This is a genomic window from Martinezella sp. CNPSo 3964, assembly GCF_057784375.1.
Genome location: NZ_JBXSOW010000005.1, coordinates 516,242 through 560,007, shown reverse-complemented (window position 1 = coordinate 560,007; position 43,766 = coordinate 516,242). Strand labels below are relative to the sequence as shown.

42 protein-coding genes (1 of these 42 cut by a window edge) are annotated in these 43,766 nt (G+C 59.0%); 25 read left to right on the top strand and 17 right to left on the bottom strand.

Going from position 1 to position 43,766, the window contains the following annotated elements; all coding sequences use genetic code 11:
- Positions 1-49 precede the first annotated feature (49 nt).
- Positions 50-883 (bottom strand): sugar phosphate isomerase/epimerase family protein, encoded by an 834-nt coding sequence (locus tag AC13Q5_RS19055; protein WP_457878284.1) that lies wholly within the window; start codon positions 881-883, stop codon positions 50-52.
- Between the two features lie 231 nt (positions 884-1,114).
- Here AC13Q5_RS19055 and AC13Q5_RS19050 point away from each other — a divergent pair, with 231 nt between their 5' ends.
- Both AC13Q5_RS19050 and AC13Q5_RS19045 read left to right on the top strand, forming a co-directional pair.
- Positions 1,115-2,044: a sugar ABC transporter substrate-binding protein gene (locus AC13Q5_RS19050; protein ID WP_457878283.1), complete on the top strand. Its 930-nt coding sequence runs from the start codon at positions 1,115-1,117 to the stop codon at positions 2,042-2,044.
- A gap of 190 nt (positions 2,045-2,234) precedes the next feature.
- Entirely contained in the window at positions 2,235-3,269 is a 1,035-nt protein-coding gene (locus tag AC13Q5_RS19045; RefSeq protein ID WP_488502750.1) for a sterol desaturase family protein, read from the top strand.
- Between the two features lie 182 nt (positions 3,270-3,451).
- On the opposite strand, the gene AC13Q5_RS19040 is transcribed toward AC13Q5_RS19045, so the two are convergent.
- Positions 3,452-4,492 carry a LacI family DNA-binding transcriptional regulator gene (locus AC13Q5_RS19040; protein ID WP_075854290.1) on the bottom strand — a complete coding sequence of 347 codons (1,041 nt, stop codon included), beginning with the start codon at positions 4,490-4,492 and terminating at the stop codon, positions 3,452-3,454.
- Between the two features lie 179 nt (positions 4,493-4,671).
- Here AC13Q5_RS19040 and AC13Q5_RS19035 point away from each other — a divergent pair, with 179 nt between their 5' ends.
- The 3 genes from AC13Q5_RS19035 to AC13Q5_RS19025 all read left to right on the top strand — a co-directional run bounded on the left by AC13Q5_RS19035 (position 4,672) and on the right by AC13Q5_RS19025 (position 6,782).
- Complete coding sequence (locus tag AC13Q5_RS19035) at positions 4,672-4,989, top strand: MocE family 2Fe-2S type ferredoxin (protein ID WP_457878280.1); 318 nt, start codon at positions 4,672-4,674, stop codon at positions 4,987-4,989.
- Positions 4,986-6,227, top strand: coding sequence for an NAD(P)/FAD-dependent oxidoreductase (locus AC13Q5_RS19030; protein ID WP_488502749.1), 1,242 nt, complete (start codon positions 4,986-4,988; stop codon positions 6,225-6,227). Before AC13Q5_RS19035 ends, AC13Q5_RS19030 begins: the two co-directional genes overlap by 4 nt.
- 321 nt (positions 6,228-6,548) lie before the next feature.
- Positions 6,549-6,782, top strand: coding sequence for a tautomerase family protein (locus AC13Q5_RS19025; RefSeq protein ID WP_075854340.1), 234 nt, complete (start codon positions 6,549-6,551; stop codon positions 6,780-6,782).
- Here the strand turns inward: AC13Q5_RS19025 and AC13Q5_RS19020 are convergent.
- Positions 6,764-7,453 carry an HAD-IA family hydrolase gene (locus tag AC13Q5_RS19020; RefSeq protein WP_488502748.1) on the bottom strand — a complete coding sequence of 230 codons (690 nt, stop codon included), beginning with the start codon at positions 7,451-7,453 and terminating at the stop codon, positions 6,764-6,766. The genes AC13Q5_RS19025 and AC13Q5_RS19020 overlap by 19 nt on opposite strands.
- Positions 7,453-8,373 carry a sugar-binding transcriptional regulator gene (locus tag AC13Q5_RS19015; protein WP_488502747.1) on the bottom strand — a complete coding sequence of 307 codons (921 nt, stop codon included), beginning with the start codon at positions 8,371-8,373 and terminating at the stop codon, positions 7,453-7,455. Before AC13Q5_RS19015 ends, AC13Q5_RS19020 begins: the two co-directional genes overlap by 1 nt.
- A 228-nt stretch (positions 8,374-8,601) precedes the next feature.
- On the opposite strand from AC13Q5_RS19015, the gene AC13Q5_RS19010 reads away from it, so the two are divergent.
- The 8 genes from AC13Q5_RS19010 (at position 8,602) to AC13Q5_RS18975 (ending at position 17,822) form a co-directional block, all read left to right on the top strand.
- Complete coding sequence (locus tag AC13Q5_RS19010) at positions 8,602-9,543, top strand: tagatose-bisphosphate aldolase (protein WP_488502746.1); 942 nt, start codon at positions 8,602-8,604, stop codon at positions 9,541-9,543.
- The gene (locus AC13Q5_RS19005; RefSeq protein ID WP_488502745.1) at positions 9,536-10,948 is read left to right on the top strand and encodes an ROK family protein; all 1,413 of its coding nucleotides are present in this window, start codon (positions 9,536-9,538) and stop codon (positions 10,946-10,948) included. The genes AC13Q5_RS19010 and AC13Q5_RS19005 overlap by 8 nt, the downstream gene beginning before the upstream one ends.
- A gap of 228 nt (positions 10,949-11,176) precedes the next feature.
- Entirely contained in the window at positions 11,177-12,166 is a 990-nt protein-coding gene (locus AC13Q5_RS19000) for a substrate-binding domain-containing protein (protein ID WP_075854285.1), read from the top strand.
- 109 nt (positions 12,167-12,275) lie between these two features.
- Positions 12,276-13,340, top strand: coding sequence for an ABC transporter permease subunit (locus tag AC13Q5_RS18995; RefSeq protein WP_075854284.1), 1,065 nt, complete (start codon positions 12,276-12,278; stop codon positions 13,338-13,340).
- A complete protein-coding gene (locus AC13Q5_RS18990; protein ID WP_015343065.1) occupies positions 13,333-14,079 on the top strand; it encodes an ATP-binding cassette domain-containing protein in 747 nt (248 codons plus the stop codon). The genes AC13Q5_RS18995 and AC13Q5_RS18990 overlap by 8 nt, the downstream gene beginning before the upstream one ends.
- A gap of 288 nt (positions 14,080-14,367) precedes the next feature.
- Entirely contained in the window at positions 14,368-15,882 is a 1,515-nt protein-coding gene (locus AC13Q5_RS18985) for an HAL/PAL/TAL family ammonia-lyase (RefSeq protein WP_075854283.1), read from the top strand.
- 113 nt (positions 15,883-15,995) lie between these two features.
- Positions 15,996-17,000: an ornithine cyclodeaminase family protein gene (locus AC13Q5_RS18980; RefSeq protein WP_457878272.1), complete on the top strand. Its 1,005-nt coding sequence runs from the start codon at positions 15,996-15,998 to the stop codon at positions 16,998-17,000.
- 45 nt (positions 17,001-17,045) lie between these two features.
- The gene (locus tag AC13Q5_RS18975) at positions 17,046-17,822 is read left to right on the top strand and encodes a phosphate/phosphite/phosphonate ABC transporter substrate-binding protein (RefSeq protein ID WP_488502764.1); all 777 of its coding nucleotides are present in this window, start codon (positions 17,046-17,048) and stop codon (positions 17,820-17,822) included.
- 32 nt (positions 17,823-17,854) lie between these two features.
- Here the strand turns inward: AC13Q5_RS18975 and AC13Q5_RS18970 are convergent, their stop codons facing one another.
- Positions 17,855-18,436, bottom strand: a complete 582-nt coding sequence (locus AC13Q5_RS18970) for a nucleoside 2-deoxyribosyltransferase (RefSeq protein WP_488502744.1) — start codon at positions 18,434-18,436, stop codon at positions 17,855-17,857.
- 222 nt (positions 18,437-18,658) lie between these two features.
- On the opposite strand from AC13Q5_RS18970, the gene AC13Q5_RS18965 reads away from it, so the two are divergent.
- From AC13Q5_RS18965 to AC13Q5_RS18950, 4 genes are all read left to right on the top strand, one after another.
- Positions 18,659-19,906 carry an adenylate/guanylate cyclase domain-containing protein gene (locus AC13Q5_RS18965; protein WP_457878270.1) on the top strand — a complete coding sequence of 416 codons (1,248 nt, stop codon included), beginning with the start codon at positions 18,659-18,661 and terminating at the stop codon, positions 19,904-19,906.
- A gap of 251 nt (positions 19,907-20,157) precedes the next feature.
- Positions 20,158-20,682 (top strand): DUF992 domain-containing protein, encoded by a 525-nt coding sequence (locus tag AC13Q5_RS18960; protein ID WP_488502743.1) that lies wholly within the window; start codon positions 20,158-20,160, stop codon positions 20,680-20,682.
- Between the two features lie 187 nt (positions 20,683-20,869).
- Positions 20,870-22,102: a peptidase T gene (gene pepT, locus AC13Q5_RS18955; protein ID WP_488502742.1), complete on the top strand. Its 1,233-nt coding sequence runs from the start codon at positions 20,870-20,872 to the stop codon at positions 22,100-22,102.
- Between the two features lie 272 nt (positions 22,103-22,374).
- On the top strand, positions 22,375-23,169 hold the full coding sequence (locus AC13Q5_RS18950; RefSeq protein WP_488502741.1) for a hypothetical protein: 795 nt from the start codon (positions 22,375-22,377) through the stop codon (positions 23,167-23,169).
- Between the two features lie 98 nt (positions 23,170-23,267).
- Here AC13Q5_RS18950 and AC13Q5_RS18945 read toward each other — a convergent pair whose 3' ends face one another.
- Positions 23,268-23,885, bottom strand: coding sequence for a hypothetical protein (locus tag AC13Q5_RS18945; RefSeq protein ID WP_488502740.1), 618 nt, complete (start codon positions 23,883-23,885; stop codon positions 23,268-23,270).
- A gap of 149 nt (positions 23,886-24,034) precedes the next feature.
- The gene (locus tag AC13Q5_RS18940; RefSeq protein WP_488502739.1) at positions 24,035-24,658 is read right to left on the bottom strand and encodes a glutathione S-transferase family protein; all 624 of its coding nucleotides are present in this window, start codon (positions 24,656-24,658) and stop codon (positions 24,035-24,037) included.
- A 740-nt stretch (positions 24,659-25,398) separates the two neighbouring features.
- Between AC13Q5_RS18940 and AC13Q5_RS18935 the strand changes: the two genes are divergently transcribed.
- From AC13Q5_RS18935 to AC13Q5_RS18920, 4 genes are read left to right on the top strand one after another with little or no spacing between them, the layout of a single operon-like run.
- Complete coding sequence (locus AC13Q5_RS18935) at positions 25,399-25,896, top strand: Csu type fimbrial protein (protein WP_075854273.1); 498 nt, start codon at positions 25,399-25,401, stop codon at positions 25,894-25,896.
- 25 nt (positions 25,897-25,921) lie between these two features.
- The gene (locus AC13Q5_RS18930) at positions 25,922-26,641 is read left to right on the top strand and encodes a fimbrial biogenesis chaperone (protein WP_488502738.1); all 720 of its coding nucleotides are present in this window, start codon (positions 25,922-25,924) and stop codon (positions 26,639-26,641) included.
- Between the two features lie 22 nt (positions 26,642-26,663).
- Positions 26,664-29,027, top strand: coding sequence for a fimbria/pilus outer membrane usher protein (locus AC13Q5_RS18925; RefSeq protein WP_488502737.1), 2,364 nt, complete (start codon positions 26,664-26,666; stop codon positions 29,025-29,027).
- A gap of 15 nt (positions 29,028-29,042) precedes the next feature.
- Positions 29,043-30,005, top strand: coding sequence for a Csu type fimbrial protein (locus AC13Q5_RS18920; protein WP_488502736.1), 963 nt, complete (start codon positions 29,043-29,045; stop codon positions 30,003-30,005).
- 52 nt (positions 30,006-30,057) lie between these two features.
- Here AC13Q5_RS18920 and AC13Q5_RS18915 read toward each other — a convergent pair whose 3' ends face one another.
- The 3 genes from AC13Q5_RS18915 to AC13Q5_RS18905 all read right to left on the bottom strand — a co-directional run bounded on the left by AC13Q5_RS18915 (position 30,058) and on the right by AC13Q5_RS18905 (position 32,794).
- On the bottom strand, positions 30,058-31,803 hold the full coding sequence (locus AC13Q5_RS18915; protein ID WP_488502735.1) for a GGDEF domain-containing protein: 1,746 nt from the start codon (positions 31,801-31,803) through the stop codon (positions 30,058-30,060).
- A 427-nt stretch (positions 31,804-32,230) separates the two neighbouring features.
- Positions 32,231-32,425, bottom strand: a complete 195-nt coding sequence (locus tag AC13Q5_RS18910; protein WP_143525462.1) for a hypothetical protein — start codon at positions 32,423-32,425, stop codon at positions 32,231-32,233.
- Positions 32,426-32,566: 141 nt separating this feature from the next.
- Positions 32,567-32,794: a hypothetical protein gene (locus AC13Q5_RS18905; protein WP_457878262.1), complete on the bottom strand. Its 228-nt coding sequence runs from the start codon at positions 32,792-32,794 to the stop codon at positions 32,567-32,569.
- Between the two features lie 284 nt (positions 32,795-33,078).
- Here AC13Q5_RS18905 and AC13Q5_RS18900 point away from each other — a divergent pair, with 284 nt between their 5' ends.
- From AC13Q5_RS18900 to AC13Q5_RS18890, 3 genes are all read left to right on the top strand, one after another.
- Positions 33,079-33,636 carry a GNAT family N-acetyltransferase gene (locus AC13Q5_RS18900; protein WP_488502734.1) on the top strand — a complete coding sequence of 186 codons (558 nt, stop codon included), beginning with the start codon at positions 33,079-33,081 and terminating at the stop codon, positions 33,634-33,636.
- 83 nt (positions 33,637-33,719) lie between these two features.
- On the top strand, positions 33,720-34,679 hold the full coding sequence (locus AC13Q5_RS18895) for an acetylxylan esterase (protein WP_488502733.1): 960 nt from the start codon (positions 33,720-33,722) through the stop codon (positions 34,677-34,679).
- Complete coding sequence (locus tag AC13Q5_RS18890) at positions 34,676-35,404, top strand: esterase family protein (protein ID WP_075854266.1); 729 nt, start codon at positions 34,676-34,678, stop codon at positions 35,402-35,404. The genes AC13Q5_RS18895 and AC13Q5_RS18890 overlap by 4 nt, the downstream gene beginning before the upstream one ends.
- Positions 35,405-35,427: 23 nt before the next feature.
- On the opposite strand, the gene AC13Q5_RS18885 is transcribed toward AC13Q5_RS18890, so the two are convergent.
- Positions 35,428-35,616 carry a hypothetical protein gene (locus AC13Q5_RS18885; protein WP_075854265.1) on the bottom strand — a complete coding sequence of 63 codons (189 nt, stop codon included), beginning with the start codon at positions 35,614-35,616 and terminating at the stop codon, positions 35,428-35,430.
- Positions 35,617-35,972: 356 nt separating this feature from the next.
- On the opposite strand from AC13Q5_RS18885, the gene AC13Q5_RS18880 reads away from it, so the two are divergent.
- Positions 35,973-38,309: a glucose/quinate/shikimate family membrane-bound PQQ-dependent dehydrogenase gene (locus AC13Q5_RS18880; RefSeq protein ID WP_488502732.1), complete on the top strand. Its 2,337-nt coding sequence runs from the start codon at positions 35,973-35,975 to the stop codon at positions 38,307-38,309.
- 50 nt (positions 38,310-38,359) lie between these two features.
- Here AC13Q5_RS18880 and AC13Q5_RS18875 read toward each other — a convergent pair whose 3' ends face one another.
- From AC13Q5_RS18875 to AC13Q5_RS18850, 6 genes are all read right to left on the bottom strand, one after another.
- On the bottom strand, positions 38,360-39,646 hold the full coding sequence (locus AC13Q5_RS18875; protein ID WP_488502731.1) for a DUF763 domain-containing protein: 1,287 nt from the start codon (positions 39,644-39,646) through the stop codon (positions 38,360-38,362).
- Positions 39,647-39,753: 107 nt separating this feature from the next.
- Positions 39,754-40,497 carry an aspartate/glutamate racemase family protein gene (locus AC13Q5_RS18870; protein ID WP_457878256.1) on the bottom strand — a complete coding sequence of 248 codons (744 nt, stop codon included), beginning with the start codon at positions 40,495-40,497 and terminating at the stop codon, positions 39,754-39,756.
- A gap of 4 nt (positions 40,498-40,501) precedes the next feature.
- Positions 40,502-41,323, bottom strand: coding sequence for an ABC transporter permease (locus AC13Q5_RS18865; RefSeq protein ID WP_457878255.1), 822 nt, complete (start codon positions 41,321-41,323; stop codon positions 40,502-40,504).
- Position 41,324: 1 nt separating this feature from the next.
- Complete coding sequence (locus tag AC13Q5_RS18860; RefSeq protein ID WP_075854260.1) at positions 41,325-42,236, bottom strand: ABC transporter permease; 912 nt, start codon at positions 42,234-42,236, stop codon at positions 41,325-41,327.
- Between the two features lie 68 nt (positions 42,237-42,304).
- Positions 42,305-43,603 carry an ABC transporter substrate-binding protein gene (locus AC13Q5_RS18855; protein WP_075854259.1) on the bottom strand — a complete coding sequence of 433 codons (1,299 nt, stop codon included), beginning with the start codon at positions 43,601-43,603 and terminating at the stop codon, positions 42,305-42,307.
- 31 nt (positions 43,604-43,634) lie between these two features.
- Positions 43,635-43,766, bottom strand: the 3' portion of a protein-coding gene (locus AC13Q5_RS18850) for an ABC transporter ATP-binding protein (RefSeq protein ID WP_488502730.1). It continues 957 nt past the right edge of the window; only the last 132 of its 1,089 coding nucleotides appear in the window; its start codon lies off the right edge, out of view — the gene reads right to left on this strand; its stop codon occupies positions 43,635-43,637.

Genomic DNA, 43,766 nt, shown 5'->3' with positions numbered 1-43,766 from the left:
GGAAATCCTCCATAATCAATAGTCTATTGGTGATACTTTGCTTAACTTATTAGCTGGCAGTTCTTGCCCACAAATCACGTATTTCCTGCTTCATCATCAGGGATTCTTCCCAGCGGTCGGTGGTATCCTCTCCGTCCCTTCCGATGATGGCATAGGGCTTCGGCCCCAGTTCGCAGGTAAAGGCGAGCGTCGCGTCTTTGTCGGCGCGCTTCCGCCAGCTTTTGAAACCATATTCCCACCAGCCGAGGAAAAGATCGACCCAGGGTCTGTGATGCGGGAAGGAAATTTCGATCTGGACCTGCTCGCGCGAGGCAATGCGGCCGTGGAAGGCCCAGGAGCTGTCCAATATCCGGTGAATAAGCGCATGGTTTTCGTCTGATACCGGCCAGGCGAATTCCCGCCCGACAAGGAAATGGGAGATATCGCCGAGCAGCCGCAGATCCGGCAGCCGATCGAGCAGGTCGAGCGTGAAGAACAAATCCGTCGTCATGCGATCGCGATGCGTCTCGATCCAGACATCGATGCCGGCCTCTTCCGCCAGGCGTTGCCATCCCTCCAGCAGAGGAATGCAATCCTCAAGCCGCCGCAGGCGCACGTCCGGCTGCAGACAGATGTGATGGACATTATATTCGGCGGCGATCTCGAGCACCGGCTTCAGATCGTCGACGGTCTTCGGGAAGCATTGCCCCTCCGCCTGCAAGCCATACTGCCTGAGCAGACCCGCAATGCGGGAGACGACATTACGATCGTGCCAGTGAGCACTGATGCCATCGAAGCCGGCAGCTGCGATCTTATCGACATTTTCCTCCAGGGAAAGCTCCGGATATCTCGCGCTGCGTCGCTCCATGGACCAGAGCGACTGGAATATGAGCAAGTTCTGCATAGGTCCTCCCGTACCAGTGGCTTGCTCAGATCACGAATCCCGGGGCTTGGCCAGTCAGCTCGATGATGGGTTTTGATCATGGGCGCGTTTCATTGCAAAGCGGATGTATTGGCTTGGTCGAGAACCCTCGGGCCTGATGGTTTTTCATCAAAATACTCCCGGACGCCGATCGGCTCCATCGGTAACTCTTTCCAAGCGGTCGTTTGGGCCGCTGTTTCCTGGGAGGAGAACATGCTGAAGTTTTTGAGTGCAAGCGCGCTCGCGCTCGTGCTGTCGTCGCAAGCCTACGCCGCCGACAGGATCGGCGTTTCGATGGGCTACCTGACGACCAATTTCCAGACCCTGATTGCCAATGGCATGCAGGATTACGCCAAGACCAAGGGCCTCGACCTGCAGGTGGTGGACGCCGCCAACGACGTCAATAAGCAGCTCGATCAGGTGCGCAATTTCGCAGCCGGTGGTGTCTCAGCCATCATCGTCGATCCGGTGGATTCGGACGGCACACCTGCGATCAGCAAGATTGCCGAGGATGCCGGCATTCCGCTGATCTACGTCAATATTCAGCCGACTGATCTTTCGACGCTCGGAAAAAAGCAGGCCTTCGTCGGGTCGAATGAAACCGAATCCGGCACGCTGCAGACAAAGGAAGTCTGTCGCATGCTCGGCGGCAAGGGCGATGTCGTCGTCATGGTCGGCGATCTCAGCAGCCAGGCCGCACGTCAGCGGACGCAGGATGTTCACGATGTGCTCAAGACGGGCGGTTGCAGCAGCATAAAGGTGGTCCGCGAGCAAGTCGGCAACTGGAGCCGTGTCGATGGCGCCGATCTGGTGTCGAACTGGCTGACATCAGGCCTGTCGTTCGATGCCGTCATCGCTAACAACGACGAAATGGCGCTTGGCGCGATCTCGGCCATCAAGAATTCAGGCGGTTCGACAGACAAGACGATCGTCGCAGGCATTGATGCGACGCCGGATGCGTTGCAGGCGATGAAAGCAGGCGATCTAAAAGTCACCGTATTCCAGGACGCAAAGGCGCAGGGTCGCGGCGCCGTCGACACCGCAATCAAGGCCATCAAGGGCGAGCAGATCGACCGGGAAGTCTGGATCCCTTTCAAGCTGGTGACGAAGGAGAACATGGTTCAATTCGAGAGCCTCAACTGAGTGGAAAAGCGCCGGCAACGTAGAGCATGACTGCCGGTGTACGGGAAGGCGGGGCCGTGGCCTCCCCTTCCCCGATTGCGGCCCGGCGAATTTCCCGCCGCCGTGAGCAAATTTCATCAAATCAATGCTGTCGTTTCCCGCCGGCACCGCCGACACTGACCGCATCGTTTCATTCACCGGGAGGCACATCATGGACGACACGCTCTACGGCACGCGCGACAAGCGCGGCGACTGGAAGCCCAACAAACTCTTGCAATATCCGCCTGTTTTCATCTGGCCGGCAAAACCGGTCGCGTTCTTGAAATGGTTCTTCGGATATCCCGGCTACCTGATGCCCTGGAATGTCGTCTATGCCGTCGTCGCAACGCTGCTTTGGCTTTACGCGACGCCCTCGATGGAGACCATGAAGACGCTGGCGCCGGGCTGGATCGCCTATCTTCTCGTACGCAACGCCGCGCTGGTCTTCCTGTTTTTCGGCGCCTTTCACCTGCGTCTCTACATGCAGAAGAAGCAGGGCACGAGCTTCAAATACAATAGCAAGTGGCCGTCGAAGGACAATTCCGCCTTCCTCTTCAACAACCAGACCGTCGACAATGTGATCTGGACCTTTGCAAGCGCCGTACCCCTGTGGACGGCTTTCGAAGTGCTGACGCTCTGGGCATTCGCGAACGGCATCATTCCCTATGTCGATTTTGCCGAACACCCGATCTATTGCGGCATTGTCATGCTGCTGATCCCGGCGTTCCGCGATCTGCACTTCTATCTCGTGCATCGGCTGATCCACTGGCCGCCGCTCTATCATGCGGTCCACAAGCTGCATCACAACAACGTCAATCCTGGCCCCTGGTCAGGCCTCGCCATGCATCCGGTCGAGCATCTTTTGTATTTCTCGGGCGTGCTTATCCATTGGATCGTGCCGTCCAATCCGATCCACGCACTGTTCCATCTGACACATGCCGCGCTGGCGCCAGCGCCGGGACATGCCGGCTTCGACAAGATCGTCATCGGCGAGGAAGCCGGGATCGATACCCATGCCTATGACCATTACCTCCATCATAAATTCTTCGAGTGCAATTATGCCGATGGCGTGATCCCGCTCGACCAGTGGTTCGGCACCTTTCATGACGGCTCGAAAGAGGCTGAGGACCGCATGAACAAGCGCTTCATGGAACGCGCCAAGAAATACGCCGAAAAGCAGGCTCGCCGCTCCGGCACGCCAAGCTAGCAAGCAGCTGAAGCCTGGCCGGATTAGTCCGGCCGGGACAAGGATCTCAAGGACTTGCCAAAGGCGCTATGTGCTCCATATGCGCGCATTGAGCTCTCCCCCCGCCACCGGTTCAATCGGCCGTTGATGGCGGGAAATACCGGAGCCTGCGGCCCTCCTTCCGCAGGCTCCGGCCTTGTCACTTACCGGCGAGTGGATGCGGCGGGGCCAATATTTTCCGCGGTGTAAGTCAGGAACGGTACGGGCTCCTGGCTGACTGGAACATCGATAATCGCCATACGCGATAGTATGGTATCCAGCGCGCGCCTTGCCTGGGTCTCAGGCGCTTGATCGAGAACAAGGGTCATCAGCCCCGAGGCGATGAAGCGGCGCGTTTCGTCGTTAAGCTCATGCGCGATCCAGACGCAATCACCTCCCCTTTGCTCCTGAAAGCGCTGAAGCACCGAGCCGACGCCAAGATTGGCGCCGCCGGCATTATAGACGCCGACCACATCCGGACAGCGGTGCAGCGCCTGCGTCATCATCTCGGCGGATTTTACGTCGTCATCCTGGCCGAACACGACTTCGGAAAACTTTAGTGCCGGACTGCCACGGGAGCCAAGATAATCGGAAAAGCCGCGAATGCGTTCCCTGTGGATCTGATAGGCCCAGCTATGACAAATGGCGACGATGCTTCCTTTGGCGTGGCGGAGCATGCGTGACATGTAGAAGCCAGCAGTGCGGCCCGCGGCATAATTGTCGATGCCGACGAACACGTCATCCCGGCCGGTCAGGTAGGAGACGATTTGCACGACTTCGACACCGGCGGCACGGGCTTTTCGCAGACTTTCCCGGATTGCCGGATGATCGATGGCCGCAACGATAAGGCCATGTCGGCGAATGCTGCTATCGGCGATATGCGCAGCAAATCTCTCCGGATCGCTCTCCTCGACGAAAGTCCGGTGGACCGTGATCGAGCTGTCGAGTGAGGCGGCGATCCGCTCGAAGGCTCGATTGAGCCTGCTGAAGAATGGCGACTCCGGCCTGACCAGAATGACTTCGATGCGAATCGTGCCGCGATAGAGACTCGGGATGATCCCTTTGTAGCCTAGCCGCTTGGCGGCCAGCACCACCTTTTCCGCGGTCTGCGGCCTGACGCTGCCACGTTCGTTGAGAACGCGTTCAACGGTCGCAAGGCCGACACCAGCGGCGGCGGCGATGTCCACGAGACGTGCCTTCTTCATTTCGCTCCTCCCTGATGAAAAATGATCATAATCGGCGTGGAATGTGAAGGGTCATTTCGCGCATGCTTGGAACCAGTTGGGAGGGAAAAACGATGCGCGATCAAAGCGCAACGGCAATCGTCTCCCAAGACTGGACGATGCTTTTCGCGTCTTGCGGCGAATGCAATGAGGAGGAAGAAATGACGAACTGGGTTGATGCCTGCGCTGCTGATGAAGTCGATCAGGAGGATGTTGTCCGCTTTGACCACGCCGGGCGAACCTTTGCTATCTATCGCAGCCCTGACGATGAGTATTTCGCCACGGACGGGCTTTGCACCCATGAGAAAATCCATCTGGCCGACGGGCTCGTCATGGACGATACGATCGAGTGTCCGAAGCATAATGGCCGCTTCAGCTACAAGACGGGTGAAGCACGGGGTGCACCAGTCTGCATCAATCTGAAAACCTATCCGGTCAAGGTGGAAGGCGATCGCATCATGATCGGAATTAGCGCATGAGTAGCGATGCTGGCATCATCATCGTCGGCGCCGGCGAATGCGGCGCGCGTGCCGCGCTGAGCCTGAGGGAGAGCGGCCATCGGCGGGCGATCACCCTCATCGGCGACGAGATCCATCTCCCCTATGAGCGACCTCCCCTTTCCAAACAGATTTTGCTCGATGCGACAGAGCCAAAGCTGCCCGCTGTCCTCAGCGATATCGTACTGGCCGAGCATGCGATCCGGCATATCGGCGGCGCCTCGGCCGATGCCATAGACACGTCGGGAAAGCAGCTGTTCTTTTCCGATGGTCGGGCACTGTCTTATGACAAACTGCTGCTGGCGACCGGCGCGGTTCCAAGGCGATTGCCGAATGCTCCCGTCAGCAGCCGGATAGTCTATCTGCGGACGATCGATGATGCGCTTGCGCTGCGTTCCCTTGTCCGAGCGGATATGCATGTGGCTGTGCTTGGAGGCGGTTTCATTGGACTTGAGGTCGCCGCATCGGCGCGCAAGCGCGGCGCGAAGGTTACGGTCATCGAGTCCCAGGAGCGCATTCTCAAGCGTGGTGTCCCCGAACCGATTGCCGAAACGATCACCGCCTTGCACCAAGGCAATGGCGTCGTCGTGAGATGCGGCGTGGCGGTTCTCGGGCTCGAAGCGGATGAGCAGCATGTCGATATTTCTCTTTCCGATGGAGATACGATTTCGGCCGATGTGCTCGTCGTCGGGATCGGCGCGCAGCCACGTACCGAGCTTGCCGCTCGGGCCGGTCTCGCGATCGATAACGGCGTTGCGGTCAGTGAGCGTCTGGAAACATCGGTGCGCGATATCTATGCCGCCGGCGACTGCTGTTCGTTCCCGCATCCCCTCTATGGCGGGCGCCGGCTGCGTCTTGAAGCCTGGCGCAATGCGCAGGATCAGGGCATTCTCGCCGCCGCGAATTTAATGGGCGTGGCTCGTACCTATCAGGCCGTTCCTTACTTTTGGTCCGACCAGTTCGATCACACCCTGCAGATCGCAGGCCTCGTCGATGAGGGTCGCATGGTCGTCCGCAGAGACCTCGGGGACGATGCCTTCATCCTGTTTCATCTCGACGATCAACAACGGCTGGTCGCCGCAAGCGGTGTCGGCCCCGGCAATAAGGTCGCCAAGGATATCAAGCTTAGCGAGATGCTGATCGCCAGGCGCGTCACTCCGCCGACCGAGGTGCTCGCTGGCAATGCGAACCTGAAATCGCTGCTGCCGCGAGCGGCGTGACGGCGCATTCATGAGCAGATACCATAAGTGCTTGCGGCATTCGGGCGCTAATCCCGAGTCCGGATCTTCCTACATTCTTTTAGCAGTTCCCGAAGGTCTCGCAGCGGCGGCAATTGGCACGGTGCCACGGCGAGGACCGAGATGCGCCTATCGCCATCACCGGCCTGCGCGACGGCAAGAATGTCGAATGGCTCGAGAAGGTCTCGGACCAGGATTATCTGAAGTAACCTCGCACAACGGCGACCGTATTTTATAAAATCCGCCGATCCGGCTGTTCTTGCATCCGTGACGGCAATCTCCGACAAGCACAGGAATGAATCAATGCCTCACATAATTTTGAAAATGGCAGTGGGAAGGACCGAAGCAATGAAGCATGCGGTGGCTGAAAATCTGGCCAAGGCTGTCATCGAAACGCTTGGCGTTGACGAGAGTTCGGTCTCCGTCGCGATCGAGGATGTGGCGATGTCCGATTGGGCCGAGAGGGTCTATGTCCCCGATATCCAGGACAAGTCCGACACGATCTATAAGAAGCCGAGCTACGATCCGTTTCGGTAAGAGGCAGGTCGATCGGGTATGGTGGAGAGACGCAGACTACCATCTGCGTTGATACTCGCGCTCACGCGATCATAGTTCTCAATACTCAGATGCGGCGTGAATAACGGCGTCCGATGGGTGGCGCTGATCACAAGCACGGAAGCGCCCGAGGCTTCCGCCGCCTCTATTCCCGCAGGCGCATCCTCAAAAACAAGACATTGTTCAATGGGTTGCGCCAGCATCCTTGCAGCCAGCATGAAGCAATCCGGCGCCGGCTTGCCATTCTGTACATCCTCGCCGGCGATTAGAACTTCCGGCCAGGGAATACCGGCCGCGGCAATGCGGACCTTGGCGAGTTCGCGTGGGGCGGAGGTGACGATCGCCCAACGATCCGGCGGCAGGCTTTTCAGAAAGCCGACCGCGCCTGCAATGGGTTCGACGCCGGTAACGTCATCGATCTCGGCTTGAGTGAGTACCCTGACCTCTTCGGCCGGGTCGATCCCTGACAGACCGAGCCCAGTGATTGTCTCGATCGCCTTGCGGCCATGGACGGTTGCCAGCAGGGCTATAGCATCCACACCACGTTTCTCCGCCCACGCGGTCCAGACCCGTTCGGCGACCGCAATCGAATTCAGGACGGTTCCATCCATGTCGAACAGGAAGGCGCCGAAGGGGCGGTCGCTAAAGGGCATCAGGATCGATCCTCGGCTTTCTGATTGGATGACAGACGATCAAGAATAGCCTGTGCCGTATTGGCGTCGGTGACCAAGGCATTGATCATTCCCGATCGTGCCGCGCCGATAATGCCGCTTGCCTTGCTGGGAGTTGCGGCAACAGCGATGCAGAGCGGCACCTTGCGCAATTGCGTGGGAGAGGCTGCAATCATCGCTTCCTCTCCATCCCAGTGCAGGATTTCTCCGGCCTCGGTGACGTAGTGGCGCAGCACATCTCCTGCCGCATGGCTCAGTGCCCTTTCGCCCGGCAACGCCGTTTCCGAGGGGGTTGCCGCATGTGTCAGTCCCACGCCGACGATTGCCGCATCCAGTCTGTCCCAGAGGGAGGTCACCTGCTGCACGGTAGGGTCCCCGAGAAATGCATCCCGGAGTTCGGTCGAAGAGATATAGGGCGCATGCAGGAAATGCGGCACGCCGCCCATCTGGACCGCCGCCTGACGCACGAATTCATTGATCTGGAAGTGGGCTGCCGCCTGCTGCATGCCGCCGTTCAGTGCGACCGTCACGATGCCTGGCAATTGCGGCAGGCCCGCCATTGTCACCTCGCGCACCGCCCGCCCCCAACCAATGCCGAGCGTCGAACCGGAGCGCAGGCCCGCCTGCTGTAGAAGCGAGCCGACCGGCGCAGCAAGCGCGCTCAGCACATTTGATGACGGCGTATCGATCACAGCAGCGGTGCGCAGCTTCAGGCCGTCGATCAGCGCAGCATTCAGGTCTTCGGCGGGTGAAAGATCGATTACTTCGATCCGGACGATTCCGACCGCCCGGGCTCGCTGCAGCAATCGCGAAACCGTCGCCGTCGACAGGCCGAGCTTCCTGGCAATATCCACCTGCGCCATATCGGATTGGTAGTGCAGTTTGGCGACCGTGTGCAGCAATGCGCGATTTGCCGCAGCCTCCTGCGATTGAGACGAATTCAGGTTGAAATTCCTTTCTGCAATGTGTTACACATACGGCACTTGAGGAGTTATCGCTTAAAAAGGCCGGTTTCGCAACGCTTATACCGCGCATGAGAGTCCTCAATTTCAAGAGCAATGCCCTCTTCGAGGAGTGGAGAAGGCGTGCCCGTATGGGTGCCGTTTCGCAACGGCTGGAGGAAGGATCACATGACGAAATTGACGACGGCGGAGATGCGCGGCTACCAGCAGATTTGCGGTAGCGACGGTGCCATGATGGTGATTGCCTGCGACCAGCGCGGCGGCATGCGCAGCCTTCTGGCCAAGGACCCGGCCGAGCAGGCGGCGATCTCCGACAAGGTGCTGGGAGACACGAAGGCCGATATTGCCCGCTTTCTGGCAAGCAAGGCGTCCTGTGTTCTCGTCGATCCGATCTGTGCCGTGCCGGCGCTGGTCGATGATCGGGTTCTCCAGCGCGATACCGCGCTGCTGATCGGTCTCGACGCTTCCGGCTGGGATACGTCGCCGGAAGGCTATCGTCTATCGAAGCTGGTTCCCAGCGTTTCCGCGCGCCGCGTACGCCAGCTGGGGGCGACAGGCGGCAAGATCATGGTCTATCTGCGCTCGGATCGAGATACGGCGAATGTCCATAATATCCAGATTCTGAAGCAGTGCATCGAAGACTTCGCACATGAAGATCTTCTGCTGGTCGTTGAATTCCTGACTTACAAGTTCGAAGATGAGGATGAGGCTGATTATAAGGCGAAGCTGCCGTCTCTGATCGTCGGCGGCAGCAAGATCTGCCTCGATCTCGGCGCGAAAGTCTTGAAGATCCCTTATCCGGGGTCGTCGGAAGCTTGCGCCGAAGTCACGCGCCTTTCGGGCGACGTGCCATGGGCAGTGCTGTCGGCGGGCGTCGACCACGCAACCTTTCTGACGCAGGTCGAAGATGCCATGCGCAACGGCGCATCGGGCGTCATTGCCGGCCGCTCGCTGTGGAAGGACTGCATCTCGCTTGATCGCTCGGTGACGAAGGATCGGCTGGAAACGGTCGCAGTGCCAAGGCTTCGTGAAATCCAGGCCGTCATTGCAACGCACTTCAAGGGCACGGGATCGCACGAAGCTGATCAAAGGCAACGCGCCCATGCCTGACACCGCCATCGGCGTCGATATTGGTGGCACGAATATTCGCGCTGCCCTCGTCTCCGCCCAGGGCGAGCTTCTTGCCAAGCTATCGGAACGAACCCCGGCCGATCCCCTGGTGGTATTGGAGCGCGTTATTGCGATGGCGCGTGAGCTCGATACACCAGAAGTCTTGGGGATCGGTGTCGGCATACCCGGGCGGGTCGATGTCGATAGTCGCGAGATCCTGTCTGGCGGCATCCTCAATCTTTCCGGCCTCGACTTCGTTAAGCGGCTCGAGACAGCTCTTCAAAAGCCTGTTGTCATCGAGAATGATTGCAGCATGGCGCTGATCGCCGAAATGCGGATCGGTGGCGCCAAGGGTTATCAAAATGTGGCGATGCTGACGATCGGGACGGGCATTGGCGGTGCCGTTGCCCATGCCGGGCGCATTTACCACGGGCACAAGGCGGCAGGGCAACTCGGCCATATTTGTGTATCGCAGGATGGTCCGCCCTGCCCTTGCGGCAGACGCGGCTGCGTCGAGACCTTCAGTTCCGGAACCGCTTTGCGCCGACACATCGCCGAATCCGGATTGCCGGTGACGACAATCCGCGAAATCTTCGACATGGCGGCGGAAGGAAACGCCATGGCAGTCCACGTGCTGCGCCAATGGGCAACGCCGTTGCGAGCCGCTCTCGACAATATCGCAGCAACCATGGACCCGGAGATTATTTTGCTCGGCGGTGGGCTTGGCTGTGATGCCGCGCGAGCTCTTGCCGATTTGCCGGCGGCCGCGCCGTGGTTTTGCCCCGCCATATTGCCGGCGAAGCTCGCCGACGATGCCGGCGTGATCGGCGCAGGGCTTTCGATTTTCGGCGCCGATGCCCTGCCGCAAGGAAAGCGGGTTGTCCTCGTCAACGGCGTGCCGGCTTCCGGCAAAAGCCGGCTGGCCAAGGCTTTGTCGCTGCGAACCGGCTGGCCGATCCTGTCTCTCGACAGCATCAAGAACCCGTTCCTGCAGCATATCGGTCCGGTCGACCGCGACTTCAATCGGACGTTGGGAAAGGCGAGCTACCAGGCGATCTGGTCCTTTATCGCCGAGGCGCCGGCCAGTTCGACCTTCATCATCGATGCATGGTTCGGCTTTCAGCCAAAGGCCCAGCTCGAGAGCTACATCAGTGCTGCGCAGATAGACCATGTCGCAGAACTCTGGTGCAAGGTGCCCGGAGCTGTTGCCGGGGAGCGTTACGCCAGCCGGCTGAAGGACCGATTGCCGGGACATCCGGGTGCCGAATATGTGCCGGAACTGATAGCGCTTGCCGATCGGGCCGAACCCATGGGCTGTGGTGCCGTGATGACGGTCGACCAGACGCAGGAACCGGATATGGCGGCCATCATGGCCTGGCTTTCAGGGGTCTTCGAGCCCGAATGATGGACGTCGCCGTCCAGGCAGACGGCATAAATGCGAAATATTCGTGAACCGTCGTGCGACCCTATGTCTTCGACGGATGACGATATCGTGCGCATGGCGAGATTTTGTAATTATATCAACAAGATGAAGGAAATTCGTTACAGAAAAAAATTACTTGACGCGCCGGGGTAACCCACTGATTATCGCTTTGCCGGACAGGGGAGGTTCGGCTTCAAGAGGAGGAAAATTATGGAGCGCCGCTCATTTCTCAAGGCTTCGGCCGTGGCATCGCTCGCTACCGGTGTTGCGGCTGTTGCCGGCACCACCAAGGCTGCAGACAAGAAGTTTACGATTGCCCTTATTCCGGGCCTGACCACCGATGCTTTCTACATCACCATGCGCAAGGGCGCCGAGGCCGCAGCCAAGGCTGTCGGCGCGACGCTGGTGTTTCAAGGCGGCCCGGATTTCAACCCGGTGACACAGGTTCCGGTTCTTGACGCGGTGATCGCCAAGAAGCCCGACGCAATTCTTATCGCGCCGACCGACAAGGATCAGCTGATCCAGCCGCTGAAGAAGGCTGCCGATGCCGGCATCCCGATCATCACCGTTGATACCTTCATCGGTACGGGCGTCTATCAGACCGGCAAAGGCGACGCCGACTTTCCGCTGTCCTATATCGCTTCCGACAACCTGCTCGGCGGTGCGATTGCAGCGCGCGCGCTGGCAAAGGCCGTTGGCGAAAAGGGCAAGGTTTACGTTTCCAACGTCAAGCCCGGCGTGTCGACCACCGACCAGCGTGAGCAGGGCTTCAAGGAGGAAATGAAGAAGTATCCGAACATCACCGTTCTGGAGACGCAGTATAACGACGACGACGCCAACAAGGCAGCATCGCAGCTGCAGGCCGTCTTCGCACGCAACTCCGATCTCGACGGCGTTTTCGGGGCCAATCTGTTCTCCGCCCTTGGTGCGGCCAATGGCGTGCAGCAGGCCGGCCAGACCGGCAAGATCCGTGTGGTCGCGTTCGATGCGCCGACGTCCATCGTCGACAACATCAACTCCGGCCTCGTCGATCTGGCGATCGCGCAGCACCCGGCTGAAATCGGCTATTTCGGTGTGATGGCAGCTTACGCGCATCTCACCGGCAATTCGATCCCGACGGCGATCGGGACGGGCTTCACTGTTATCGACAAATCGAACGTCGCCGACAAGAAAGTCGCGAAGTTCATCTACTCCGATTGATGCGGAGATAGTCTGTGCCTCGTCGATCGACGAGGCACATCATCCAACGATGATAGAGCGAACGGCGCTGTGATTTTCGCGCCTGCAACGCTTCAGTTTGGACCAGTCCATGACAATCGACAATGCAGAGGTCCGCAAGGCGGATCAGCACGTGGCACCGCAGGCGGACCACGGCGACCAGGCAAAAACCATCCTAAACCGCATCGCGCAATTACGCGCATGGCTCTTTCTTGCCGCACTTATCGTGACTTTCGAGATCTGGGCACGGATCGATTTCGGCGGCACCTTCGTCGGCTCGAGCTTCAACTGGCAGTCCGTCACGATCTTCGCGGTGGCGCCGCTGCTCTTGGCGATCGGACAGACCTTCGTCATCATCTCCGGCGGCATCGATCTATCGACAGGCTTCATCATGGGCCTTGCCGCAGTCGTCGCCGCGCATATCGCCAATATTGCCGGGCTCTACATGCCGCTGCCGGTGGCAATGGTATTCGGCATTCTCGTCGCCATGCTGGCCGCTGCCGTCCCCGGCTTCATCAACGGTCTGCTGATCTCCCGTCTCAAGGTTCCGCCATTCATCGGCACGCTTGGCATGTTCGGCGTTGCCCGCGGCACGGCCTTCCTGATTGCCGGCGGTACCACCGTGCCGGTCAAGAATTCCTATTTCGCCGAGCTCGGCAACGGACGATTCTACGGCGTGCCCTATCTGGTCATCGTCACGCTCGTCTTCGTGGTCATCATGCATTATCTGCTGAGCCAGACACGCTTCGGCCAGCATAATTACGCCATCGGTGCCAATGCGCAGGCCGCCCGCCGTGCCGGTATCGACATCAAGTCTCACCTGCTGCGGCTCTACATTCTCTCGGCTGTCTGCGCAGGCTTGGGCGGCGCGCTCTATGCCGCCCGTTTCACCGCAGGTGCCGCCCAGGCAGGTGAACCGCTGCTGCTTGATAGCGTGGCTGCCGTCGTCATCGGCGGCGCAAGCCTGTTCGGCGGCTCCGGTACGATCATCGGCACCGTTGCCGGCGCTCTCGTCATCGCCGTCATCCAATACGGCCTCGTCTTCATGAATGTGGAGCCGTTCTGGCAGTTCATCGCCGTCGGCATCGTCATCATCATTTCGGTGCTCATCGACCAGGCGCAGCGTCGGTTCAGCGGAGCAAAACAGGATGAATAGTGCAACTCCCCTCCTCGAGGTCCGCAATCTCTCGCGTTATTTCGGCGCGGTGCGTGCCCTCGACAATTGCTCCATGGTTGTCCGGCCTGGTGAAGTCGTCGCACTTGCAGGCGATAACGGCGCCGGCAAGACCACGATGATCAAGGCGATCTCCGGCGTCTATCCGCCGACGGCGGGCGAAATCCTGATCGAAGGCAAGCCCGTCACCTTCTCCTCGCCGCAGGATGCGCGCGAGAAAGGCATCGAGACGATCTACCAGGATCTGGCACTGGCCGACAATCTGACGATCGGCTCCAACATCTTCCTTGGGCGTGAGCCGATGAAGAAGCTTTTCGGCTTCCTGCCGGTCTTGGACCGCAAAGCCATGGCGGAAGCCGCACGCAAGACGATGGCCGAGCTGGACTTTCACGTGAAGCGGCTCGATGCGCCCGTCAGCAACTTCTCCGGCGGCCAGCGCCAGGCGGTTGCGATCGGACGCGCGGTCTATTGGAATGCGCGCATCCTCGTCATGGATGAGCCGACCGCAGCACTTGGCGTACCCGAACAGCGCAAGGTCGTGGCTCTCATCAAGTCGCTGAAGGCGCAGGGACGTGGCGTTATCTTCATCTCGCACAATCTGCAGGATATTTTCGCGGTCTCCGACCGCATCGTCGTCCTGCGCCGCGGGATTGTTGCCGGCGAGCGCAATATCGCCGACACCAATCACGAGGAAGTCGTAAGGCTCATGATTGGCGGCTAAGCCTGTCACTGAACTGACCTCTGTTGAAAACAAGGTGATAGCGATGACATATCATCGCTATCACTTTTAGTTTGTGTTGGGCCTGTAGGCCCCCACTTGCTGCTGATTGCGCTTTTCTCCGCGCCGAACATTGCCTCGCAATGAGATAGCGGTGTTCTTCAATCGATATGACTGTTGCTGGCCATGTGCTGTGCTATGCGTGATATCTACCTATCCCAACGACCAATATCGGCTGGAAGAGCATTCCGGCGAAGATCGCGGGAAACCGAGCGCACGAGGCAGGCAGGAATGAGCAAGACGGATAATATCGTGTCCTTCACTGGGGCGCCCCCGACGGTGCGCGATATTGTTGCAATTGCGCGGCGCAACGCCACGATAGCTATTTCTCCGGACGTCAAAGACAAGATCAACGCTGCGCGTGCCGTGGTCGAACGCTATTTGGCGGCCGATCAGCCGGTTTATGGGTTGACGACAGCATTGGGCGCAGGCGTCGACACGCGGCTCGCTGCGGACGACCTGATCGCCTTTCAATTGCGTGTGCCGCAAGCCCGTGCAGTCGGGGTTGGGCCGGCGCTGCCGCGCGAAGCCGTCAGGGCGATGATGGCCGCCCGCATCGCTGGCATGGCGGCTGGCGGCTCCGGCGTATCACTTCCGGTTTTCGCCGGCCTCGTGGCCGCGTTGAACGCCGGCTTTCATCCAGTGGTGCCTTCGCTCGGCTCTATCGGTGCCGCCGATCTTGCGCCTTTGGCACATATGGGACGTGCTTTGCTGGGGGACGGCGAGGCAGAACTCGATGGCACGGTTATGCCAGCGCTGGATGCCCTCTCGAAAGTCGGTCTGCCCCCTTTGCCGATAGCGCCGAAGGATGGCCATGTCCTCGTGGTTGCCAACAGTCTGTCGGTTGGCAAGGCATGCCTGTGCATCGAGGATATCGAGCGACTATTCGATTGGTCGCTTGCGGCAATCGCACTGAACTTCGAAGCATTCCGCGCCAATGCATCGGCCTTTGACGACCGGGCGTTGGTGGCGAGACCGGCCTTCGGCCAGCGTGAGACGGCCGCCCGGCTTCGCGAGTTGCTTTCGGGAAGTTCTCTTCTGGCGGATGGCGCGGCGCGGCGTCTGCAGGATCCGTTGAGTTATCGCTGTGCCCCGCAGGTCTGGGGCGCTCTCCTTCACGCGATCGGCGAAGCACGCGCCGCGACCGAGATAGAGCTCGCCAGCTCCGGCGATAATCCCGTCGTGCTCGTCGAGGAAGGGCTGATCCTGTCGCATGGCAACTTCGACATGACGGCGTTCGTTCTCGCATGGGAGCGGCTCGGCCAGGCAATCGCCCATTGTGCGGCGGCGATCGCCTATAGGACGATGAAGATCATGTCAGCGGCCATGTCGGAGCTGCCGCGCTTCCTGACACCGCTCGGGCAGAGCAGAACCGGCTTTGCCACCGTGCAGAAAACGGTTTCTGCACTCGAAGCGGAGATACGGCATCTGGCCATACCGGTATCGCTGACGCCCATCCCGGTGGCCGACGGCGTCGAGGATCAGGCCTCGATGGCGCCGAGCGTTCTGTCGAAGATCGAAGCGATGATCGAGCGGCTGCGCTATCTTGTGGCGATCGAGCTGATCGCCTCGGCCCAGGCAGTCGAATTGCGTGGCGTTACGGGCGAACTTGGCAGCGGGACGCTGGACGCCTACCGGCAGGTGCGCCAACTGGTGGCACCGCTCGACGAAGATCGTGCCCAAGGTCCTGATTTTCAGAGAGTGTCGGAATTCATCGCAGAAACTGCCGCGAAGGCCGCTCCCTGATCGAAAATGGCGGCAAGGCAGCTCACGTCCTCCGCTTCGCTTTCTCGCAGGCCGTCCGGCGGCCTGCATCATCCGATAGACCGGTACGACCGGTGACATGCTGGAGAACGGTAATGCAGGAAATCTGGATCGACTATCTGAATGCTATCGATGCCAAGGCGCTGGCGCTTTCCAATGACGAAATCCTTGACGCCGTGACCAAGGCGCTCGATGCACAGGGGCGCGGCGAGACCGTCATTGAACCCCGTGTCCATCTCGTGCCCGAGAGTTCAGACAAGGGCCACTTCAACGTGCTGCGCGGCTACGTGAAGCCGCTCGACTATGCCGGCGTCAAGGTCGTTGGCGATTTCGTTGACAACTACAAGCAGGGTCTGCCTTCGGAACTGGCGGTCCTCAATCTCTTTGATCCGCGCACCGGCGTGCCGAAGGCCATCATCGACGCGACCGCCATCACCGATATGCGCACCGGCGCCGTCACCGCCATCGGCGCGCGTCATCTCGCTCGCAAAGATAGTAAGATCCTCGGCCATATCGGCGCCCGCGGCACCTCCTACTGGAACGTGCGCCTGCTCGATCACATCTTCGATTTCGACGAAATCCGTGTGCATTCGCGCCGACCGGAAAGCCGCGATGCCTTTGCCGCACGGCTTGAAAAGGATCTCGGCAAGAAGATTATCGTCACGGACAATTGGGAGGATTGCCTGAAGGGCGCCGATATCATGATCGAGGCGAGCCGCTTGCCGGAGCCGACGCCGCTCTTCAAGACCGCCTGGGTCAAGAAAGGCGCCTTCGTCGTGCCTTACGGCACGATGAGCGCGCTCGAATTCGACCTGACCGATATCATGGACAAGGTCGTCGTCGATGACTGGGGACAATGCGGACCGGGGCGTCCCTTCGGTGCCCTTCGCCGCCATGTCGACGAAGGCAAGGTAACGGCCGAGACGCTGCATGCTGAAATCGGTCAGATCGTCTGTGGCGCCAAGCCGGGCCGTGAAAGCGATGAGGAGACCATTCTCTTCTGGCACCGCGGCCTCAGCACGACCGATGTTGCACTCGGCGCGGCAATGGTCGAAAAGGCAAAGCGCATGAATATCGGCCAGCGGCTTCGGTTTGCGTGACGCGCCATGACGATATCTCCCGCCCCTGCCATTGCCTGCTCACGAATGTACAATCTGAGCCCGAAGATATCTGGCCTATGGGATCGCCTCTTCCAATGGCTTGGCAACCGGTCAGGCGTCGAACTCGAAGTCATTGCCCATGCCGCTCCAGCGCCTCTGTCCGAGCTATGGGCACGTCCGGACGTGGGCGCCGTCTTCATGTGCGGCTTTCCGTTCTCGCGGCTGTCACCGGCGGAGCGCCCGCAGCCGCTGGCAGCGCCCGTTTCTCTGGCGGACTGGGCAGAGGGGCAGCCGGTCTACGCAAGCCACATCGTCGCTGCTCAAGGCAAGTCGCTCACAGAAGCGGATCTCGCAACCGCGCGTTGGGGCTGGACGGTGCGGGATTCTCAGTCCGGCTATAATGCGCCGCGAGAATTCTTTGCCACGCTTGCGGATAGGCCCGCGGCGCCGCAAGTCGCCGGCCCGCTCCTCAACCCGCGCGGCGTGATCGACGCTATTCATTCGGGCGTCATCGATGTCGGCGCCATCGACGCCTATGCCTATCAGCTCCTAGCATTGCACGAGCCGGAGATGATCGCGCCGTTGCGCATCGTGGCCACCACGAAGCCAGTGCCCTTCCCTCTCCTGGTAGCCTCGCGGCTGCAATCGCCGGATATTGTCGATGCGCTACGCACTGTTCTTCTCGGCGCGCACCAAGATCCGGAGGGGCGCGATATTCTCGCATCGCTCGGATTGGCTGCTTTTGCCGAGCCGGATGTTGCTGCTTACGAACAGCTTCCCGCAACAGCGCGAGCCATCGATGCTGCCCTCGGCACATGGTGAGGTTCGAACGAGCTAAATCAATAGCCGGCACATTATGCGCTGGCGACCTGCTTCAATAATTTCTCTGCTGCGATGCCCAGGCATTCCTCGAAGGCCGTCAGATCCAGAAAGAGCTGATCCGGCGCGACTTGGCGCGTGACGATGACACCGTCACGCGCCGCTATGCCGCCGTCGAGCATCAGATTGTCGGCCATATCGAAATTTTCCAGCGACATGCCGTCGGGGCCGCGGTGGCGTCCGTCCGCACCGAGTTGAACCGCGCCCCCATAGAGCCTGCTCACACGCTCGAAGTGGTTATCGATGCAATTGGAAAAGGCAAATGCCGGGCAGCCGCGGGCACACATGAAACCGAGTTCGAAGGCCGTGCCGATATCGGCCGCGATACCCCGAAACGGCGTCAGATTGGCGATGATGAGATCGGCACCCGTCATCAGTTTCTCATTGATCGAGCTGATGGCAAGGCCACGCTGCCGACGCGTCTCCGTCTCAGGCACGGCAAGGTCACCGGGCGAAACCGGCGTAAAGCCGTAGCGACGCGTCAGCGCGATCTTGCGATCGAGGATTTCCCTTGCATTCGGGAGGAAGACTTCCGGGCCTGCCAGATATGCTCTCAACGCCTCGCCTCTTTAATGGAATCTTGCACCGCAGCAGTTGCGGAACCATATGAAGCCTATGGCTGATTCAAGGCGCTGCCGCCATAGCTGGGCGCATAATTTACGAAATCGCGAAATAACGGCGATTGCCGTTCCCGGTCGCTGACGAGACGCGTATAGTTCCCTTCGGATCGAATGGCGCTCTTGGTCCATGACAGGTGACGGAATTTGTGGGGTATAGAAATGCAATCTTCTCTTGAGGCCGTTTCCGCCTCGACACAGGACGACCAAGGCAATTGGCCGACGAAACAAAGCAAGATCCTCGATTGGCTTATGAACGATGTTCGCGAGCAGCGATTCATTGACAATATCCTCGTCGAACTCTGCGAGAAAATGCGGGCGATCGGAGTTCCGATTGGAAGAGCGACGATGCACTTCAGAACGTTGCATCCGCAATGGCTCGGCGCGAGGATTCTGTGGCGCACCGGTATGAAAGAGGCAGATATCGCCACTTTCAGTTACGGCGTTGAGAAAACGCCGCAGTTTCTGGCAAGCCCGATCAACGAGATCTTCAACGGCGCGACTGAAGTCCGGAAAAATCTCGAAATCTGCGAAAAGGTGGAACTGAACTATCCGCTTTATAAGGAGATGCACGCGGAGGGGCTGACCGACTATATCGCCTGGCCGATTTACCACACGCTCGGCAAGCGCCATATCGTGACCTTTGCCTCGGATGCTCCCGGCGGCTTCACCGAACAGCACGTCACCTTTTTGAAGGACCTGCTGCCGGCCCTGACGATGGTGACCGAGATCCGATTGAAGAACATCATGGCGCGCACGCTCCTGCGCACCTATGTCGGGCCGCATGCCAGCGAAAAGATCCTGGCTGGCGCCACGACGCGCGGCAGCGGTACGACCGTCGGTGCGGCGATCCTCATTTGCGATTTGCGCGATTTCACCACGATCTCGGACATGTGGCCGCGCGACGATGTCATCGAGTTGCTCAACGGCTATTTCGACGCGATGGTCGACCCGATCGAAAAGCATGGCGGCGAGATCCTCAAATTCATGGGCGACGGCCTGTTGGCCATTTTCCCGTTGAGTGATGCAAATGCGTGTCACAATCTTCTTCTCGCCATCAGCGAGGCGCAGGCGAGTGTTGCCGTGCTCAATGAGGAAAATCGCAAGCAAGGCCGCGAAGTGCTGCGCTATGGCGTCGGCGTACATGTCGGCGATGTGATGTACGGCAATATCGGCTCGCGCACGCGCCTTGACTTCACGGTCATCGGTCCAGCCGTCAATATCGCCTCGCGGCTGGAGTCCTTGACGAAGGAAGTGAAACGGCCGGTGCTCCTGTCCAAGGCTTTCGTCGACATGGCCGGCTGCCAGCGAGATATGGAAAGCCTCGGCTCCTTCCCTCTCAAGGGTCTTGGAGAACCGGTCGATGTGTTCGCCTTTGCCGCCAAGGAAGTCTTGCTTCAGCATGGTTGACGGGTAAGCAGGGCGAGCTTTGCCCTGCAAATCCTCGATTTTGTACGGCGCGATTCAGTCGGTAGCAAAACGTGAAATGGCCAAAGGGTGCCGCGGTGGATGGACTTCCCTATATTGTGAAGTGGATCATGACGATAGCCGCCTTATTTTTGGGATCGTTCTGCGCGTACGAACGTTAAGTAAGGGTTGATTCTATCGGCTCGACCACGAGGGTGCCTGCCACCCATAATACTCTGACAAGGAGAAAACAGATGAGAAAAATCCTGACCCTGGCGTTTTCAGCAGCATCGTTGATCGTTGCGGGCGCGGCGGTGGCACGGGCGGCAGATATGCCGACGACCTATCGCGAAGAAGAGCCGGACCAGCGCAACGGCGTGAAGATCGGCTACCTCGAATGCGAAATCGGCGGCGGTGTCGGCTATGTACTCGGCTCGGCAAAAGAGGTGGATTGCACCTTCCATTCGACGGGCGGACGCGAGCGCGTTGATCATTACACCGGTGCGATCCGAAAGATGGGCGTCGATCTCGGCTTCACGACCCGCAGCCGGCTCGTCTGGCTGGTCTTCGCGCCGACAGCCGGCTATCATCACGGTTCTCTGAGCGGCCTCTATCAGGGCGCTACCGTTGAGGCGACCGTCGGCGCCGGCGTCGGCACGAATATTCTCGTCGGCGGCACCTCCGGTTCCATCCATCTTCAGACCGTAAGCGTGACGGGGCAGCTCGGCCTCAACGTTGCGGCAACCGGTACGTCAGTAACCCTGACCTCGGCCGATTGAGGCTTTCGGCCACAATCTTAAACCACGGTATGGCCGCTTCCGCCTGGCGCTGGAGCGGCCATATTTTCATGAGCCGCAGCGTGGGTCCGTTTCGCCTATTGCGTCTTTCAGTGCGAAATCGATTTCTCGGCGCGCTCGCCGAGCGCTATAGCTATGCAAGACCAAGAGATTCTTTGGAGCTAGATTCATGACCGATACCGTCACCGATCGCTTTCTTCGTTATGTTGTCGTCGATACGCAATCGGACCCGACTTCGGCCACGCAGCCCTCCACCGCAAAACAGAGGAATCTCGGACGCATTCTCGTCGAGGAGCTGCTGGCGATCGGGCTTGGCGATACACATCTGGACGAACATGGCTACGTCTACGCCACCATTCCTTCGAATGTCGACAAGCCGGTTCCCGTCATTTGTTTCTGCTCGCACATGGACACTGCCCCCGATTTCACCGGCACGAATGTCAAGCCGCAAATCCTGCACGACTATTCCGGCGGCGATATCCGCCTGAGCGGCGATCCGCAGCAGGTTATTCGCGTTGACGAACACCCTGCCCTGCGCGATCAGATCGGCAACGACATCATCACGTCGGACGGTACGACGCTGCTTGGAGCCGATGACAAGGCTGGCCTCGCCGAAATTGTTGCGGCTGCGAAATATCTTGTCGATAATCCCGATATCCGCCACGGCACCATCAAGCTGCTGTTCACGACAGACGAAGAGATCGGGCGTGGTGTCGACAAGGTGGATTTGAAGAAGCTGGGAGCGCAATTCGCCTATACGGTCGATGGTGAAACGGCGGGGCACATAGAAGACGAGACTTTCTCCGCCGACAGTGTCGAGGTCGTTATCCACGGCGTCGCAATCCATCCGGGCTTTGCCAAAGGAAAGATGGAAAATGCCATCAGGATTGCCGGCGCGATCATCGACAGGCTGCCGAAGGACATAGCTCCCGAAACGACGGACGGCCGGGATGGCTTCATCCACCCCACGGGCATCAGCGGCTCGATGGAAAAGGCTTCACTCGGCTTCATCATCCGTGATTTCGGCGAGCCGGGCCTAGTCGATAAGGAGACTAGGCTGGAGGCGATCGTCAAGGACGTCATGACGGCCTATCCCGGCTCCTCGCACACGTTCACCGTTCGGCATCAGTATCGCAACATGAAGACAATCCTCGATCGCCATCCGGAAATCGTCGAAAATGCTGTCGAAGCCATCCGCCGTGCCGGCATGACGCCAGTGCGCGGCAGCATTCGCGGTGGCACTGACGGTTCCAGGCTTTCGTTCATGGGCCTGCCCTGCGCCAATATCTTTGCCGGTGGGCATGCCTTTCATTCGCCGCTTGAATGGGTCAGCCGGCAGGATATGGAAAGAGCCGTCAAGACGCTCGTCGAGTTGACGAAGGTCTGGGCGGAACGCTCTTGAGCGTCCCGAGAATAGGCTCCATTCATTCTTGGGAAGCCTAGTAACACTGTCGCGGAACAGGTCATTTTCGTCTACCTGGAACTAAACTCCTTGTCATTATGCAAGCCATCCGTGAATTTTTATATTGAAGCATTACTAAATTAGATTATTCTGTAATGTAGTCTTGGGAGGAGAGGAGAATAAGGAAGCCCCTTCATTCCAACTCTACGGTGCGCGCGCTCCGGCAATCAGAAACAGGCTGACAAAAGCCTACGCTGAAACGGAGTTTAGTCATGAGAGTACAATCTTCACGGATGGCAATCGCTGCATCCGCACTTCTTCTATTGGCCTCGACAAGTTATGCAGAGCCCGGCGGCGGGACGGATCATGGCGGCAGCCGGTCCGGAAGCGGCGGACTGGGAGCGGGTGTTGGCGTATCGGTCGGCGGTATCAACGCTGGTTTGGGCGCCGGGCTTGGCGCCAATGGGCTTAATGCCGGCGTCGGAGCTTCCGTTGGCGGCACGAACGGCATCAATGCCGGAGCGGCTGCTTCCGTATCCGGAACGAGTGGTGTCAATACGGGTGCCGGCGCATCCGTTGGCGGTTCCAGCGGAGTCAATGCCGGTGTGGGTGCGTCCGTCAATAGCAATGGCGTCAACGCCGGTCTCGGCGCTTCGGTCGGAGGCTCAAGCGGTGTCAATGCTGGCGCTGGCGTCTCCGTCGGCGGATCCGGAGTAGGTGTGGGTGTCGGCGTCGGCGGGAGTGGTTCAGGCGGCGGCAACGGCGGTGGAACCGGCACCGGCACTGGTTCCACAGGAGGTACCGGCGCCACGGGCGGTGCTGGCTCCAGCGGAACCGGCATGGCAACCGGTGGAACGGGCGGCACGAGCGGCTTTGGGCTGGGTTCGGGCAATTCCGGCACGGGATCGAGCACGCGCACCCTTGCCGCTTTCCGCATGATGTCGAGCGCTGAGCAGAAACGTATGCTGATTGCCTGTCATCAGGTAAGTGCATCCGGCAATTTCGATGCTGGTCTTGTCAGCCTTTGCCGGCTGCTGCGCAGTACGGCGAGCGCCGGTGGCCTGTAGGCGGTTCGCCGCCGGGCGTCCTGGCGCCCCTTCGCTTTAGGACAAAAGTCTGCGCCCGTTGCCTCGATCTCGGCAATGGGCGCAGATATGTGTCCCAATTACCAGTCTACGCGGGCCACATTGTCGATCATCTGCCGGCTGCGGCGTAGCATCATGCCTGGTGCATCCACGGCTCTGTTCAAAAGATTGCGCGCGCCGGCAAGCGGATGAAATCCGACCCTTTCCTCCAGCACGGGAGGCGAATCGTCGTTTGCAAGCGGCGGAGCAGCCTCTGCATATTCAGGATGGCCTGTTATCAGCGGGTCCTGCGTTTCACATTGCGGCAGGCAGCGATCGAAATGCTCCACGTCCCCGGATGACGCGACCTTGGTCTTTGCGACATCGGAATGCGATGCAACGCGCTTTGCTGGCGGATTGGTTCTGGCCATGGCAGCAAGTGGCGAAGGCTGCGGAATTGGCACCGCCATCTGCGGCTTTGCTGGGCTCGCATCTACTGCCAACTGCAATTGGTTCATGGCAAGTTGCGGTGCGGGCGCTGCGCGATTGATCGCGATACGGCCGCTGTCGTCGATGAATTGTAGGGTGCGGTCTACGGGACCGGTTTGAACAATTACATAGAGAGCACCGACAACGGTACCGCAAACAGCAAGCCCGGAACCCAGTCTCCGGGTAGTCTCGCTTTGACCATTCCACCATCTCATAGGCTGCGTATCCATTGAACGCTCCTTTAGACAAAATCTCGGATAGCAATCTTCATGCGAAGTGTGGCGCGGCTTTTACCGAAACATGGCCAATTGCAGACCTTTTGCAAAGAAATGTTGACGGATGCGCTATGTGCATCGGGGCGGCACGTATGATCCGCCGCTCAAGGGCCGCCGTTCAGCCCATGCATTTGAAAGCCGCGTCTGGAGCACAGCCGTTCGTAATAAGCCTCGATAACAAGCAGATGCGGTTTTTCGGCCGGCAATGCGCGCCAGCGATGGAGGGACAGACCGATGGGAATATCGGCAAGAGTAAAGCTATCGCCACAGACATAACCGCCTTGTCGATCGATTTCGACGCCGATGCGAGTGACCAGGTCCGAAAATGCCGCTACCGAGCGTGTAATGGCTTCCTTGTCCTGATAGTCTGGATTTCTGCGCACGAGTCCTTGAAAGGCAACCCGCCAACTGTTGTTGAAATCGGAAACCTGCCAGTCCATCCATTTTTCGATTGAAGCGCGCAGCCTTGCATCATCCGGCAGTAGATCCTTGCGCCCACGACTGGCGGCAAGATAACGCAGGATCGTGTTTGATTCCCACAGAACGAAACCGGCATCATCGATCGCTGGCACCATGCCGACCGGATTGAGGCGCAGAAATTCCGGCTCCGATGTCGATCGCGTCCCGCCGCCCCAATTCTCCAAGCGATAGGCAAGGTTCATTTCTTCGCACAGCCAAAGAACCTTGCGGACATTGATGGATGCGCGGTAGCCGAAGATCGTCAGCATTAGATGGGTGCCCTCCCCGTGATGAATTGGATGCAGTTGCTTTCCAGCCTCACGCATCCGTCCTGCAGGCGACAACTTCAGCCGCGAACGCATCAACTTGGAAGAAAGGTAGGCTCATCATGTACTGTCCTCTTTTCCAGTCGGATAATCGAGGCAATACCGGCAGAGGCAATTTCTATCTTGTCATTGGGACAATTCAGTCGGCTGTAAATTCGATGATTTTTGCTGAAGCCGGTATGCCCCAAGGGCGGCGCGTTTCCTTAAGTATGCTGGAAATCGGGCTAACATCTCCGTTCATAATACTATTGGGAGAACTGCGCTGGAAGCTTAGGCTCTTGTTCGACCGTCGGTCCGATTTCGCGGATAGCGAGTATGAGCGAAACGGCTGTGAACATGCGGTAAGAATTGACGTTTCCGCCGCTGCTATATGACAAAAGCGGCGAATCATGCCGTGCAAATGGCGGCTTCAAAAACGCTGATTCGCTTAAATTGAATCTTGTATTCTCCCCATATCTATCCTGGCGGCAGGTGAATTGCATCGGACATTATTAACCATGTTTTTCAAAAATATTTATTATCTATGGGTATTCGCTAAATAAATCAAAACTCTACTTTGGCGGTATTCTTTCGATACTGTCGCACCTGCCCTGCCGGTTTCCCACCTGATTGCCAGCGAAGCATATATGTGCTTATTTTATTATATTCTGATATTTCTGAAGCGCATGCGAGGGGGAATGTGAATGCTGAGAATGCTCTGCGGCGCCACCCTTATTGGTATCGCAATGACCATGGCAGCATCGTCCGCGATGGCTGCTACTGCAACTGCCAATATGACGGTTACCATTACCATCCAGGCAACGTGTCTCGTCCAGAGTGCCAATACTCTCAACTTTGGCACCAACGGTGTCATCACCAGCAATATCGACCAGGCAACCACCATCGGTGTGCAATGCACATCCGGCCAGACCTACAATGTCGGCCTGAGTGCCGGCGCTGGCGCCGGCGCGACAACAGCTGTCCGTGTCATGACAGGCCCGGCAAGTGCGACGATCAATTATGCGATCTATAGCGATGCCAACCGAACGCAGACCTGGGGCACGACCATAGGCACCGATACTGTCTCGGGTACAGGCAATGGTGCGGTCCAGAACATAAATGTCTATGGCCGGGTACCCCCACAGACCACCCCGGCCGCGGGCGTCTACACCGATACAGTGGCGGTTACCGTCACCTACTGAAAACTCACAGATCTAGGAGGCCGTCATGCAACGCATGTTGCCATGCATTGCCGCGACTATGCTTTTGTTGCTCGGTGCTTACGACATGAATGCAGCATCCCTGCGAGTGGCACCCACAAGTCTCGAACTCGTAGCGCCGTCGGCGGCCACGGTCTTGAATCTGGCCAATGACGGAGATCATCCGATCAACGTCCAGATTCGCATCTTCAAGTGGAGCCAGGCGGGTGGCATAGAAACACTGGAACCGACCCGGGATGTCGTTGCCAGCCCGCCCGCGACGAGGATGAACCCTAATGCTCAGTATGTGGTCAGAGTGGTTCGCACGAGCAAGGCTCCCGTCAAGGAGGAAGAGACCTATCGCGTTATCGTCGACGAGCTGCCGGATCCTGCCCGCGCGCGTGCTGGCACCGTCACCCTCATCATGCGCCAGTCCATTCCCGTCTTCTTCAAGCGGCCGGACGTAAAGCCTGCGGACATTGTCTGGAGCCTCAAGCGACAGGGCAACAGCCTCTCTTTAACCGGCAAGAACAATGGCGGCAGCCGCTTCCGTCTGTCGAACGTAACCCTGGCGCAGGGGACAGCGAAGGTCGGCAGCCGTAACGGGCTGGTCGGATACGTGCTTGCGGGCGCGACGATGCAGTGGCCGATGGGGGCGGCGAAGTCCCTTTCCAGCGGCGCTGTAACACTCCATGGCCAGAGCGATCTTGGGCCGTTCGATGCTAAAGTCGCCGTTAATCAACGGTAGTGCCGGCGCCGTTTTCATATGCATGCTTTTCTCGGTCCCGGTGCTGCGTGCTCAGGAAGTGCCCGATCTGCCGGCGAATACTGTCACGGCGGGCCAGCCGGCGGCCACGCTGGACGTCTACCTCGAAGTATTCATCAACAATGCGTCGATGAAGATGATAGGCAATTTCAAACAGCGTCCGACCGGCTCGCTCGCGGCAACCGCGGAAGAGCTGCGCGAAGTCGGCATTAAGCCACCAGCTGGTGCCGCAGCCGACGAGCTGGTCGAACTCAGCGCCTTGCCCGGCCTGTCATATCAGGTCGACGATGAGACACAGCGCCTCTATGTCCAGACGACGGACAAGGGACGCTCGCCTCGCGTCATCAATGTCAGGCAGCAACAGGAAAATGCGATCCCCGCACCCCAGGCCGGCTATGGCGCCGTCTTGAACTATTCTCTCTACGCGAGTTCAAACGGTCTCTTCCAAGGCAATTCGAACCTGTTTCAGGGAATATCCGGATCTTTCGATGCCCGCCTCTTCAGCCCCTACGGCACGCTCAGCCAATCCTTCCTCGCCGGATATTCCGAAGGCAGCCTCGATGGCATAACCCGCCTCAACACGACGTGGAGCTACTCCGACCCCAAGAGCCTTGTTACCTATCGCGCGGGCGACTTGACGACCGGCGGCCTGTCATGGACACGGCCGGTCTATTTCGGCGGCATTCAGTTCCAGCGCAATTTCGCGCTGCGCTCGGACCTGGTGACCGAACCACTACCCTCATTTGCCGGGACGGCCGCCGTCCCTTCGACACTCGATATCTACACCCAGAACGTTCGCACCTATTCCAGCGACGTCCCCGCCGGTCCCTTCGAAGTGACTAACCTTCCGGTCTTTTCGGGCGGCGGGCAAGCGACAGTCGTGCTGCGTGACAGCCTCGGGCGGGAAACCACGCAGACCTTGCCCTTCTATTCCTCCAATTGGCTTCTGCGCCGAGGCCTGTTGGACTTTTCCGCCGAACTCGGCACTCCGCGTCTGAATTTCGGAACGGATTCCAGTGACTATGACGGACGTATCATGGGTGCCGCCACCGCAAGGTACGGCCTGACCAATTGGCTGACGCTGGAAGGTCATTTCGAGGGAGGCGCCGATCTTCTGAATGGTGGCGCGGGAGCCGCCTTTCCGGTCAGCTCATTCGGAGTAGCGTCAATAGCAGGCGCTGCAAGCAAAAGCGGGTCGCGTTCCGGCGCGCTGGTGAATGCCGCATTTGAGCTCAGTTACGACAGATGGGCTCTTTATGCCCGCGTACAGCGGACTTTCGGCGATTATGACGACATTGCCTCGGTTTCCGCGCGGCCGACAACCAGCGTTGCCGGGGATGTCAGTATTCTCAGCGCCGGTGTGCCGCGAGCTATCGATCAAGTCACGCTGAGCGTGCCAACGCCACTCGATCTTTCCAGCCTCAATCTCTCCTATACCAACCTCGAAAGCGCCGACGGAACCAGGAGCAAGATCGCCGGTCTTTCCTACAGTCAGACCTTCACGCGCGCGACAGTCTATGCGAGCGCCTTCACCGATCTCGACGACAGAAGCAATTTCGGGTTCTTTGCCGGCCTGTCCATTCCTTTCGGCGGCAACATCACGGCCAATACAGGCGTACAAGGCGGCCCCAACGGCCTCGGCGTCGTTGCCGACATTTCCAAGTCGATGCAGCAGGAGGATGGCAGCTTTGGCTGGCGCCTGCGTACGTCCGAAGGCGAAGACACCAATCGCGAGGCGGCAATCAGCTATCGCGCTCCCTTCGCACAGGTCGAGGCGGGCCTTCAACAGCAGGATCATCAGACCAGCGCTACGGGTCGGGTCGATGGTGCCATTGCTGTCGCGGGCGGCGGTGTCTTTGCCACCAACCGGATCGACGATGCGTTTGCCGTCGTCGATGTCGGCGCTCCCGGTGTCGAGGTTCAGCAGCAGAACAGACCCGCCGGCAAGACCAATTCGAGCGGCCGCATCCTGGTACCCAATCTCAATTCCTATGAACCGAATACCGTGTCCATCGATCCCAAGAACCTGCCCGTCGATGCCGACGTGCCGGCAACGAAGGAAATCGTCGTGCCGGCAGATCGCAGCGGCGTCGTCGTCAAGTTCGGTGTGTCCGAGGCACCGCAAGCCGCACTCGTTACGATCAGGGACAAGAACGGGGTGCCGTTGCGTGCCGGGCTAAGCGGTACTTTGCGAGGATCGAGCGAGGATTTCGTCATCGGCTATGACGGTCAGGCCTACATTCGCGGACTGCGTGCAAGGAACGCGATCGATGTGTCACTCGAAGACGGAACGAAGTGCAACGCCGAATTCGCCTACAAGCCGCAGCGGGGCGAACAGGTTGTCATCGATGACGTCAGATGCCGTTGAAGGGGGATTGAAAAGATGCTGCGTTCACTCGCTCTTTTGCTCGCACTGCTGTTGCCTTCGCTGTGCGCGGCGCAAAGCTGCAGCTTCTCCGCAACCAACATGAACTTCGGCGCGGTCGACACGTTATCGGGCACCCCAGTCAATACGACATCGACGATAAGTGTAAGTTGTTCCGGAGGACTCCTGGACCTGGGCAAGCGGCTCCTGATTTGTCCCGATATCGGCGCCGGCAGTGGTGGAGCATCTTCTGCCGCGGCCCGCCAGATGTTGAACGGAACCAGTCCTTTGAACTATCAGCTTTATTCCGACAACGGCCGGAGCGTAGTGTGGGGATCGAGCAGCTGGTCCTATCCGTCCCGCGCACCGGTCTATGCGCTGACAATGGCGTTGCTGAATGGCTCACTGATCGGGGCAACCGGCAGCATGACGGTCTATGGAGCTGCTCTCGGAACTCCACCGACGGCCGTGCCGGGGTCCTATACGTCCAGCTTCACATCGACCTACACTTCCTTCTACTATAGCTACAGCAGCGCAACTACCTGTACTGCCCCCTCCGGAACGATCGGAACCGCGTCGTTCAGCGTCAATGCAAGCGTTGCTGCCAATTGCCTCGTCAGCGTCCAGAACATCGATTTCGGGACACAGGGCGTATTGAGCACGAATGCCGATGCCACCGGTTCCGTCACGGCAACCTGCACGCCGGGCACGACCTACACGATCTCCCTGAATGGCGGCACAACGAGTGCCGCACCGACGGCGCGAAAGATGACGAAGGGCTCGGAGACGGTGACCTACGGTCTCTATAAGGATACTGCCCGGTCGCAGCCCTGGGGCGATGCCAATACGCCGGGCAGCACCGTTGCCGGAAGTGGGACGGGCACTGCTCAGCTTTTGACGGTCTATGGCCGGGTACCGCCGCAGACCACGCCGTCTCCTGGCATCTATACCGATACGGTAGTGGTCACGCTTACCTATTGATTTTGTCCCGATTGGATCGGTTCGATCTCGGCGGTATGGGGGTATCCGTTTCTTAGGCGGCGTTTGCGCCGCCCGGGCTGTTCGGGCCGCGCCTCGAGGCGGAAATTGCCGTCTGTCCGGTCGCATTATCGGACGAGCAGACCAAATTGCGTCCGTTGCGCTTGGCCTGATAGAGCCGGTTGTCTGCGACGACGGCCAGCTTTTCCCAATTTTCAAACACGCATTGCGCCTGCCAGTCGACGCCGAAGCTCGCCGTCACCTTCAGGCCGTGCTCATCGCTGACAATGGCTTGTGCCAAGGTTTGCCGCAATCGCTCCGCCATGGAGCGTGCCGACGCCTCGGTAACGTCGCCCATCACGACGATGAATTCCTCACCGCCATAGCGGGCAAATAGATCGGCGGCACGCAGACACGGGCCTAGAATCTGTGCCGTTCTTTGCAGCACCAAGTCGCCGACAGCGTGACCGTACCGATCGTTGATCGATTTGAAATGGTCGATATCGAGCATGATGATTGCGAAGCCTCGAGAGCTCGTTTTCGGGTCTGCAAGCAGCTCTTCCACCGCATCCTCCAGCGCGCGCCGATTGAGGAGGCCGGTGAGTGCATCCGTCTGTGAGAGGCGCCTGAGTTCCTCCGTCATTGATTTGCGCTCCATTTCCAGGCGCCGCTTGAAACGCTGCTGTTCGCGCAGAAGGTCGAGACGCAGGAACAGCTCTCGCATTTCGCGTCCGGCGTGAGGTATCGGCGCTGGCGTCGTGAGATTGCCGACGGCAATCTCGTCGATCTGCCGCATGACGGCAAACATCGGCCGGAAGAGTGAACGCCGGAGCACATAGGCCAACGCAATCATGACCGATATCGCCATGCCGGCAAGCAGCGCGGAAATCAGCATGGCTCTCAAAGATTTCTGCTGTACTTCGTCAAGGGAGTTCAATGCCGCGGTTTCGATAAGTTCGCGCAGGTTCTCGGTCGATTTCATTCCAGGCACATATTTCGCTGTGAACTCGCCCGGCGTGAGCGTATCGCTCGCGTTCAGATCAAAGGCGACACGCTGAGCGTAAGGCAGCGCTCCGGCAAAGTAGCTTATAGTCACCTGGTCCAATAGCCTTGCGACGGCCTGGGATTGCAATGTAACGGGCGCATAGGTTTTCAGCAGCGCATTCACTTCGAAAAGCCGATTCAATTCGCTATCGAACGCAGCCCTATAGTGGGAACGGGCCTGCCCCTGCGAGGCCAGCATCATGACGACATAGGAGCCCAGCCTTCCGGCGCGCTCCCTAAGTGTTCCGGCCATCGAGGTCAGCATGACTTCGGCGCCCGTCTCGGGCGCCAGTGCAATGATCGATCGGCCGGCGACATCCCGGTAGTCCTGGGCGCGGTCCGCTGCACGAAACATCGCCTGTATGGCGTCTGCGATCTTTGCGCCGTTGCGCTCGCCGCGCGACAGGGCGGCCACCGCATCGACCGCCTGACGGCCGCTCTCCAACTGAGCCTTAAGCGCCATGAACGCGCTGCGCATTTCCGCAGACTGATCTATTTCCGTTTTAAAGAGCGCTTCGAGATTGGCGATATCCTTGTCGGTTGCTTCGCGGCTTGCTTTCAAGGCGGCGGCGAATTGTGCTTGCTCGCCCTCCGAAGCGCCCATGAGACTGTTGGCGGGACCGCGCTCTCTCGATATCGTCGCGGCCGCATGCAGCGCCGTATGAAAGCGGCCGAATTCCATAACGCCGCGCTTGTAGTTGATGTAATCCGACAGGCTGAAGGCAATCGTCGAGCCGGCCATCATCAAGCAAACCATGATAACAGCTACTGCACCGATCCATTGCAGCTGTTGAATTTTAAGCCGCGACAAAAAATGCTCTCCAAAATTATCGTCTATTGTGGATTACATCAGATTTGATGGAATCTTCACTTAACGAACAGGCTTAAATCTTTCTCATATTCTTTAAGTCCGCCTATCGGAAACAGTCGGCCTGATATGACCGTCTTCCGTATTTTGCGTCTGCCGCTTGTGGGATGGCAGTTTTGCCCATGTTGAGCCGCGGCTTTATATTGCGGCTGGTTGCCGGCATCATGTTCCGCGCATGCGATAGAAAAGAATAGTGCCGAAAATGAGTTGGCGATGCGTATCGTATTGCTCGAAAGCGGATCTATTCTTGAGAGCTCAAGTTACACCGACGCATCAAGGCGGGCCTGCTTCACCATGCGGTTCTTGCCGGGCAAATCTAGTTTTGCAGGAAAATCGAAGGCATCAGGTTGGCGCGAGCCGAATAATGCGGCTGGCCGACGACATGGGATATCACCAGCGCATAGACCAGGATGGAGCCGACTACGATGACGATACCGCTAATCGGAAGTCCAATTTTCGATTTGGCAACGGGCAACGCATCCGGCGGATTTGCGCGGACGAGCTTTCGCATGGGTTGATCCGCCGTTGCAAAGGGAAGCTGCAACTCCCTTTCCATGCGCGCTTGCGCATCAGGATGCTTGCCGTATCTCATCGCGGGTCGAAACTGGATAACTTCACCCATTTCTCTCGCGGTCCCTTTCACCGCCTGCAGTTACTGGCCATTTTCTTGGCCGTTATCGGCATTGCTATAATCGACACGAACGACGACCTTTTCCGGCCGTTGCTCGCCATGCGGAACGATCACAGTCACGATACAACGATTCTCGCGTGGTTTGACGGATAGGAGACGTCCCTTCGTCGTCGACAGAACCTGATCCACCGCACTCGAACAATCCTGAGCCTTGTAGGTGCTTTGAGCGATTTGACTTTGCCCTGCCATTGCGGAGCCTGCAATCGAAATTCCCGCAAGTATCGTTAGGACCCTGTTCATAGCTCCACTATACCCCAACGAAGGCAAGGAAGCGACAGCCGTTCGCAACAAACCCTATCTATTTGCGTCATCTTTTCTGCGGTGCGGCAGGATTCACAGAGGATGAATATCAGCCGGTAGCGATGGACTTTCGTGATGAATTCGTGGATGCAGATGCGGCGCAGCCTGCCGACCTCTACAAGGATTGCGTGTCCGCGCACCATCGAAATCAATCCGTTATCCCAAGGAGCACGATGCTTATTCTGGAAACCTCCCGGCTCGTTCTCAGGCCCTGGCAGGATGGTGATCGTACTCCTTTTGCCGCCATAAACGCGGATGCGCAGGTCCGGCAATATTATTATCCGAGCCTGCTCACGGCGGCTGAGACGGATGAATTGATCGATGAAGCCAACGGACAGTTGGCCAGGGAAGGTTTCGGCTTTCTGGCCGTCGAGCGGAAAGCCGATGGCGCGCTGATTGGCGGTGCGGGCCTTTCACGTCCTGGGCCGGAGGTTCCGGGCGATTTTCCATTGGAGATCGGTTGGATTCTGGGACGTGCCTACTGGCGGCAGGGCTATGCGGCCGAAATCAGCCGACGCTGCCTGGACTTCGCCTGGCAGGAGCTGCAGGCTGACTGCGTGATCGGCTATACCTCAGCGATCAACACCCCCTCCCGCCGTGCGATGGAGAAGATCGGCATGATCCACGTCGACGATGGCGATTTCGATGATATCACCGTGCCGCCAGGCAATGTTCTGCGACCGCACGTGCTCTACCGTATCGATCGTCCCAAACGAGAAATTCACGGATGAATAGGGAGTAAGCCACGACGAGAGCCCGCGGACCGGCGATGTTGGTTCTTGCCTTACCTGAGCTTTCACGCGAAAAACGTGCCATGAGCATACCGACATCCCATCCCTTCGACTTCGATCCGACCTATGGCTTGCAGCTTGCGCAGTTACGGGCGATAGAGACGCCGGAAGCCCCGGAGGGCTTCGACGATTTCTGGCATCAGCGCTACAGGGCGGCCGTGGCCATTGACCCGCAACCCAAGCTTCGCCACAGCAAGCAGCGTCACGACAACTGGCACGTCTTCGATATCAGCTACGTGTCGACGGGGTCGTTTCAGATCAACGGCTGGCTGCTCATTCCTCGCGGCGGACAGGTGCGGCGCGGCCTGGTCGTCGGACACGGATATGGCGGACGAGACCAGCCGGAATTCGAGTGGCCGGTAGAAGAGACGGCTATCCTGTTTCCCTGTTGCCGCGGGCTCTCCCTCAGCGCCAGCGCGAAAATCCCCCCGGATGCATCGGGCCACGTTCTTTGCGGCATCGAAAGCCGCGACACCTATGTCATCGGCGGCTGCGTCGAAGACATCTGGCTTGCCGTCTCGACCTTGGAGACCCTCTATCCCTGGCTTGCCGGCCATATCGGCTATAGCGGCATCAGTTTCGGCGGCGGCATTGGCGCGCTGGCCATTCCTTTCGATGCGAGGATCAGACGCGGCCATCTTATTGTCCCGACATTCGGTCACCGGCAGCTATGGTTGACACTGCCGACCGTCGGCAGTGCCCAATCGGTTCAGGCCTATCAGGAAAAACACGGCAGCGTTCTGGAGACATTGAGGTTCTTCGATGCTGCGATCGCAGCGCGGCGCATCACCGTGCCGATGCTCGTCGCACCCGCGCTTTTCGATCCCGCCGTTGCGCCGCCCTGCCAGTTCTCCGTCGCAAATGCGCTGCAGAAATTTAATGAAACCTTCATCCTGGATGCCGGTCATTTCGATTATGTTGGCAGCGAACAGCAGAACGCAATTCTGCGAGAGAAAGTCGGGCAATTCTTCAAGGCGCTATGAACCGCGAATACCTATGCTGGTACAGCCCTCGGCTGCATCGAGACATGGAGCTGCTGGTATTCGGTCATGCCGGCGCCAAAGTATTGGTGTTTCCCACGCGCGACGGCCGTTTCTGGGAGTATGAGCAGATCGGCCTCGTCGCCAGCCTCGCGGACAAGCTGAATGCCGGACAGCTCCAGCTCTACTGCATCGAGGGACTGGGGGGCGAAACCTTCTATGGTTCCCATCGTCATCCCGCCGAGCGCATACGCAGGCATAATGCTTTCGAGGAATATATTCTCAACGAAGTCCTGCCGCTGATGGCGCAGAAGAACGGGCACGAGTGCACCATCGTTCACGGCTGCAGTCTCGGGGCCTTCCAGGCTGCAAGCCTGGTCTTCCGCCACCCTCACCTTTTCCGCAAGCTGGTCGCCTTTTCCGGCCGCTACGATCTGACGATGGAGGTCGAGTCCTTCACGGATCTGTTCGACGGCTACTATGACGACGATATCTACTTTCACACCCCGACACATTTTTTGCCGGGACTCGCCTGCGAATGGCGTTTGGACAGGTTGCGCCAGATCGACATAGTGATGACGATCGGAGACGCCGATCCCTTCTTCGACAATAATCGCCATCTTAGTCAGCTACTCGCCGACAAACGGATCGATCATCGGCTACATGTATGGGATGGGCGCGCCCATCGCGCAGGTGCGTGGCGTCGGATGGCGCCGCTCTACATCTAACGAAAAAAGCGAGTTTCGGCCCTTCAAGCCAGCCCGGCGGGTATCGGCCGAAGCGCCTTGCGTGCGCCGTAATCGCGCTCGTGAGATTTGCGATGCTGCCGCTCAGAGCTTGCGGAAAACTCGACCAGAATACGCTCCAGCATGCCATCCGGATAGGTTCCGGTGTCGTCCGTTTCGACTTCCGACTGGGCGGTAACGATCTTCATATTCATTTCTAGTCCTCCGGCTCTGCACGGAAACCCTTGATTCCAATATCTGTTCCATTAGTATTCCGAAAAATTGTTAAAAAATTAACTACGTCCGTTAATCAAATCGGGATCCGCGGCATCGAACTTGAATGACTGGCCGGATTGGAACATTCTTGCAATCCTGACGTTCAATCTCTGATTTGATTGGGGGGCTTGATGTATCGATCCAAATCACCCTCGGCGCGGCTCTTCTCGTTGCAGGCGAAGCAACTGATATCGATTTAGACCTAAGCTCCGCGTTGAGATTCGAAAGGATCTCGGCCGGGTTCGCATGCCTTCGATCAATTACTGTCCAATCGGCGGATAGACTGGAGCAGATCATGGCCATCGTCATCACATCGATCATCCTCGCACTCATCGGTCTGGCGCTCGGCGGCGGCGGCCTTTGGCTTGTGCTGCTGGGCGGAAGTTCCTTCTATCTTCTGGCCGGCATCGCCTTTCTCCTAACGGCGATCCTGCTTTATATGCGCAAGCCGGCCGCGCTCTGGCTCTACGCGATTTTGGTGCTGGCAGCGCTTGGATGGGCGATATGGGAGGTCGGTTTCGACTGGTGGCAGCTTGGTCCACGCGGAGGCCTGATCATTCTGATCGGTCTCTGGCTACTGACACCATGGATCCGCCGCCCGCTGGGCTTTCGCAGTCTGGACGGCGTTCACTACGGAGCCAATCCCTGGCCGCTTGCGGTCCCCTTGATCATCGCCATCCTCGTTGCCGTCTATTCGATGACGACAGATTCACACGATCTCTCCGGCGATCTACCGAAGACAATGGCTACGAACGCTCCGATGGGTGGCGATGTGCCTGATGGTGAATGGCATCAATATGGCAGAACCTCCTTCGGCCAACGTTATTCACCCCTCGATCAGATCAATACGCAGAATGTAGAGAACCTCAAGGAAGTATGGCGATACCAGACCGGCGATGTGAAGCGGCCAGACGACATTGGCGAGACGACCTATCAGGTCACGCCGCTGAAGATCGGCGACACGCTATTTATCTGCACGCCCCATAGTCTGGCGATCGCCATCGGTGCGACGGACGGCAAGGAAAAATGGCGCTACGACGCCAATGCCGGGATGAATCCCAACCGCCAGCACCAGACTTGCCGTGGTGTTTCCTATTATCACGACAAGGCAGTCGCCGCCGGCGCGCCCTGCGCCGATCGTGTCTACTTGCCGACTTCGGATGCGAGGCTGATCGCGCTTGATGCCGTCAATGGCAAGTTGTGCCCGAGCTTTGCCGACCAAGGCGTGCTGCGTCTCGAAGCCGGCATGAAATACAATCCGGCCGGCTATTATTATTCGACATCGCCGCCCGTCATCGTCGCCGACAAGATCATCATCGGCGGTGCGGTCAATGACAATTACTCGACCCAGGAACAGTCCGGCGTCATCCGAGCCTTCGATGCCCGCACCGGCGCGTTGATCTGGAATTGGGATTCCGGCAATCCGGACCAGACAGCGCCAATACCGGCCGGGCAGACCTACACGACCAACTCACCGAATAGCTGGTCGGTTTCCAGCGCCGACGAGACGCTCGGCATGGTCTATGTTCCGCTTGGCAACCAGACACCCGATCAGCTCGGCATGGGGCGCAGTGCCAATGTCGAGCGCTTCTCCTCCTCGGTGGTCGCGCTCGATATCAACACCGGGCAGCTCAAATGGGTGCAGCAATTCGTCCATCATGATCTCTGGGATATGGATGTGCCAGCCCAGCCCGTGCTCGTCGATCTGACAAAGGCCGATGGCGGCACGGTCCCCGCGCTGGTCGCCTCGACCAAGCAGGGCGACATCTACGTGCTCGATCGCCGCACCGGCGCGCCGATCATTCCCTTCAAGGAGATCCCTGCCCCCGGCGGCACCATTCCCGAGGATCATGCCTCGCCGACGCAGCCGATCTCTGACCTGACCTTCTCGCCGCCGCCGCTCCAGGAAAAGGACATGTGGGGCGTCTCGCTGTTCGATCAGCTCGCCTGCCGGATTGCCTTCCATCAGCATCAGTATGAGGGTCGCTATACCCCGCCCTCGTTGCGCGGCTCGATCATCTTTCCCGGCAATTTCGGCACTTTCAACTGGGGTAGCGTCGCTGTCGATCCAGAGCGGCAGATCATGTTCGGCATGCCGACCTATCTGGCTTTCACTTCGCGATTGGTGCCGCGCGCCGAGATTCCGCCAAAGGGAGCCGGCGACAAGGGCAGCGAACAGGGTCTGAACCGAAACGAGGGCTCGCCTTACGGCGTCTATATGGGTCCGTTCGTCAGCCCTCTCGGCATCCCATGCCAGGCACCACCCTGGGGCTATGTCGCCGGTGTCGATCTGAAGACCGGCAAGATCGCCTATAAGCATAAGAACGGCACGATCTACGACATGACGCCATTGCCGCTACCGATCAAGGTCGGCGTTCCAGGCATCGGCGGGCCGATCGTCACCAAGGGCGGCGTTGCTTTCCTGGGCGCGGCTGTGGACGATTATCTGCGAGCCTATGACGTAACGTCCGGTAAGCAGCTCTGGCAGGCGCGTCTACCCGCAGGTGGTCAGGCAACGCCAATGACCTATACCGCCAGCGACAACAAGCAGTATGTCGTCATGGTCGCAGGCGGTCACGGCTCCGTTGGCACGAAGCCGGGCGACTATGTGATCGGCTATACGCTGCCATAAACCGCGGATGGGGAGCGGCGGGCAGCCGCGGCGCTCCGTCAAGCCTCGGCTCAACTCTTCGAAGAACGGAGGTCGCCCTGTGCGCTGTCGTCCTCGGAGACGGCGGGAGGTTCCCAGCCGAAGACGCTGCGACCGCCATAAGAGAATGACCCGTCGAATTCACCGGCAACGATCTCCTTGAGATCTGGGCCAGTGACGTATCGTTCCAGCACTCTCGATTGGTCATCCAGCCGCTTCAGCGCCGACAGCTCCTCGTCGCGCCCGAGACGCCCCTTCCTGACGGCCGATTTCATCACGTTGATCGTCTCGTCATAGACCTTCAGCGGCACCGGAAAAGGATGTCGGTCCTTGCCGCCATGTGCGAGGGAAAAGCGCGCGGGATCGGAGAACCGGCAAGGTGCGCCGTGAACGACTTCGGCGACCATCGCCAGAGCCTTTACCGTGCGCGCTCCGACGCCAGGCGTCAGAAGCAGCTCCTCGAAATCCACCGGGCCGCGATCGGCAGCCGCGGCAAGATTGCCATGCAGGCGCCGCATGTTCACGTCTTCCTGGCGCACATCATGATGTGCTGGCATGATGAGGTATGGCAGCATCGGCTGCGCCTCTTGTTTACTGATAACTGGAACTTGTCCTTCCAGTACGCTGAATTCGCGAATGATTTTGTCTGGGCCCAATGAGGCGAGCAAATCCAGCTGACCGTTGCGAGAGCGTTCTGCGCGCCGATCGGCGAGATTGACGATCTCGCCTTGTTCGCGTCCTTCGATGGCTGCATGCGGCGAATCCAGGAAGCTCGTCAAACCCTCCGATAGCCAGTGATATCGCCGCGCCTGCCGCCGTTCATCGTTCATACCCTGTTGGATGACGACCCACTTGCCGTCATCGGCAACGATGAAGCCGTGTAGATAGAGATCGAAACCATCCTGCACCGCGGCGCTATCCACCTTCGCGATCAGCCGGCTTTTCATGGCAAGGGATGCGCCGTCGATGCCGACACGATCGCCGATATCAAGCAGTTCGCCTGGCGTCTTTCGGGATTGCGCGCCGCGGCCGCCGCAGACATGAATGCCGAGTTCGCCGGAAAGCGGCGTCAGGCCGCGCTTCAATGCGCCAAGCACGCTTGTCGTGATCCCCGAGGAATGCCAATCCATGCCCATGACGGCGCCGAAGGACTGGAACCAGAAGGGATTGGCCAGTCGGCGAAACAGCTCGTCGCGCCCATAATGCTGCACGATCGCCTCGGTGATAACGGCGCCCAGGCGCGTCATTCGATCTCCGAGCCAGCGCGGTACGCGGCCGCCATGCAGGGGAAGGTCAGCTTTGCCAGCTCTCTGTGCCAAATCCACGACTCTCGTTCTTTATGGTGACATTGTAGTCCCCGCCGCCGAGATGCGCCATCCACGGGCGGAGCGATCCGCCGAGGCTGCAATATTGGATCGTGATGAGGTTAGGCCAACACCGGCGTCGGCGCAAAATCCTGCATTGCTCCCGAAAACAGCTTGGGTAGCGGCGAGGCATAGGAGCTGCGCTTGCTGGTGGATAGGCCGAGCGACACCAGCGCCTCGGCCTGCTTGACCGCTGCGGCGACGCCATCCACGACCGGGACGCCATAGATCGATTGCAGTTCCCTTGCGAGATCCGTCATGCCGGCACAGCCGAGTACGATGGCTTCTGCTCCGTCTTCGGCAAGCGCACGTTCGATTTCCACCCGCAGTTTTCCGATTGCGCCGGACGATGAATCCTCAAGCTCGAGGACAGGGATATCGGACGCGCGAACCTTGGCTCGGCTACCCATGCCATAGCGCCGGACGAGGTTGTCGATCAGGATGCGCGAGCGTTCGAGCGTCGTCACCACGCTGAAGCGCTGCGCCAGGAAACCGGCCGTCGCCACGGCGGATTCACAGAGCCCGACAACGGGCACATCGCAAAACATGCGCGCGGCTTCCAGGCCGGTATCGTCAAAGCAGCAGATGATCGCCGCATCATAGCCGCCAACCTGTCTTTCTTTCAGTTCTCGCAGCATGCCGGGCACCGCTATTGCTCCGTCGTAATAGCCCTCGATCGAAGCCGGCCCCATCTGCGAGGTGGCGGCGATGATCTCCGTGCCGGGGCTTGCCACGGCACGCGCGGCGACCGCCGCCTTCTCTGTCATGGAAGCGGTGGTATTGGGATTGATGAGCAACAGGCGCATGATCTTAGCTTTTCTTGGCTTGGCGGCGGCCGAGCATGGTCATGACTGCAAGCGCCAGGAGGATGATGGTGAAGGAAAAGAGCGTCGTCACTGTTCCCAGAGCATAAAGCACCGGCGTGGTGACATTCGTCGTCATGCCGTAGATTTCGAGCGGCAGGGTATTGTAGGTGCCTGATGTCATCAGGGTACGGGCGAACTCGTCATAGGAGAGCGTGAAGCCGAACAGGCCGACGCCGATCAGGCTCGGCGCGATCATCGGCAGCACGACATGGCGAAAGGTCTGCCATGAGTTGGCACCGAGATCGCGTGCTGCCTCCTCATAGGCCGGCGAAAACCGGTTGAAGACCGCAAACATGATCAGCACGCCGAAGGGCAAGGTCCAGGTCAGATGCGCGCCGAAAGCCGAGGAATACCAAGCAGGCGCAATGCCACCCTGCTGGAAGACGACGCCGATCCCGAGCGAAATGATAATGGATGGGACGACGAGGCTGGCAACCGTCGCATAGAACAGGAATGTCGATCCACGAAAGCGGCGGCGAAAGGCAAGGCCTGCCAACAGCGAGACGACGACGGTCACGATCATGACCATCAGCCCAAGGATCAGGGACCGTTGGAACGAAGCACCGAAATCGCCGACCGCCTGTTTCTCGAAGAGGTTTGCGAACCAATGCAGCGAGACGCCATTCAGCGGGAAGGTCAGGCCGCCGTCCGGCCCCTGGAAGGACAGGATGACGACTGCCGAGAGCGGTCCATAGAGGAACAGCACGAAAATCGTGAAGAAGATCGCCAGAACATAGAATTCCAGGCTACGCTTTTCGCGGTTCATCTCAAAGCTCCTTGCGGATATCGACGATGCGCAGGATGGCAGCGACCATCAGCAGTACGACGATCAGCAACACCACTGCATTGGCGGCGGCAGCCGGATATTGCAGCAGCGACATCTGGTTCTTCATCATCAACGCGATGGAAGCGCTCTGGCCGCCGGACATGACCTGCACAGTGGAAAAATCCGCCATGACCAGCGTGACAACGAAGATGCTGCCGATCGCCATTCCGGGCTTGGCAAGCGGGATGACGACATTCCACAGCACTTGCCAGCCGCTGGCGCCGGCGTCACGCGCTGCCTCAAACAGCGAGCGGTCGATGCGCATCAGCGTGTTGAAGATCGGCGTCACCATGAAGAGCGTGTAGAGGTGCACCATGGCGAGCACGACGGCAAAGTCCGAATAGAGCAACCATTCGATCGGCTGCGGGATCAGGCCCATGTCGATCAAGGCGGAATTGACCAGCCCGTTGCGACCGAGCACCGGAATCCACGAGATCATGCGGATGATGTTCGAGGTCATGAACGGCACGGTGCAGACGAGGAAAAGGATCATCTGCGTCGACGTACGCCTGATGTGAAAGGCGAGGAAATAAGCGACCCAGAAGCCGATGAACAGCGTCAGCATCCAGACAATGGCGGTGAATTTCAGCGTATTGAGATAGGTCTTCCACGTCACCCATGAACCGAGCGTATCGGTATAGTTGGTGGTCAGGAAGGCCGGATAGATGTTGGCGAAATCATAATCCCAGAAGCTGACGATGCCAATCATGGCAATCGGCAACAAGAAGAAGAAGCCGAGGATGAGAAACAGCGGCGTGGCCTGCAGATAGGCGACTGCCCAGGCCGGCACGCCAAATCCCCGCCGGTTTTCCCGAGTTGCCTCTGCTTCATCCGAGGAAGCGATCGTCGCCATGGTTCGGTTCTCCGTTTTGCGACGCCTCCCCCCGCAATGGCAGGGAGAGGCAATGAAGGAATGCCGGATCAGGCGGCGATGAATTCGTTCCAGCGACGGACCATGTAGCGGTCCTCGTCCATGACCGAATTCCAGCAGGCAACCGCACCCATGCGGGCTTCGAAGGAACCGCCGTCGCGAACGGCGCCGGCCTTCTCCATGACCTTGCCTTCCGGAGAAAGGATATCGCCCTGCGCCGGCTTGCCCTCGATCCAGTAGCCCCATTCGTCGGCCGACATGAACTGCTTGGCCGTTTCCATGCAGGCGGAATAGTAACCCTGGCGGTTAAGGTAACCGCCGACCCAGCCGGAGGTGTACCAGTTGATGTACTCGTAGGCAGCGTCGAGCTCGGCACCCTTCAGATGCGAGGCAAGGCCGAGGCCGCCGCCCCAGGCGCGATAGCCTTCCTTGAGCGGCTGGAAGGTGCAGGCAATACCCTTCGAGCGGACGGCGGCAACCGCCGGCGACCACATGGACTGGATGACCACTTCGCCCGACGCCATCAGGTTGACGCTTTCGTCGAAGGACTTCCAGAAGGCGCGGAACTGGCCCTCACCCTTGGTCTTGATCAGGAACTCGATCGTCTTGTCGATTTCCGCCTTCGTCATGTTGCCCTTGTCGGCATATTTGATCTTGCCGGCGGCTTCCATGATCATCGCGGCATCCATGATGCCGATCGACGGGATGTTGAGGATCGCCGTCTTGCCCTTGAAGGCCGGATCGAGAATATCGGCCCAGCTGTTGATCGGACGTCCGGTAAGATCAGGGCGAATGCCGAGCGTGTCGGCATTGTAGATGGTCGGAACCATCGTCATCCACTGCGTCGGCTCCTTGGCGAACTTCTTGGAACCTTGACCTTCGACGAAGCCGACCGTGTGCGGTGCCGTGCCCTGGGCAATGACGCTGTCGGGCTTCAGCTTGCCATTGATGAAGAGCGGCACGATCTTGTCGTAATATTTGAGCTTCTTGACGTCCATCGGCTGCAGCACACCGGCCGGGAACACCTTCTTGGCGATCCAGTATTCGATGTCGGCGATGTCGTAGCTGTTCGGCTGCGTCACGGCTCGCTGCGCGGCGGCATCGGAATCGGTCGCGGTCATCTCGAGCGTGATGCCGAGATCGGCCTTGCACTTCTCTGCGATCGCGTTGATGTTCGAAACGCCCGTACCGAACTGGCGCAGCGTGATTTTGGATTGCGCCCAGACGGTCGGAAAGCCGGTGATAAGACCGGAGCCGACAACGGCGCCGGCGGCAGCAGCTCCACCCTTCAGCAGCGATCGGCGGGAAATGCCCTTTGTCGCCTTGGTAGTCTTTGTTTCATTCGTCATGTCAGTTCCCCTTTTTTGATGCTTGAGATTTTCATGCGGACATACGGCCAAGAAGGATTGCATCCTCCAGAGCCCAGCTCAGCGAGACGGTGTCGCCGACTGCCATGGATTTGGCGGCGTCATCGTCGTTACTTGCGATCACGGTGAAATCGTCGCTGCCGGC

Coding starts and splice junctions, on each gene's coding strand:
- AC13Q5_RS19055 (WP_457878284.1), bottom strand. CDS start 883: ATGCAGAACTTGCTCATATTCCAGTCGCTCTGGTCCATGGAGCGACGC.
- AC13Q5_RS19050 (WP_457878283.1), top strand. CDS start 1,115: ATGCTGAAGTTTTTGAGTGCAAGCGCGCTCGCGCTCGTGCTGTCGTCG.
- AC13Q5_RS19045 (WP_488502750.1), top strand. CDS start 2,235: ATGGACGACACGCTCTACGGCACGCGCGACAAGCGCGGCGACTGGAAG.
- AC13Q5_RS19040 (WP_075854290.1), bottom strand. CDS start 4,492: ATGAAGAAGGCACGTCTCGTGGACATCGCCGCCGCCGCTGGTGTCGGC.
- AC13Q5_RS19035 (WP_457878280.1), top strand. CDS start 4,672: ATGACGAACTGGGTTGATGCCTGCGCTGCTGATGAAGTCGATCAGGAG.
- AC13Q5_RS19030 (WP_488502749.1), top strand. CDS start 4,986: ATGAGTAGCGATGCTGGCATCATCATCGTCGGCGCCGGCGAATGCGGC.
- AC13Q5_RS19025 (WP_075854340.1), top strand. CDS start 6,549: ATGCCTCACATAATTTTGAAAATGGCAGTGGGAAGGACCGAAGCAATG.
- AC13Q5_RS19020 (WP_488502748.1), bottom strand. CDS start 7,453: ATGCCCTTTAGCGACCGCCCCTTCGGCGCCTTCCTGTTCGACATGGAT.
- AC13Q5_RS19010 (WP_488502746.1), top strand. CDS start 8,602: ATGACGAAATTGACGACGGCGGAGATGCGCGGCTACCAGCAGATTTGC.
- AC13Q5_RS19005 (WP_488502745.1), top strand. CDS start 9,536: ATGCCTGACACCGCCATCGGCGTCGATATTGGTGGCACGAATATTCGC.
- AC13Q5_RS19000 (WP_075854285.1), top strand. CDS start 11,177: ATGGAGCGCCGCTCATTTCTCAAGGCTTCGGCCGTGGCATCGCTCGCT.
- AC13Q5_RS18995 (WP_075854284.1), top strand. CDS start 12,276: ATGACAATCGACAATGCAGAGGTCCGCAAGGCGGATCAGCACGTGGCA.
- AC13Q5_RS18990 (WP_015343065.1), top strand. CDS start 13,333: ATGAATAGTGCAACTCCCCTCCTCGAGGTCCGCAATCTCTCGCGTTAT.
- AC13Q5_RS18985 (WP_075854283.1), top strand. CDS start 14,368: ATGAGCAAGACGGATAATATCGTGTCCTTCACTGGGGCGCCCCCGACG.
- AC13Q5_RS18980 (WP_457878272.1), top strand. CDS start 15,996: ATGCAGGAAATCTGGATCGACTATCTGAATGCTATCGATGCCAAGGCG.
- AC13Q5_RS18975 (WP_488502764.1), top strand. CDS start 17,046: ATGTACAATCTGAGCCCGAAGATATCTGGCCTATGGGATCGCCTCTTC.
- AC13Q5_RS18965 (WP_457878270.1), top strand. CDS start 18,659: ATGCAATCTTCTCTTGAGGCCGTTTCCGCCTCGACACAGGACGACCAA.
- AC13Q5_RS18960 (WP_488502743.1), top strand. CDS start 20,158: ATGAGAAAAATCCTGACCCTGGCGTTTTCAGCAGCATCGTTGATCGTT.
- pepT (WP_488502742.1), top strand. CDS start 20,870: ATGACCGATACCGTCACCGATCGCTTTCTTCGTTATGTTGTCGTCGAT.
- AC13Q5_RS18950 (WP_488502741.1), top strand. CDS start 22,375: ATGAGAGTACAATCTTCACGGATGGCAATCGCTGCATCCGCACTTCTT.
- AC13Q5_RS18945 (WP_488502740.1), bottom strand. CDS start 23,885: ATGGATACGCAGCCTATGAGATGGTGGAATGGTCAAAGCGAGACTACC.
- AC13Q5_RS18940 (WP_488502739.1), bottom strand. CDS start 24,658: ATGCTGACGATCTTCGGCTACCGCGCATCCATCAATGTCCGCAAGGTT.
- AC13Q5_RS18935 (WP_075854273.1), top strand. CDS start 25,399: ATGCTGAGAATGCTCTGCGGCGCCACCCTTATTGGTATCGCAATGACC.
- AC13Q5_RS18930 (WP_488502738.1), top strand. CDS start 25,922: ATGCAACGCATGTTGCCATGCATTGCCGCGACTATGCTTTTGTTGCTC.
- AC13Q5_RS18925 (WP_488502737.1), top strand. CDS start 26,664: ATGCTTTTCTCGGTCCCGGTGCTGCGTGCTCAGGAAGTGCCCGATCTG.
- AC13Q5_RS18920 (WP_488502736.1), top strand. CDS start 29,043: ATGCTGCGTTCACTCGCTCTTTTGCTCGCACTGCTGTTGCCTTCGCTG.
- AC13Q5_RS18915 (WP_488502735.1), bottom strand. CDS start 31,803: ATGGTTTGCTTGATGATGGCCGGCTCGACGATTGCCTTCAGCCTGTCG.
- AC13Q5_RS18910 (WP_143525462.1), bottom strand. CDS start 32,425: ATGCGAAAGCTCGTCCGCGCAAATCCGCCGGATGCGTTGCCCGTTGCC.
- AC13Q5_RS18905 (WP_457878262.1), bottom strand. CDS start 32,794: ATGGCAGGGCAAAGTCAAATCGCTCAAAGCACCTACAAGGCTCAGGAT.
- AC13Q5_RS18900 (WP_488502734.1), top strand. CDS start 33,079: ATGCTTATTCTGGAAACCTCCCGGCTCGTTCTCAGGCCCTGGCAGGAT.
- AC13Q5_RS18895 (WP_488502733.1), top strand. CDS start 33,720: ATGAGCATACCGACATCCCATCCCTTCGACTTCGATCCGACCTATGGC.
- AC13Q5_RS18890 (WP_075854266.1), top strand. CDS start 34,676: ATGAACCGCGAATACCTATGCTGGTACAGCCCTCGGCTGCATCGAGAC.
- AC13Q5_RS18885 (WP_075854265.1), bottom strand. CDS start 35,616: ATGAATATGAAGATCGTTACCGCCCAGTCGGAAGTCGAAACGGACGAC.
- AC13Q5_RS18880 (WP_488502732.1), top strand. CDS start 35,973: ATGGCCATCGTCATCACATCGATCATCCTCGCACTCATCGGTCTGGCG.
- AC13Q5_RS18870 (WP_457878256.1), bottom strand. CDS start 40,497: ATGCGCCTGTTGCTCATCAATCCCAATACCACCGCTTCCATGACAGAG.
- AC13Q5_RS18865 (WP_457878255.1), bottom strand. CDS start 41,323: ATGAACCGCGAAAAGCGTAGCCTGGAATTCTATGTTCTGGCGATCTTC.
- AC13Q5_RS18860 (WP_075854260.1), bottom strand. CDS start 42,236: ATGGCGACGATCGCTTCCTCGGATGAAGCAGAGGCAACTCGGGAAAAC.
- AC13Q5_RS18855 (WP_075854259.1), bottom strand. CDS start 43,603: ATGACGAATGAAACAAAGACTACCAAGGCGACAAAGGGCATTTCCCGC.